Source organism: Sphaerisporangium dianthi, from assembly GCF_042654065.1.
GTDB classification, from domain to species: domain Bacteria; phylum Actinomycetota; class Actinomycetes; order Streptosporangiales; family Streptosporangiaceae; genus Sphaerisporangium; species Sphaerisporangium dianthi.
Genome location: NZ_JBHSFP010000041.1, coordinates 1 through 56,736 on the forward strand (window position 1 = coordinate 1; position 56,736 = coordinate 56,736).

Genomic DNA, 56,736 nt, shown 5'->3' on the forward strand with positions numbered 1-56,736 from the left:
GTCGCCGCGGCGGCGCGGCGCAGCCGGCCGTCGCCGCGCGCGAGCCGCGGGAAACCGTCCTGCTCGCGCGCGGGCCGGCGCGGACGGCCGTGCCCGCGCGTTGAAGTGAGCGTGACCATCAAGGGGTTCCCTTCAGCGGTACTCGGCGAGCCGGGGCCGGACACCGATGAGGACCAGCAGGATGACGGCCAGCGCGGCCGCCGGCGGCACCCAGTTCCACCCGCCGAGCGCGTCGTCGCCCTCGCGCACCGCGGACTCGAACGCCTGGTGGTGCAGCGAGGTGAGCTTGACCAGGGCCTCGTCGTAGGAGGCGAACGCGGGGCCCATGGCCTGGCCGACCGCCGCCCGCCGCGAGCCGCCCGTGGCGAGTTGCCGGATGCGCTGGTCGTTGCGCTGGAAGGCCTGGTAGCGCCGCAGGACCTCCTCGAACGCCTGCCCCTGCCCCGGCAGTGACAGCCGGGCGGCCTCTCCCCCGAAGAACCCGAGGAAGTCCTTCTTGCCACCGGAGACGCGGTCGTTCACCGCCGCGTAGTACTTGTCGAGGTTGCCGGCCGGGACGTAGAGGACGGCCTGCGACTTGTCCAGGTACACCTGCTCGTAGGTGTCGGCGCGCTGCGGGTCGAGCAGGTAGCGGCTCTCGTCGCCGTGCAGGGTGTTGCCGATGGCGCGAGCCCGCGAGAGCGCGAGGACGGAGTTGAAGCCGTCCTCCTTGGCGTCGCGCAGCACGCCGCCCTCGTGCTGGAGGACGGCGAACGCGGCCACGGTCAGCGCGCCGACGACGACGGTGGCCACCAGCGCGGGCACGTTGAACGTGCGGCGGAAGCCGCGGCTCAGGAAGACCTGCAGCACGATGAGGGCCAGCAGGGCGAGCCCTCCGGCGACGCCGACCCAGATGCGTCCCTGCTGGACGGCCGACAGCTCGCCGAGGTAGGCGTGCCGGACGATGGTGCCGCTGTCGAGGGTCAGGTTGTAGGCCTTGGGCAGCAGGTCGAGCCGCATGAGGTCGGTCGCCTGGCGGTAGACGTCCAGGACGGCCTGCGGCGGAGGCCCCGCGGCGTGGCCCGACTGCTCGTCCAGCAGCAGGGCGCGGGCGGCCAGCCGCTCGTAGCGGCCGAGCCCGTCCAGCAGCGTCTGCACCGTCATCTGCTCGGTGGCGTCGTCGCTGGCGAGGTCGGCGGCCTGGAGCACGGCGCGGTCGGCCTGCGAGCGGCGCTCGTCGTAGCGGTCGAGCATGGCCTGGCGGCCGGGCCCGAAACCGGACTCTGCGCCGGTGAGCAGAACGGCCGCGACCTGGGCGTCCATGTCGCTCAGCGCGAAGTACAGGTCGGCGGTGGCCACGACCTGCGGGCCGGCGGTGTGGCCGATGACGCGCAGGCCGTCCCTGGCGTGGCCGACGCCGATGCTGACGGTCGCGAAGAGCACCAGGACGGCGGCGACGGCCAGCCCGGTGAGCAGGCGGATCCACCCGGGGACGGTGCGCACGCGAAGGGCGCGGCGCAGCGGCGCCGACCCGACGGCCTGACCGGCGGCGGGCACGGTGGCCACGCCGCCGGCGGCGCCGGGCGGAGCGGCCAGGACGGGCGCCGGCGCGGAGGCCGGGGCGGGAAGTGTCATCTCGAGGCCCTCCGCACCGTGATGAGGGTCCACGCCCCGACGTGCACCCGGTCTCCGTCGGCGACCGGGACCGGGACGTTGACCTCCAGCAGCTCACCGTTGACCAGCGTGCCGTTGGCCGAGCCCGGGTCGACGAGCTGCCACGAGCCGTCGGGCTGGGCGAGCAGCACGGCGTGCAGGTGGGAGACGCCGGGGTCCTCCGGTGGCCCGGACAGGTCGATCTCGGGCACCAGGGAGCGGGACTGGCTGCGCCGGCCGATGCGCATCTCGGGCCCGGTGAGGGTCAGCCGCCGCTCGGGACAGTAGGGCGGGAAGGCGACCCGCGCGGCGTCCGGGCCGCCCTGGGAGATCATGCTCTCGTAGTGGGCGCGGTCGGCCTCGACCACGGCCTCCCAGACGGCGTGCGCGGGGCGCCGCGGCGCCGTGCCGCCGGTCGCCGCCGGCGCGGGCTGGGCGGGCTGCCAGGCCGGGGCGGGCTGCGCCGGGGGCTGCCCAGGCTGTGCCGGGCGCGGGCTCTGCCGGGACGGCGCGGGCTGGACGGGCTGGGACGGCTGCCAGGCGGGGGGCGGAGGCTGGACGGGCTGGGACGGCTGCCAGGCGGGGGGCGGAGGCTGGACGGGCTGGGACGGCTGCCAGGCGGGGGGCGGCTGGGAGCCGCGCACCGGTTGCGCCGGCTGCCACGGCTGGGCGGGCGCGCCGGTCGCGGGGGCGCCCTGAGGGGCGGGCTGCTGCGGGGCGGCCGGACGCGCCGCGCCGCCGCCGAGCACGAAGTCGTAGCCGCAGGTCTCGCAGAACCGGCCGGTGCGCTCGGCCCCGCAGTCGGGGCAGTCGCCGGTTCCCGCGCCGGCGGCCGCCGGCGCGGAGGAGCCCGGGCCCGCGGGCGCCTCGGGGGCGGCCGGCGCCGGGGTGCCGGACATCAGCGCACCGCAGGTGTCGCAGTACTCCTCGTCTGCGGAGTCGTGCCCCACAGGGCAGGTTGCCATCCTCAGTTCTCCGGGTCCTTGCGCATGCGGACGGTGCGGACGGAGCGGGTGTCGAGCGCGATCTCGTCCGCCTTGTCAACGACGCGCTTGAGACGGGCGGTTCCCGTCTCGGGGTCGACGTCGATGACCTTGTCGAGCAGTTTGGCGGTCTCGTCGTTGCCGGCTCGCTCGGCGATGCCGCGCGCCCTGCCGAGCCGGGCGGTCGCGGTGTCCACGTCGCCGTCGTTGCGGGCCTGCAGGCCCTCCTGGATCAGCGAGGCGAGCTCCTGCTGGCCGGTGTAGTGGGCCACCCTTGGGTTGATGCGCGTGGACTGGACGGGGTCGTCGCTCCACTGGGCGAGGATGTTGCCGCTGGCCAGCACCTGCCCGGTGTCGGGCACCACCAGTTTGACCAGGCCGGCGCGCATCTCCTGGCCGACGTTGCCCGACGGCACCCGCACGCTGACGTGGTACTCGCGGGTCTCCCCGCCCCACGAGCCGGTCGGATAGTCGCCGGTAAGCGCGTCGACGTCGGTGCGGCGGCCGGTAAGGTCCTCAAGCGCCGGGGACACCTGCTTGACGAAGTTGAGCGTGGCCGCCCGGGGCGTCCACACGCGCAGCGCGACGTCGGCCACGGTCTTGCCCATGGCGGCCTCGGTCATCGCCCGGAAGTCGGCCTCCAGTTCCTCGGGCCGTCGCACGTCCATCACGCTGCCGAGCAGGGTGGAGCCGATGCGGCGGACCTCGGCGACCACCCAGTCGGTGCCGACGCCTCTGCAGTCGCAGACGAACTTGCCGGCGCAGTAGGCCAGGTTGGCGTCGAACTCGGGGGCGGGCTCGTGCTCGTTCTTGCCGTCGGTCAGCAGGATGGCGTGCCGGATCGCGCCGGGGTGGCTCATCTGGTGGGCGCTGAACAGGTCGGCGGCGCGGCGCAACCAGCGTCCCATGGCCGTGCCGCCCTCGGCCCGCAGGTGGGAGACGGCGTCCTTGGCGGCCTGCCGGCTCTGCGGGTCGGCGGGGACGAGCCGCCCGTCGCCGGGGAAGACGACCTCGGCCTGGTGGTCGCCGGAGATCACCGCGAAGTACACCCCGTCGCGCAGCGTGTCGATGGCGGCCTGCGCGGCCTTGCGCGCGTCGGCGATCTTTCCGTAGGCCATCGACCCCGAGGTGTCGACGATGATCACTTCGGCCGCCTCCGCGACGGGCGCCCGTTCGACCGGGCCGCTCGCCTCGACCGTGATGATCCCGTGGACCTCCTGGCTCCCCGCGGGCAGGTACTTGTTCTGGTCCACGCGCATGGTGAAGTCAGTCACTTCTCTCCTTCGGGAAGGCCACCGTCGTCTCTGCCCGCTCCCCCTGTCCGAACGGGATCACCGCGACGGTGATGTTGTCGTGTCCCCCCGCTTCGATGGCCAGCCGCACGAGCCGCCGCGCCGCCGTCAGAGGGGCGCCGTCCAGCGCGGTGGCGGCCAGCTCCTCCGGTTCGGGGTAGTAGTTCCACAGGCCGTCACTGCACAGCAGCACCGCGCCGGGGCCGTCGGTGGTGAACGTCCTGACGTGCGGCACGACCTCGCCGGCGTCGGCGCCGAGCCAGGCGGTGAGCATGTGGGTGCCCGGGGTCGCGTCGTCGGTGGTCAGCAGCGACGACTGCTCGCCCAGCCAGTACGCCCGGCTGTCGCCCACCCAGCCGACCGTGACCCGCCGCCGTTCGACCACCGCGGACACCAGCGTGCAGGCGGGTGAGTCCTCCCCGGGCCGGGCGGAGGAGGCCACGGTGTCGGCGGCCAGCCGCACGGCCTCGCGGGTGGCGGTCTCGGGCCCTTCGCCCTCGGCGAGCCGCTTGGCGATGGTGACCGCCGCGATGTCGGCCGCCGCCTGGGAGGCCTCGTCGGGGCGGGGCGAGGTGGACACCCCGTCGCAGACGACGGCCACGACGGCGTCCTCGCCCGCGGTCAGCAGCGCCATGGCGTCCTCGTTGCGGCTGTGCCGCAGGCCGCGGTCGCTGACCCCCGCCATGGGGCCGAGCTCGATCTCGATGTGGTCGCGGCCGGTGGGCTGGAGCATGCCGCAGTTCTCGCAGTATCCGTCGGAGCCGATGGCGGCGGACCCGCACGCGGTGCACGCGGCCCGCGAGCGCCGCGCCGGGGCGGAGGCGGGGGCCGGCGCGGAGGCGGCGGACAGGTCGTGCCCGCACTGCTCGCAGAACGCCTCGCCGGCCAGGACGTGGGTGCCGCACACGGGGCAGGCGCCGGTCACCACAGCGTCCTCGGCCGCACGGCGTTGGCCCTGCCGATGAGGGCGTGGCGTTCCTCGGTGGACCCGGCCGATCGGGCGAGGGAGCGGTAGACCCGTTCCAGCTCGCCGCGCACGCCCTGCTCGTTGAGCGGGGTGCCGAGCAGCGTGCCGTTGCCGGCGGAAGCCGCCTGACCGGTGACGAACCGGGCGAGCGCGCTCTCGAGCACCTCGGAGGCGAGCCCGGCGCGGTCGCGCGCGTCCAGTTTCAGGCCGCGCAGCCGCTCGCCGGCGGCGACGAGCTCCGGTTCGGCCGGCGCCTGGCCGCGCACCACGACGGCGACGGCCGCCACCTGGGCGGCGGTGCGATGGATGGACGTCGGCGGCATCTGGTCCAGGACGCGGATCGCGCCCTGCGGATCGCCGGCGGCCAGCCTGATGCGGGCCAGCGCGAAGCAGGCGCTGACGTAGGAGCGGTCGGTCTGCCAGATGGCCGTGTAGTGCCGTTCGGCGTCCGCGAGCGCCCCGAGGGCCTCAAGGGCGAACGCGAAGGCCAGCCGGGGCGCCGCCTCCCCGGGGAACCAGGAGTAGATGCCGTCGAAGAACTGCGCGGCCGTGCCGGCGTCCCCGGCGGCCAGCGCGGCGACGCCGCGGTACCACCACAGGCGCCAGTCGCCGGGTAATTCCTTGGCCACCGCCGCGTACAGCTCGTCGGGCACGGCGCGGCCCTGCTCGCTCATCACCCTGATGAGCGCGAGCCTGGTCTCCGGGGTGGGCGGCGCGGCCTCCAGCAGGCCGATCAGCTCCTCGGGGTTGCCGGCGGTTAGGCCGGCGAGCAGGCCCGCGGCCGGGTCGAGCGGGTCGGCCAGCGGCACCGGGATCGCGGAGGCGGCGTCGGCGGGGTCGAGCGGGACGAGGACCCGCCCGGTGGTGGCCGGGGCCAGCTCGGTGCCGACGGCCGCCCGCTCGGGGCCGAACATGCCCGACTGCGCCGGGTGGGGCGTTCCCTCCTCGGCGGCCCTGACCTCGCGCAGGATGCCGACGAGCTGGTCGGACATCTCGGCGGCGCTCTCGAAGCGCCTGCCGGGATCGGGGTCGGCTGCGCGCCGCAGGAACCGCTGGAAGGACTCGTGGTGGGGGCCCATGTCGGGCAGCGGGGCGCTCTTGCCGCCGCTGGTCGGGCTGAAGGGGAAGGCGAGCACGGCGAGCGTGCGGCCCACGGTGTACAGGTCGGAGGCGATGGAGGGGCCGTGGGAGGCGATCTCGGGCGCCTGGTAGCCGATGGTGCCGTAGATGGCGCTGTCGGCGTCGTCGATGCGGCGCACCGCGCCCAGGTCGATGAGCTTGAGCTGCTCTTCCACCTGGATGACGTTGGCGGGCTTGAGGTCGCAGTAGAGCATCGCGCGGTCGTGCAGGTAGCCGAAGGCCCGCAGGATCTCCAGCCCGTAGGCGATGACCTGGGCCGCCGGCAGCGCCGCGCGGTTGTCGGACTCCCTGAGCCTCCTGCGCAGCATCTCTTGCAGGGGCTCGCCGCCGACGTACTCCATGACGATGTACCCGACCATCGTCCCGGTGCCCGGGTCGGGGTGGTTCACGAAGTTGAAGATCTTGACGATGTTGGGGTGGTCCATCGCCGTCAGGTAGCGCCGCTCGGCCTCGGCGGCGGCCAGCGCCTCCAGGTCGCCGGTGTCGAGCAGGCCCTTCATCACCACCCAGCGGCCGTCGAGGTTGCGGTCGGCCGCCAGGTAGATCCAGCCGAGGCCGCCGTGGGCCAGGCAGCCCTTGACCTCGTACTGGCCGGCGACCAGGTCGCCCTGGCGGAGCTTGGGGGTGAAGGAGAAGCGCTGGCCGCAGTGCGGGCAGAACCCTTCGGGGCGGCCGGGGCGGCCGTCCCGCTGCCGGCCCACCGGCTTGCCGCAGTCGGGGTTGCCGCAGAACCGGCGGTCCTCGGGCACGACCGGGTCGGCGAGCACGACCGCCGAGGGGTCGCGGTAGGGGACCGGGGGCACCTCGACCAGCCCCATGCCGAGCATCCCGCGGCGGGAGCGGCTGCTGGTGCGGCGCGAGCCGCTGGTGAAGCCGGTGACGCCGCCGGCCGCCGAGCCGGTGGACATGGTGGCGGCCTGCATGCCGGCGGAGGGCGCGGTCATCGGCCCGGGCGCGGCGCCGGAGGGCGGCGCGGGGGCGGACGACCAGGCGGTGCCCGGCCGGCCCGAGCCGCCCGAGGGCGGAACGGGGGGCGGCGCAGAGGGCCACGCGGTGCTGGGGTGGCCGGAGTGGCCGAACCCCGGTGGGGCCGGTGACGCGCCCGGTGGCGACCACTGGCCGCCGGGCGGGCTCTGCGGCGCACCGGGGCCGCCGTTCGGCCCTCCCCGCGCGGACCCTGGCCCGGCCGCCCCGGAGGCCGGCGAGGGGCGCGCCGCCTCGGGCACCGGCGCCATGCCGCAGGTGTCGCAGTACCCGTCCACCACCGTCCCGGAGCATCCGGGTTGCGTGCATCTGGTCATCCGGCCGCTCCGATTCCAGTGATGGCCCGTTGGTACTCGGCGACCGCCACGGTCGCCCGCCGCAGATCGCACGGCGCCGTCCACAGAAGATCGCGCGCCGCCCCGTACAGGCCGGCGAGGGCGACGTCCTCGGCGTACCCGAGGCGCACCGCCTTGGCCTGGTAGGCCGACAGCCGCCCGCGCAGCTCGTCGCGGCGGCCGATGAGGCCGGCCATCGACTCGGTGACGCGCGTGGCGTGCGCCAGCGCCTCCTCGACGCCGCGTTCGAGGGCCGTCAGGCGTTCCACCAGCTCAAGCCAGCGGCCGTCGGCGGTGTCCAGGGCGGCGAGCCGGTCGCGCAGCGTGGGCGCCTGGTCGGGCATCTCGGGCGGCGACGCTGACTGGATCTTGACCAGGACCAGGTCGCGGACGCGCCGCGCCTCCCGCTCGGCCTCGGCGACCGCCTCGACGCGCTCGCCGAGGCGGCCGGCGCGGCCCGCGTACTCCTCGCGGACGCGGATCGCCTGCGCCAGCTCGTTCCTGCGGGCCTGCGCGGCGCGGCCCAGCGCGTCCAGCTCGCCGAGCAGGCCGGTGGAGCCCAGCGGGTCGGTGGTGACCCGCTCGCGCAGGCGCGTGGCCTGGGCGTCGAGGCGGTCCAGCTCGGGGTCGGCGGCACTGAGGGAGTCCGCGAGCTCGCGGGCGGCCCGGCGGGAGGCGTCGGCCTCGTCGATGACGGGCAGCAGCGTGTTCCAGGCGGTGTCCACGGCGCCGATCAGCTCGGCGACCTCGCGGTAGGACCCGTCCATGCCGGCGAGGGCGAGGTCGAGGGTGATCCACTCGCCCTGGGCCCTGAGCAGGGAGCGCTTCTCGATAGGCACGTCCTCGGCCTTGAGCTCCACCGACGGGCCGGTGAGCAGGGCGGTCAGCAGGCCGAGGTCGGGCCTGCCCGCGGCCCTGACCTCCTGGGCGTGGTCGAGCACGCGACGGTAGGCGTCGAACAGCCACCACAGGTTGACCAGGGTGATCTGCGCCTGCTCCCACCGGCGCGCGGTCTCCCCCGTGAGGGTCAGGCCCTTGAGCAGCCGGTGGCTCGGGTGGTCGTCGAGGTCCAGCATGTCGCCGGCGACGCGGTCGCGTTCCTCCATGCGCCGGCGCAGGGCATGGTCGACGCCCTCCATGCTCATCGGCGGGCCGGCGGCCCCAGGCATGCCCAACGCTCCGCGCCTCCCCCCCGGTACTGCGACGTACTAGTCCGTCTCTATACACATTCTTTCCATAATTCGGAGGCATGCGTACGGTCGGAGCGGGACGTGCGGGCGGGTTTTCGATCACATACCGGTCACACGGGTGTCACGGCGCGGGCGCCGGGCGCGGACGGGGAGGCGGTCAGCGGCCGACGAGCCAGTTCCATATGCTTCTGACCACGTCGGATCCCACTTCGGCGGGCGCGCCGAGCTCGCGGGACACGGCGTCCTTGATCAGCCGCTCCATGGCCGCCTCGTCGCGGTACTGCACCGCGTAGTCCAGGCGTGTCGCGTATTCGGCGTCCTCGCGGCGCCGTGAGTCCACCGCCCGCAGGATGTCGTGATCGTCGATCATGGGTTCACCGGGCGCGGTCAGAGGGGGAAGCGCGCGAGGTCGAACGCCTTGACGCCGCGCACGCCGTCCCAGACGAGGAAGTTGCCGTACTCGCGCATCGCCTCCACCGGCACGCTGGCCAGTTCGGCGACGTCGCCGAGCAGCCGCTGGAAGCGGAAGACGGCCGCCGGGCCGAGCTTGTTCACCACGCTGACCATCAGCCGCACCAGGTTGTAGCGGAACAGCGCCGAGCAGGGCAGGACGCGGTGGTCGTCGCGCAGGCGGGAGAACACCGCGGCGTGCTCGGGGTGGGCGGCGCGGTAGGCGTCGCACACCTCGGCCGAGAAGTGGCCGCGATAGCGGACGGCGTGCCCGTCGAAGCCGAGCCTGTCGTCGCCGATCGCGAACTGCCCGGTGGTGTAGGTGGCGGCGCCGAGCAGGTCGCCCCACGGCTGGAGGAACGCCCGCTCGAAGTGGGCGGCCTTGCGCTCCAGCCGGGCGGCGAGTTCGGGGCTCGGCAGGAACGTGCCGTGCGGCCCGCGCATGTCGAAGATCCACGGCGGCGGGGTGAGGGTGTCGGCCTTGGTGAGGACGAAGGTCAGCTTGGCGAGCAGCAGCGCGCGGGCGTCGTGGCCCGCTCCGGTGAGGAGCGCGCGCAGGCAGCGGGCGTCGGCGGCGGTGGAGCGGCTGTCGGCGTGGAAGGCCCAGATGACGACGTCGGAGTCGGCCAGCCGTTCCCGGTACATGGCGAGATAAGCGGCGTCCGCGCTTAGCGATTCCCCCATTCCCGGCATATCCCAAAAAGTCAACATATGACCTGAATTCCCGGGAACGGAGATGGCCCGCGGTTCACACGTCCCCGGTTTCACGTCCCCCACCGGCAGCCGGGTGCCGAACAGCGCGTTGAGCAGCGACGATTTCCCCACTCCCGTCTGCCCCATAATGGCCACGCTCAATGGTCTGCCCGATTCGGCGTCATGCTCCCGGCGCACGCCCTGTCTGACCTTTTCCAGGCGGTGCTCACCGAGCGCGCCGACGGAAACACGCTCCATCCTTGCCACGGGCTCACCTCAGGTCATAGCGTTGAAAGGAGTTACGAACCGTTTCCCGCCCGTCCCATCGTGTCCCCCGGTCCTTGCGATGACCTTGCGGAAAGGCCGCCGATTGACGATCGCGATCCGACCCCGGCGGTGAACGTGACGACATTCGACATCCGCCTGCTCGGCGACGTCTCGATCCTGGTCGACGGGAAGCCGAGAAAGCTCCTGCCCCAGACGGCCAAGGCGCTCGCCATGCTCGTCTCGGCCAGGAACCCCGTGCCGCAGGGCAACCTGGCGGCCGCCCTCGGGCAGAGCCCCGACTGGCCGGTGACCGACGTGGCGCCCCCGCTGTCCCGGCTGCGCCAGGCGCTGGCAGGCAGCGCGCTGGACATCCCTCCCGCCAAGTGGTCGCACGCCTACGAGCTGGTCGAGCGCGAGCCCGGCTACCTCGCGGCGACGCTGGACGCCTCCCGCTTCGAGGCCCGGCTGCGCCAGGGACGCGAGCTGTACGACGGCGGCGACCTGGCCGCGGCGCTGCCGGCGCTGCGCTCGGCCGCCGCCGAGTGGCGGGGCGCCCCGTTCGCCTCCCTGTCCTCGGGCTGGACGCTGCCCTGGGTGTGCGAGAGCTACCGCGCCAAGCTGGAGGAGCAGCGCAACGAGCTGGTGCGGCTGGTCGCGCGCATCGCGCTGCGCCTCGGCCGCTACCGGGACGCCGCCTTCCTGGCCGAAGGGCCCGTCGGCGAGGGCGGCGGCGACACCACGGCCGTGTGGCTGCTGCGCTTCCTCACCTCCCTGCGCGAGGACGGCGCCGCGACCGCCCGGCAGGACGTCGAACGGCGCCGCCGCCTCGCGCGCGGCGACGAGGCGGCGCGCCGCGCAGAAGACCTGCTGGCCCTGCACGAGCACGGCTTCGACGTGTGCACCCCGCTCGGCGGCGGCGAGGGGGCCGGCGTGACCGGCGGCCCGGCCGTCCTGGTCGGCCGCCGCCGCGAGGTGCAGGAGCTCTCGCGCCTGGTCGAGCGGCTGCGCGCGGGCGAGGGCGCGGCGCTGGCCCTGTGCGGCCCCGGCGGCGTCGGCAAGACGCGGCTGCTGCGAGAGTCCGCCCGCCTGGCCGGCCGCGCCCAGGTGGAGACCGTGAGCGTGATGTGCCAGGAGCTCGACGGGCTGCAGCCGTGGCGCGAGCTGGCCGGCCGGCTCTGGGCCCACCTGCGGCGCGACCCGTCCAGCCCGCCCGAGCCGATCAGCGCGCAAGAACGCGACACCCTCGGCAAGCTCATGTCGGCCGGGGCGCGCGGATCCCCCGCCCGGCCCGGCCACGAACGCGACCCGCGCGAACTGACCTTCCTGCTCACCGCCCTGCTGCGCCGGGCCGCCGGACGCGGCCTGCTCGTGGCCTTCGACAACGCCCACCTGCTCAGCCCGTACGCCGAGGAGCTGCTCCAGCACGTCAGGCGGGGGCTCGGCGCCGTCCCCGTCGGGTTCCTGCTCGCCACCCGGGCCGAGGCCTCGCACTGGAAGGAGGCCATGGACGCCCTCATCGTGGCCCCGCTGACCAAGCGCGAGGTGGCGCAGTGGCTCAGCCGGGTGTGGACGCGCGAGCCGACGCCGGGCGAGGTCGAGCAGGCCGCGCGGGCGACCTCCGGCATGCCGCTGGAGCTGTGCTCCCTCGGCGAGGCCGGCGATCTGCGTCCCGCCCCCGCCGAGCCCCGCTCCCACGCCGGCCCGGCGTTCCACTGGCTGGCGGCTGCCGCGATCACGGCCCTTGGCCTGGACGTCGACACCGCGCTGGTGGCGCGCATGCTCGACCTGGAGCCCGCCGAGGCCGACCGCGCCCAGGCCCTCGCCGCCGCCGGCGGCGCGGTGGAGTGCCGCGACCGGGTGCGCTTCCCCCACGACCGCTCCCGCGAGGCCGTCCTCGGCGAGCTCGACCGCGACCCCGCGCTGGCACGGCGTCTGCACCACCGCGCCTTCGAGGCGCTGACCGATCGCGCGGACACCGGCGGCTGGGCCGATCCGGCGCTTCCCGTGCGCGTCGCCCAGCACGCGCGGGCCGCGGGAGCCGGCCTCCCGCAAGAGCGCGTCGCCGCCGCCTGCCTGGACGCCGCGCGGGCCGAGCAGCGCGGGTTCGGCATAGACAGCGCCGTCGAGTGGGCGCAGTACGGCCTGCGGCTGCGGTGCGACGCCGCCACCCGCGTCGGCCTGCTCATCACGCTCGGCGACGCCCTCAGCGACGGCGGCGACATGGAGGACGCCGGCCGCCGCTACCTGGCGGCGCACCAGGCCGCCGAAGGGCTGCCCACGCTCGCCGCCGCGGCGGCCGTCCGGCTGGCCCGCAGGTGGTCGGCCCCCGGCCAGGTCGACCGGCAGCTCATCCACCTGCTCGGCGACAGCATCGCGGCGCTCGAGCACGACCAGGGCGAGGAGGCCGCGCCGCTGCGCCTGCAGCTCAAGGCCCACCTGGCCAAGAAGCAGACCATGGCGGTCGCCCAGAGCGCCGCCGACCCCCTGCCAGACGGCCCGCCGCCGGGCGTCGAGCTCGCCCGCGCGACCCTGCGAGAGCTGCCCGCGGGCGTCGACCGCCTGGTGCGCTGCGAGGTGCTCAACGAGTGCCGCTGGGCGCTGTACGACCACGCCCACCCCGGCGAGCTGATCGGCATCGCCGCCCAGCTGCGCGAGTCCGGCGTCCAGGCGGGGTCGGCGTACTTCCAGAGCGAGGGCCTGGTCGCGCTGGCCGTCGACCAGCTCAGGCTCGGGCGGCTCGGCGACGCCCTCGGCACGGTGGACGACCATCGCATGCACGTGGCGCGCAACCCCCGCGCGCTCGGCCCGTGGCTGCAGAGCACCCTCGACACGGTCATGGACCTGTGGAACGGCGACTTCCAGCGCGCCGAGGAGCGTCTGATGGGCGAGTCGCTGCGCATGGTCGAAGAGCTGACCGCCGGCCACGCGGCCCCGGGCGAGACGCTGCGCCAGACGTGGATGGGCCAGTACTACTGGCTGCTGCACGAGAGGGGCAGGCTGGAGGAGCTCTTCGCCTCCGGGATGACCCGGCAGATCGAGCAGCACGGCTACTTCCCCGTCTGGCGGGCCGCGCACGTGCTCGCGCTGTGCGAGACCGGCCGGCACGACGAGGCCGCCGACCGGCTCGCCGCGTTCGTCCGCGACACCCGTGGCCTCGCCGCCCTGCCGCCGCACGGGTGGACGGTCGCGACCCTCGCCATGCTCGCCGAGTCGTGCGTCATGATCGCCGAAGAGGCCGCCGGCCAGCACCTGGGCCGCGAGGCCGCGCCGGGCGCCGGTCTGGACGACGCGCCGGGCCTGTGCGTGCCGCTGCTGCGAGAGCGGCTGGCCGCCTACGCCGATGAGATGGTGATGGCCGGCTGGCCCACGGTGCTCGTGGGGCCCGCGGCGCGCTTCCTCGGCCTGCTGGCTATGACGGCCGGGGACGCGCCGGAGGCGCTGCGCCGCTTCGACGAGGCGACCCGCATCGTCTCGGCGGCTCCGCCGCAGATGGCACGGCTCCAGCTCGACCGCGCGAGGGCGCTGCGCCTGCTGGACCCCTCCGACGCGACCGGCGAGGCCACCCGCCTGCTGCACCGCTCGCTGCGCCTGGCCGACCGCCTCGGCATGCCGAGGCTGTCCGCCAGGGCCCGCGCCCTGCTCGCCGCCCCTTGACCCGGGCGTGCCGGCTGACGGCGCACGCCGCCCCGCCGGCCGGGGCGGCGGACGTGTCCCGGCCGTCCGGTGGACCATAATGAGCTCATGGCCGTGGGGTTGCCGGGGCGGTACGACGACATCGCCGAGAGGGTGCCGCGGTCGCTGGGCGACCTGCGGGGGCCCTCGGCCGGCGAGGTGGAGTTGCCGCTGCATCTGTGCTGGTCGGGCATGCGCGTGTTCGACGTAGGTGATCCGGCGCTCCGCCTGGGCATGTACCAGATCGTGATCGCCGAGGGCCTGCTGGCCGACGTGGAGGACCATCTGGACGCGCGCCTGCTCGTCGAGGTCTGGCCGAGGCTCCGCCGTCTGATCAACTCCGCGGCGCGGGCCGAGTGGGAGTCGCGGTTCCCCTCACTGGCCGAGACCGCGAGGGCGCACGCCGCCGAGGTGGCGGCGGAGCTGCGCCGCGCCCGCGAGGCGGTCCGCGCCCGGGCGGTCTCGTGACGGCCGCCGCCGCCCGCCGGGGCGGGGTCCCGGCGGAGGGGCCGTCGCACGCTCAGGAGGCTCACTGATGGACATGCCGCCGTTCCACCGGCGCATCATGGACGCCGCGCTGGAGGTCTGCGACGCGCACGGACTGGTGCTCGCCGGCGGATACGCCATGCGCGCGCACGGGCTGGTGGAGCGGCCCAGCCAAGATCTGGACTTCGCCACCGTCGCCTTCACCCCGCTGGAGGACATCACCGCCGACCTGGCGCGGGCGCTCGAACGCGACGGGCTGGAGGTCGCCCACCAGCGCGACAGCCCCCGGCTGGCCCGGCTGACGGTGAGCGAACCGGTCACCGGGCAGTCCGCCGCCGTGGACCTGATGAAGGAGCCGCTGCAGCGCCCGGCGGTCGACATGGAGTTCTGCTCGGTGGCGAGCATGGACGACGTGGTGGGGATGAAGGTCGGCGCTCTGTGCGGCCGGGCCCTCCCCCGCGACTTCATCGACGTGCTGGCGGTCGCCGACCGGTACGGGCTGCCCGACTTGGAGCGGCTGGGCGCGCTGTTCGAGGACGGGTTCTCGCTGGAGAACCTCGCCTTCAAACTGGAGAGCGGCCTCACCCTCGACGACGCCCTGTTCGCGCAGTACGGCCTGGACGACGATGAGATCGCCCGCGTGAAGGCCTTCGTCCTGGCCTGGTACGAGGACCTGTCGCTGCGCATCGCCGAGGAGACCGCGCTCGACCCCGACCTGTGACCCGCCCACCGCCCGCGGCGCGGCGGCGGGCGGCACCGGCCCGCCGCCAGGGCCCGCGTGGCGCCGCGGGCCGGTCACCCGGCCGGGCCGTCGTGGCGGGAGGCGGGGTGGGCGGCGTAGCCCACGACCGTGAGCGCGACGCAGACGGCGACGAACAGCAGGACCCAGCCGGCCCCGGCGTGCTGGAGGGCCACCGCGCCGAGACACGCGCCGGCGAAGATCGCCAGCACCGAGAGGACCCGGCGCAGAGCACGCGGGTTGGCGCCTCCGGCCAGGCTGGACTCGGCGGCCAGGCCGGTGAGCGTGCGGGTGAGCACGGTGGTCGTCATGTCCGGGACGGCGAGCGCCCGCACGACGGCGTTCTGCAGCCCCATGCCCACGGCGACCATGGCGATCACCACCTGGCGGTGCCCCTCGGCGGACAGGCCGATCAGGGCGGAGGCGCCCGCGCCGAGGCCGATCGCCACCGCCTCGGCCACCAGGGTGAGCACGACGCGCGCGCGGCGGGAGCGGGCGTGGACGTCGATGCGGCCGCCGGCGACCGCTCCGGCGAGGAAGGCGAGCAGGGAGGTGAGCGACCTGGACGCCGAGAAGCCGGGGTCGCCCGCGGTGGCGAACCCGAGGACCACGATGTTCCCGGTCATGTTCGCGGTGAAGACGTGCCCGAGCGCCAGGTAGCTGACCGCGTCGATGCAGCCGCTCAGCAGCGTGAGCACCGCGAGCGCCACGGGCAGCGGGTCGCGCCCTCGAGAAGGACGGCTCATGATCGGCCCCTGTCGTCGAGCGCACCTCTTGATCGCGACGTTAACGCAGGCCGGAGCCCGATCACGCTTCCGGCGCGCGCGCATCCTCAGGTTGGGGGATGAGGACGGGGCGGGGACGGCGAAGGATGGAAGGCGGGCATGTCCGTGCCCGTTCGCACGCATGTCGGAAGGAGCGCGATGATCGGCATCGACATCCCTCTGTGGTCCGCGCGGCTGCGGGCCTGGCGGCGCGGCCGGCTGTGGAACCGGGAGGACCTCGCCGGGCGGATGGCCGGCGCCGCCGACGAGGAGACGCGTGACCGCCTGCCGTCCGGGGAGGCGCTGACCGACATGATCCGCGCGTGGGAGGCCGGCGAGCGGCGGCCCGGCGCGCGGCATTCGGAGCTGCTGTGCCGGCTGTTCTCCGCGCGGGAGGCCGAGCTGTTCGGCCAGGAGAGCGGGGAGCCGGCCGGGACGGCGTTGTGGCACCACCTCACCGGGATCCCGCTGCTGCCCGGCCGGTTCACCGCCGAGGAGGAGGAGCGGACCGGCCGGGCGATAGAGGACCCGCGCCGGGCCGACGAGCGGACCGTGGCCTACCTGTCGGCCGTGATCGAGGCCTGTGACCGCCCCGACCGGCGGCCCGCCGAGCCGGCGGGCGCCCTGTCGGCGGTGTTCGGCGTGCTGCAGGGATTCCGCGGCGAGGCGGGGCGTGGCGTGCGCGACGCTCTGATCGCCCTGTCGTCGCAGGACGCGGAGGCGGTCAGCCGCATGTGGTACGAGGCGGGCGACCTGCGGCGGGCGCTGCTGTGGTCGGATCGGGCGCGCCGCTCGGCCGCACAGGCGCAGGACGAGCGCCTGATGGCCTACGCGCTCGCCGGGCGGGCGGCGCTCACCGGGCCGGGCAGCGATCCTGGCGAGGTGGTGGAGATCGCCGTGGCGGCCCGCGAGCGCCCGGCCCGCGAGCACGCCGTCCCCTCGCCGCGGCTGGACGCGGTCGCCCGCCTGCGGGAGGCGCTGGGCCACGCGATGGCCGGCGAGGAGGATCTGTGCCACCGCCGCCTGGAGGAGTCCGCCGAGCCTCCGGGGGAGGAACCGGAGGAGCGGCCGCGGTTCGGCCCGGACTACTCGCCGTCCCTGCACGACCTGCTGGCCGCCGACTGCCTGCTGGATCTCGGCCATACCGGCGACGCGATCGAGATCCTGGAGCGGGAGCTGCCCTCCGCGGAGCTCAGCCGCGAGACGGCCTACGACCTGGCCCGCCTGGCCCACGCCTACGCCGACGCCCACGAGAGCGAGCGCTGCGCGCAGGCTGCGCGCAGCGCCTTCGACCTCGCCAGGCGGACCGGCGCGGCTCGCGCCATGCGGGAGCTGGTCGTCACGCGGGCAGCGAGGTCCCGAGCTCCAGCGTCGACGGCAGCTCCGCGCGGCTGGTGATGTCCAGTTTGCGGTAGGTGCGCGTCAGGTGCTGCTCGACCGTGCTCACGGTGACGTAGAGCTTGTCGGCGATCTCCCGGTTGGTGTAGCCGGCCGCGGCCAGCACCGCGACCCGCCGCTCGGCGTCGCTGAGCATGGCGGTCACGTCCGCCGTCTCGGCGGCCCCGCCCGGCGCGGGGACGGTGCTCGCGTCCCCGTCGCGGGTGAGCGAGCGGGTCAGCGGGTCGGCGTGGCACTCCTGGGCGACGGCGCGGGCCCGCCCGCCGATCATGCCGGCGCGGCGGTACTCGCCGAGCCCGTGGAAGGCGTCGGTGAGGTCGACCAGCACGCGGGCCAGCTCGTACCGGTCGCCGCCCGACTGCAGCAGGTCTCCGGCCTGGCGCAGCAGCATGGGACGGTGCCGGGGCTCGCTAGTGGCCGCGAGCAGGCGCATGGCGATGCCGTGCACCCGCGGGGCGGCGGTCCCGCACCTTCTGATCTGCTCCTCCACCAGCCGCCGCGCCTGGTCGGGCCGGCCGAGGCGCAGGCACGCCTCGGCGGCCTCCGCCCGCCACGGGATCAGCCACGGGACGTCCAGGTCCCACCGGCCCATCAGCTCGCCGCACCGCTGGAAGTCCCGCAGGGCGAGCTGGGGGTGGTCGGTGGCCAGGCTGTAGCGGCCGCGGGCGTGCAGGTAGTGCAGGCCCCAGCGGGTCTGGAACATGGCCTCGGGCACCGGCTGGTCGAGCAGGTCGTTGACGACGTCGTACTTGCCCATCGCCGTCGAGGCGATCATCAGGCTGGACAGCGGGCCGCCGACGGCGACACCCCAGCCGCTCATCGGGATGATGTCCAGGGCCAGCCGCCCGTGGAACTCGGCGCCGAGCATGTCGCCCTGGCGCAGGGCGATCTCGGCGCGGATCGCCGACAGCCGCGCCTGCCTGCTCGGGGCGTGCCGGGAGGACGCCTCGTCGATGAACAGGTCGCACCAGGGGGCCGCCTTGTCGGGACGGCCGCCGTAGGTGAGCGCGAGCAGGGCGCTCTCCACGGTGTCCATGGACATCTCGTCGAGGCGGGAGCCGCGCAGGATGCGCTCCACCACGGCGACGATCTCCTCGCGGGGCCCGCGGGTGAGCACGGCGGCCAGCGTGATCGACGACTCCAGCCGGCGGTAGGCGGCCACGGACAGGATGGCCGCGCGGGACTGCTCGCCGCTCACCTGCGGGAGGTGCGACAGGAACGGGGTGTAGGAGCAGCGCAGCCAGGGCCGGGTGACCACCAGTTCGGTGACGGTGTCGGCGTCGAGCTTCTCCCCCGACTCGCCCAGGTGCTTGAGCACCTCCTCGGCGTCGGCGAACCGGCCGTGCCACAGCAGGGCCTTGGCCAGCACGACGGCGTCGCTGCCGCGGAGGTTCCCCCGGTGCATCGCGTCGGTCAGCTCGGGGAAGTGCCCGGTCGGCGTGCTGGGGTTGATGCGCCACTCGGCGCGCATCAGGGCGGTGGTGATCCTGATGCGCTGCTGCTCGTCGACGCACATGCGGCACGCCAGGCGCAGGTAGGCGACGGCGGGCCCGACCCGGCCCTCGCGCAGGGCGTGGCGAGCGGCGTCCTCGAGGACGTCGACGGCCCACGTCTCCTCCACCCGGCCGGCGGAGATGATGTGGTCGGCGATCGCCGTGGTGGATCCGCCGCCGTCGTAGGCCAGCACCGCGGCGCGGCGGTGCAGATCGGCCCGCTCGCCGACGTCCAGCTCGGCCAGGACGGCGGCGCGCGCCGACTCGTGGCGGAAACGGCCCATGGAGAGCAGGCCGGCGGCCGACAGCGAGTGCAGTTCGCGGCTGACGTACTCCTGGCCGACGCCGAGCAGACGGTCGAGCGAGTCGGGGTGGCCGAGGACGGCGAGGCCGGAGGCGACCCGGAGCATCTTGGGGTCGGCGCGGTGCAGGCAGGAGACGATCGCCTGCCCGTATCCGTCGCCGGGCACCAGCTCGGCCGGGGGCTGCCCGGTGCTCCTGGCCGAGGTCTGGTAGTCCTCGACCAGGCCGGAGACCAGCAGCGGGTTGCCGCCGCTGAGGCCGTGCCACTCGACGGCGAACCGCTCGGCGGCGTCCTTGCCGGCCTGCTCGGCCACCACGCTCATGACGCCCGCCTGGGACAGCGGGGACAGCTGGATGCGGCGGCAGTGCGGCTGGCGGAGCAGCTCGGTCGGGAACGAGGTCTCGGCGTACCGGCCGTGGGTGGAGTGGCTGAACACCGCGACGATGGAGGCGAACCGCACCCGGCGCGACAGGTAGGCCAGGCAGAGCAGCGAGGCCCGGTCGGCGTGGTGCACGTCGTCCACGACGATCATCAGAGGGTAGCGTTCGGACAGTTCGAGCAGAACGGTGCACAGCGAGTGGACGATCTGGGCGTCCACCTGGTTGAGAGGTTCGCCTCCGGAGGCCGTCGGCATGACCGTGCGGGCGCCCTCCTCGAGGAGTGCCATCGCCCGGTCGCGCTCTTCCATGACCAGCGGGGCGTCGTGGATGAGCTGCCCGAGTACGCCGAGGGGGAGGTCCCTTTCGGCCAGGGAGCCCGTCGCGGTGATCGGCAGTGCGCCCAGCTCGGCGGCCTGCTCGGCGAAGGTGTGCAGCAGGTCGCTCTTGCCGGTCGCGACCGTGCCGCTGACCAGGGCGACCCGGCCCTTACCCATGATGGCGCTGGCGAGGAGTCCCTCTAAGGAGGTCAACGCCTCCTGTCGTTCGATCAGGCTCATGACGAGCCTCCCTTTTCGACGTCTTCACATGTCGCCGCGTGGCGCCTTCCATTTGTCTGCACTTGTCCGAATTCGGTGCTAATTGCCACGCTAGGTTGGGGCGCCTTTCACCTGTTATCGAGCTGCTATCCGCGATGAGACGGCCGCCGCGCGGGCGTCCGAGGTGCGGGAACACCGGCGGGCGCCGCGGCCGCGAGCGACCGCGCGCGCACGGCGGGCGCCTCGTGCGGCGCCGGCGGCTCACCCTCGCCGGGCGCCTCGTGCGCGGGCGGCCTCTCGTACGCCCGGGGCGTCTCGTGCGCGGGCGGCCTCTCGTGCGCGGGCGGCCTCTCGTGCGCGGGCGGCCTCTCGTGCGCGGGCGGCCTCTCGTGCGCGGCGGGCACGGACTCCATGCGCGCCCGCGTCATGGCCGACCGGACGGCCGAGAGGGCGGCCGCGCCCGCCTCGCCGGCGACCCCGGCGCCCCAGATCGACCTGCCGCCGGCCCTGCACTCGGCGTAGACCACCACCTCCTCGCCGGCGCCCCGCCCGTGCGCCGCCTCACGGGCGGTGTGGTGGACGGCCCGCACCTCGACGCCCCAGCGCGCCAGCGCCTCCCTCACCCCCGAGAGGCGGGCCGCCCTCGCGTCCCCGAGGTCGAAGCCCCCGCCGTCGATGTGCAGTTCGGCGACCACCGGGTCGCCGGTGAACACCAGCGGGATGGGCAGGGCGGGGTACTCCAGGTACTCGCGGTCGAACAGGTCCTTGACCCGTTCGGGCGCGACCTCACCGCCCTCGGCGTCGGCGTGCGCCTGCACCACGCGGGCGAAGTCGGCCTGGAGCGGGCGCGGCAGGCTCATGCCGTGCCAGGCGCCCATGATGTAGGCCACCCCGCCCTTGCCCGACTGGCTGTTGAGCCGGACCACCGCCTCGTAGGTGCGGCCGACGTCCCGCGGGTCGATCGGCAGATAGGGCATCTCCCACGGCAGGCGCGGGGCCGGGACGCCCGCCTCGGCGGCGGCGCGCTCCATGGCGTCGAAGCCCTTGTTGATCGCGTCCTGGTGCGAGCCGGAGAACGAGGTGTACACCAGGTCGCCGCCGTAGGGGTGCCGCGGATGGACGGGCAGCCCGTTGCACTCCTCCACGGTGCGGCGCACGGCGTCCAGGTCGGAGAAGTCGATGCCGGGGTCCACGCCCAGAGAGAGCATGTTGAGGCCCAGGGTGACCAGGCAGACGTTGCCGGCCCGCTCGCCGTTGCCGAACAGGCAGCCTTCGACGCGCTGCGCCCCGGCCAGCAGCGCCATCTCGGCGGAGGCGACGCCGGTGCCGCGGTCGTTGTGGGGATGGACCGACAGGCAGACGTGCCGGCGGCGCGACAGGTGGCGGTCGAACCACTCGATCTGGTCGGCGAAGACGTTCGGCATCGAGCGCTCGACGGTCGTGGGGAGGTTCACGATGATCTCCCGCCCCTCGTCCGGCCCCCACTCCTCCATCACGGCCTCGCACACCTCCAGCGAGAACTCGGGCTCGGTGTCGTTGAACAGCTCCGGGGAGTACTGGAAGCCGAGGTCGCAGCCGCTCAGCAGCCTGTCCGCGTACTTCATGACCAGCCGGGTGCCCTGCACCGCCAGATCCTTGCACTCGTCCCGGTCCATCCCGAAGACGACCCGCCGGAACAGCGGCGAGGTGGCGTTGTACAGGTGGACGGTGGCGCGCCGGGCGCCTTCCAGGCTCTCAACCGTGCGCCTGATCAGCTCGTCGCGCGCCTGCACCAGCACCGAGACGCGCACGTCGTCGGGGATGCGGTCGCCTTCGATGAGGGCGCGCACGAAGGTGAAGTCGTCCTGGCTCGCCACCGGGAACCCGACCTCGATCTCCCGGTAGCCCATGCGCACCAGCAGGTCGAACATCGCCATCTTGCGCTCGGGGCCCATCGGGCGGGCGAGCGACTGGTTGCCGTCGCGCAGGTCGGTGGACAGCCAGCGCGGGGCGGAGGTGATGACGTTGCCGGGCCAGCGGCGGCCGGGCAGGTCCACCGGCGCGCTCGGGCGATAGCGGCCCGCCCGTCGCTCCGCCGGGCCGATCGCGGCGAGGCCGCGCGCCGCGGCCTCGGTGGTGTTCGCTGTGGTCACTGTCGGGTTCCCTTCTCCCCTTGCTCCGCCTTGCGCCGCCGCGCGCCGTCCGGGAGGGGGAAGGCCGGACCGGGCACGGCGGGGATGCCGTCGCTCACGCGATCCGGAAATGTGTGGAATACGAATACGGAGACAGCATCACCTGGATCTGATAGGAGTCCGTCTCGTCCTGCATTCGGAATGTCACGATTATTTCTGGATAGGCCGCGCTGACTCCGAGGCCGACGAAGTAGTAGTCGCTGTCGAAGACGATGCGGTAGAGGCCGCGCTCGAGCTTCTTGTCCCGCCACTCGCTGATGCGGCCCTCGCTGTCGGTCTCGGCGTCGGCCAGGTCATGCCATCCTCCGTGGCCGTCGCACTCCAGGCGGGCACGTACGCCGGCGGCCGACCGGCCGTAGACCCCGTCCAACGCCTGCGCGGTAATACTCATGTCCGCACACCTATCTGCCGTGCCCGCCGCAACGGACAGTTTCCGCACCATCGCGATAACACGCCGTCGAACGGCGCTTCCCACTGCGAGCACGCGCGCGAGTCCTGGGCGCCCTGCCACGGACGAGGGTCCCTTACGCGACGCGCGTACGGGCGCGGGACGGACGGACGCCGATGGCGTGGGGCCGGTCCCGGCCTGGGGCAAGAGTGCACAACGGCACTATCGTTCCGCTTTCCGGTTTCTATTCAGGGCCGCCCTCCGCCCATCCCCCGGGGGTGTCCTCGCAGCTCAGACCGCTTTTCGCGGGGCCGGCAAGAAGGTGTGCGGCGGCGGAAAAACCGGCGATACCAGGAAAAAGCAGAAATAAGCGGATTCAGACCCCTGAGCTGCCGAGATGGCGGGTGAGAAGAGAACCGATAAGGACCGGATGGTGGTGATTTCTACGTTGAAGACGTTCCAGCGAACGGCTGCTGGGCACCCGCACCGCGACACCGGAAGAGGTCATGGAAATGAACGCTCAGAGCAGCGGCCACGGCTTTCGGTCTCTCGTCTCCGCGGTCGCCACCGGCGACCCCGAGGCCGGAGCGGCCCTGGGCGCCGCCCGTCGTTCACCGGTGCCCTGCCGGACGCGGCGGCCGGCCTCCGCGCACCGCGCCGCCGGCTCGGGCAACACGCCCTGGGGATGACCGCCTCCGGCGCCCTCGCGTACCACGGCTTCACCAGCGATGAATGAAACGTCCACATCCGGCCACGAGTCCCGCCAGACCTCTTCCGGACGACGCTAAAAATCACCCAGAGCGGGATATTTCACCACATAGATCACCGTACACCCCTGCAAACCGGTAGCACACGCGAATGGACACCGAGAGTGCGAGAAGTATCCGTAGACTCTCTATAGATCCGAACCTCGTATAGTTGTACGATCCAGACATAAGTGACATTGCCTTAAGTAACCGGCTCGCGCCCGACAGTAGAAGCCGAGCAATGGTCCTAAGCTACTAGGCGATGTTCGCTACGAGAGCGGATCTCCTGGCATTACGCGTCCGTGTACCTCTCGCATCGGAGGGTGATCGAACTTCCGGATGGGCTGCGAGTCTTGTTGCGAGGAGATGCAGTGCAATTCGCGATTCTTGGGGCACTTGAGGCGCATGCCGCCGATCGTCGTCTCGATCTCGGCGGCATCCGGCAGCAGATCGTGCTCGCCGTGCTCCTGCTGGACGCCAACCGGGTGGTCACCATCGGCCGGCTCATGGAGGCCATCTACGGCGACGAGCCGCCCACCACCGCCCGCGCCCAGGTCCAGATCTGCATCTCCGCCCTCCGGAGGCTGTTCGCCGCCAACGGCAGCCCCGACATCATCGCCACCCAGTCGCTGGGCTACTCCATCCGCGTCGCCGCCGACCAGATCGACGCCCAGTGCTACGAGAGCCTGGTGCAGCGCGCCCGCCGCGCCCGCGAGGCGCGCAACGTCAACGAGGCGATACGGCACTACCGCGAAGCCCTGGCCCTGTGGCGGGGTCCGGCCCTGGACGGCATCGAGAGCAGGCTCGTGCAGTCGGCGGCCGGCCGGCTGACCGAGAGCCGCATCACCGCCAACGAAGACTGCATCCAGCTGGAGCTCGACCTCGGCCGCCACCACGAGCTGGTGGGCGAGCTGACCGAGCTCACCGAGGAGTACCCCCTGCGCGAACGGCTGCGCGGCCTGCTCATGACCGCGTTGTACCGCTCGGGCCGCCAGGCCGAGGCGTTGCAGGTCTACCGCAACGCCCGCCGCACGATGATCGAAGAGCTCGGCATCGAGCCCAACGAGCGCCTGCAGCAGCTCGAGCACGCGATCCTCACCTCCGACGAGAGCCTGGCCGCCCCGCCGACGCCGCCTCCCGACAAGGTCGAGGTGCCGCCGGCGGCCGGCTCGATGCCCAACGTCCCGGGCATGCTTCCGACCGACATCGCCGACTTCACCGGCCGCGCCAAGCAGATCGAGGAGATCCGCCAGCGCCTGCTGCTCGCCTCGGAGGACCGCTCGCGGTTCGCCGTCCCGATCATCGTGATCGTCGGCAAGCCCGGCGTCGGCAAGACCACCATCGCCGTCCACGCCTCGCACGCCGTCGGCGATCGCTACCCGCACGGGCAGCTGTTCGCCGACCTGCACGGCGGGGCCTCCCGTCCCGCCAGCCCCATGCACGTGCTCGAGCGGTTCCTGCGCGTCCTCGGCGTGCCGGGCGCCGCGATCCCCGACGGCCTCGAAGAGCGGGCCGAGATGTACCGCGCGCTGCTCGCCGACCGCAAGATGCTGATCGTGCTCGACAACGCCGGCAGCGAGAGCCAGGTCCTCCCGCTGCTCCCCGGCAACCCGTCCTCAGCGGTGATCATGACGAGCAGGAGCCGGCTGGCGGGCCTGGCGGGCGCGTACCACGTCGACGTGTCGACCTTCGACTCCGGCCAGTCGGTGAACCTGCTGTCCCGCATCGCCGGCATCGAACGGGTGCAGTCGGAGATCGAGGCCGCCGAGGCCCTGGCCGACCTGTGCGGCCACCTGCCGCTGGCCCTGCGCATCGCGGGCGCGCGCCTGTCGGCCCGCCCGCACTGGAGCATCGAGCAGCTGGTGAGCCGCCTCGCGGACGAGACCCGCCGCCTGGACGAGCTCAAGCACGGCGAGATGGGCATCCGGGCGAGCATCTCGCTGACCTACGACAGCGTAGGCGAGGACGCGCGGCGGCTGTTCCGGCGGCTGACGATCCTGGACTCCCAGATCTTCTCGGCCTGGGTGAGCGCCGCCCTGCTGGACCAGCCGCTCCCCATCGCCCAGGACCTGCTCGACGACCTGGCGGACGCCCAGCTCATCGACATCACCGGCATCGGGTACGGCGTGAACAGCCAGTACCGCTTCCACGACCTGATCCGGGTCTTCGCACGCGAGCGCCTCGCGGCCGAGGAGTCGCCGGCCGAGCGCAACGCGGCGCTCGAACGCGTCCTCGGCGGCCTGCTGTTCCTCGCCGAGGCGGCCCACCGCCGCGAGTACGGCGGCGACTACGTGCAGATCCACAGCCAAGCCCCGCGCTGGCCGCTGCCGGACAAGCTGGTCGGCCAGCTCGTGTCCTCCCCCCTGCAGTGGTACGAGCGCGAGCGTTCGATGCTGGTGTCGGGCATCCGCCAGGCGGCCCAGGCGGGCCTGGTGGAGCTCTGCTGGGACCTGGCGATCAGCTCGGTGACGCTGTTCGAGTCGCGCGTCTACCTCGACGACTGGCGCGAGACCCATCAGGTGGCGCTAGGGGCCGCCCGGCAGGGTAACGACATGTGCGGGCAGGCGGCCATGCTGTACTCGCGCGGCTCGCTCTACATCACCGAGCAGCGGTTCGGCGACGCCCGCTGCGACTTCGAGGCGGCGGTCCAGCTCTTCGAGGAGGTCGGCGACAGCCAGGGGACGGCGCTGGTGATCAGGAACATCGGTTTCCTCGACCGGCTGAGCGGCCGGTTCGCCGACGCCGAGGCGCACTACCGGCGCGCCCTCGACATCTTCCGCGGCAACGGCGACCAGGTGGCCTCGGCGTACGTGCTGCACAACCTGGCCCAGCTCCGGCTGGAGTTCGACGACCTGCCCGGCGCGCAGCGGCTGCTGTCGGAGGCGCTGGAGCTCAGCCGCAGCAGCGGCAGCAGGCGGGTGGAGGCCCAGGTCCTGCACCGCATCGGCCACACCTACCTGCAGTCCGAGCAGCCGGGGCTCGCCGTGGAGGTCTTCGAGGAGGCCCTGACGGCGGTGCGCAACATCGGCGACCCCACCGGCGAGGCGTACGCCCTGCACGGGCTCGGCATCGCGCGGATGCGCCGCGGCGAGCTGACCGAGTGTGAGAACGCTCTCACCCGCGCCCTGATGCTGGCGAGCGCGTCAAGCGAGCACCTCGTCGAGGCGCGGGTGCAGCTCGGGCTGGGCGAGCTGGCCATGGCCCGCGACGACGCCCCCCAGGCGGTCATCCACCTGGAGCAGGCCCTGTCGCTGTTCCGCCAGATGCACATGCCCCTCCAGGAGGCCCGCACCCTGATCAGGATCAGCGAGGCCCAGCAGTCGGCGGGCGACGAGGAGGCCGCGCAGGACTCCCTCAACCAGGCCCTGACGCTGACCGACAAGATGGACGCCCCGGTGGCCGAGCAGATGCGCGGCCAGCTCGCCCAGCGCCTCGGCGACCACGGCTGAGGCCGGGCGGCTGGATGTGCCGTCCCATGACATCGGTTCCTCGCTGTCAGGCTTGGCGGGCGTAGGACGTGAGGCGATCGGCGAGCGCGATGACGAGGTCGCGTAGTTCATCGGGGCGCTCGATGACGAACGGCCGGTCGAGTGAGGCGAGTATCCGAGGCAACCAGTCGAGCTGCTGCGCCCGTAGCTGGACGCGCAGCCAGTGCTCGGCCGCCGGGTCCTTGTCTGCCGTGGGCTCGTGCTCCTCCAGGCTCGCGACGGTGGCGGGGAGGTGCGCGCGGATCTGCTCGACTGTCCCGTGGATCCGCAAGGTCACCTCGTGCCGGTACTCGGCCGTGGCGAATCCTGACAACACGCGCTGTGCCGGATCGGGACCCACGGGCTTTTCGAATGAGCCGGGCAGGGTCCGTGCGTCTGTGATGCGATCGAGCCGGAAGGTTCGGCCCTCGCCGATCTCGGGGTCCGTGCCCGTGACGTACCACCGGCCCGCATGGGCGACGATCCCGTACGCGTGCAGTGTGCGTTCGCTGCGCCGTCCGTCGCGGTCGGTGTAGCGGATCGAGACCGGTCGGCGGTGGCGCACCGCATCGGCGATGGTGAGCAGGAGCCCGGCGTCCGGGTGGTCCAACTCGCCGGGCTGATCCGTGAAGGCGAGAGCTTCCAGGAGTGTGTCGAGCCGGCGGGCGATGTGCTTGGGCAGCACCCGCCGGATCTTCGCTGACGCCGTCTCGTTCGCCGTGCGCTCCGTCGTCGTCAGCCCTGCCCGGCGGCCGACGACCAGGCCGAGCAGCACGGCCAGCGCCTCGTCGTCGCTGAGCATGAGCGGAGGCAAGCGGTACCCGGGAGCCAGCCGGTACCCGCCGTAGCGGCCGCGCACCGACTCCACGGGCACGTCCAGGTCGATCAGCTGGTCCACATACCGCCGCACAGTGCGCCCTTCGACGCCGAGACGGTCGGCGAGCTCGGCCACAGTCCGGGTGCCGCCCGACTGCAGCAGCTCCAGGAGTGTCAGCACGCGGCCGGTGGGTCGTGGCATGTTCGCAGCCTAACGCGAATACAGGACCGATTCTGTCCACTATTTCTCCTAGCCTGCGACGTGCACGCCTCCAGCAACAGCCAAGGAGATTCCCATGGACTTCGTCTCGATCCGCATCATCACCAGCGACGTCGCATGCCTCGTCGAGTTCTACGAGCGGGCTACAGGGATGCAGGCGATACGGGCCACCGAGGACTTCGCCGAACTCAAGACCGCGGGCGCAACCCTCGCGATCGCCGGCACCCGCACCGTCCCGCTGTTCGCCGCGGGCTCTGCCCGCCCGGCGGACAATCACAGCGTGATCATCGAGTTCCTCGTCGACGACGTGGACCGCGTTCACCAGAACCTGACCGGCTTCGTCACCGACTTCGTCAACGAGCCCACCACGATGCCCTGGGGCAACCGGTCGCTGTTGTTCCGCGACCCCGACGGCAACCTCGTCAACTTCTTCACCCCCGTCACCTCGGAGGCCATCGAAAAGTTCGCACGCTGACGCCACGCACAGCCGCTCACGCGGGTGGAACCAACGTGCTGAGACACCACGGCTAGAGCACGCGGTCGTGCCCCTCCGGGGGGCGCAGGCGGTTGAGGCGCAGGGCGAGCTGGATCTCCAGGGCGCGCTCGGGTGACTGCCAGCCGTCGCCGAGCAGCCTGCCCACCCGGTCCAGCCGCTGGGTGACGGTGTTGACGTGGATGTGCAGCCGCTCGGCGGTGCGCGACAGGCTGGAGCCGGTGCCGAAGTAGGTCTCCAGGGTCTGGACCAGCGCGGTCCCGCGCCGCCGGTCGTAGGTCAGGACCGGCCCGATGGCGCCGTCCAGGAATCCGCCGACGTCGCGGTCGCGGCCGATCAGCAGGCCGACGAAGCCGAGCTCGTCACTGCCCGCCCCTTCGCCTTCACGTCCGAGCGCCAGCAGGGCCTCGGCGCAGCGCCGCGCTTCGCGGTAGGCGTCGGCGACGGCGGCCGGGCCGTGGACCGGGCCCGCCGCCCCGGCGGTGACGGGGGTGCCGAGCGAGGCGCCGAGTTCCTTGGCCACCCGCCGGGCCACCGCCGCGGGGTCCACGCCGGGCAGCAACAGGATGGTCTCCTCTCCCCTGGCGGCCACGAGCCCGTGGCGGGAGGCGGCGTCGGAGGCGGCCCAGAACGCCGTTCGCCGGGCCGACACCGGCTCCTCGGCGCGGTGCCGGGCGACGACCAGGATGTGCGGGGCGTCCAGGTCGACGCCGAGCAGCCGCGCCCGGCCGTGCAGGGCGTCGGAGTGGACGGCCCGGCCGGTGAGCAGGTCGTCCAGCAGTTCGCCCCGCACCCGGCCCTCGGCCGCGGCGGCGGTGCGGCGGAACAGCATGAGCAGCGCGGTGACCAGGGCGGCGCGTTCGAGGATCCGCTGGTCGGCGCCCGACACCTCGTCGGGGGTGCGCAGCACGAGCGTGCCGAGGTTCTCGGTCCCGGAGGCGACCGACGCCACCCACAGCTCGCCCCGCTGGACGGTGCGGCCGAGCCTGCGGGAGGCGGCGGCCGCGGCGGCGACCTCGGTCTCCTCCAGGTCGCCCGCCGAGCCGACCGCGGCCAGCCGCCGCCCGTCGGCGTCCAGCACGACGATGGCGCCGCCGAGGATGTCGGTGACCACGGCTGCGACGTCCTCGACCCCGCCGCCGCGCACGACCAGGCCGGTCATGCGGTCGTGGGCCTGGGCGGCGCGCTCGACGGAGGCGCTGTGCGCCTGCAGGAGCCGGTTGGCGGAGCTCAGCTCGCCGAGCGCCGTGCGGGTCTCCTCCAGCAGGCGCGCGTTGTCGAGGGCGACGGCTGCGTGCGCGGCCAGCGAGGCGAGCAGCGTCACCTCTTCCTGGGCGAAGGGGCGGGCGCTGCGGTTGGCGGCGAACAGCACGCCGATGATCTGCGCGCCGAGCCGCATCGGGACGCCGAGGATGGCGACCAGCGCCTCCTCCTTCACGGCGGTGTCGATGTGGGTGCGGTGGCGGAACCGCTCGTCGGAGACGTAGTCGGCGCTGGCGTAGGGGGTGCCGGTCTGGGCCACCAGGCCGCCGAGTCCGGCGCCCATGGGCAGCCGCAGCGCCCGGAACGCGGCCGACACCGACCCGTCGGTGACCCTCATGTAGGTGTCGCCGCGGTCGGCGTCGTGCAGGGTCATGTAGGAGATGTCGGCGTGCAGCAGCCTGCGGGCACGGCGCACGATGGCCTCCAGCACGGCGCCGACGTCGCGCAGCCCCGCCAGGTCGCCGGCCGTCTCGAACAGCGCCGACAGCTCGGCCTCGCGGCGGGCCCGGTGCTCCAGCAGAGCGCGCACGCGCAGCGCGGCGAGCTTGGCCTGGTCCAGTTCGGCGAGCGTCTCGGGGGCGGCGCCGGCGGCGCGCGCCTCGACCAGCGGGGCCTCGAACTCCACCGGCGGAGCCTCGCGGGCGAGCAGGTCGAGAAAGACGGTGCAGCTCATGGGGTTCATTGTCCCCTTGATCATGATAAATCCCCCGATGCGTCAGTCGGCGGCGATGCGGGCGCGGCTCCAGATCGCCCTCAGTGCGCCGTCCAGCCGCCGTCTATGGTCAGGGAGGTCCCGGTGATCATGGATGCCTGCGGCGAGCACAGGTAGGCGACGGCCTCGGCGACCTCCTCCGGCTCGATCAGCCGCCGGATGGCCGCCGGGGCCAGCATGATCCGCTCGACGACCTCCTCGGGCGCCAGGTCGTGCGCCCGCGCCTGGCCGGCGATCTGCTCCTCCACCAGCGGCGTGCGGACGTAGGCGGGGTTCACGCAGTTGGAGGTCACCCCGTGCGGGGCGCCCTCCAGGGCGATCACCTTGGACATGCCCTCCAGGGCGTGCTTGGCGGTGACGTAGGCGACCTTGAACGGCGAGGCGCGCAGCCCGTGCACCGAGGAGATGTTGACCACCCGCCCCCAGTCCCGCTCGTACATGCCGGGCAGGACCCGCCTGAGGAGCCGGAACGGCGCCTCCACCATGATCTTCATCATGGCGGCGAAGATCTCGGGCGGGAAGTCGGGGATCGGCGCGACGTGCTGGAAGCCGGCGTTGTTGACCAGGATGTCCACCGCGCCGCAGTCGAGCGCGTCCACCGCGGCCATGTCGGTCAGGTCGGCGCCCAGCGCCACCCCGCCGATCTCGTTTGCGGCCTCGCGCGCCTCCCGCTCGCGGACGTCCAGTATGAGGACCTCCGCGCCCGCACCCGCCAGCCGCCGGGCGCAGGCCCGCCCGATGCCGCTGGCCCCGCCGGTCACCAGGGCCCGCCGGCCGGTCAGGTCCACCCCGGCCGGCCGCCCGGCGGTCACGCTCGTTGAAACCACAGCGAATGCTCCTAGATCTACGGGGATGCGGGGGCCGCCTCGAACCGAGCCGGCCGCGGTCACACCGGCGAGCCGACGCCCTGCGGCCGGGCGGCGGAGCCGTCCGGCGCGTCTCCGGGCGGCGGGTCCTGCGGCCCGCCGCCCGCGCGGGCGTGCAGCAGGTCGCGGGCCGTGCCCCAGACGCCGCGCCGGAAGACCAGCACGATGACCACGAAGATCGTGCCGGTGACGATGCCGATGCCCTCGAAGCCGGAGGTGACCAGGTAGTCGTTCAGCTCGACCACCAGGGCGGCGCCCAGCACCCCGCCCCATATCGTGCCGATGCCGCCGAGGACGACCATCATCACGGCCTGGCCCGAGGTGGTCCAGTACACGTTCTCCAGCGACGCGAACCCGTGGCCGATGGCGAACAGCCCGCCGGCCAGGCCGGACAGCGCGGCCGACAGCACGAACGCCAGCAGCCGGTAGCGGTCCACCGGGTAGCCGAGCGCCTGCGCACGCGCCGGGTTGTCCCTGATCGAGGCGAGCACCCGGCCGAACGGCGAGCGCACGATGCGCCACACGGCGGCGAAACCGGCCAGCACCAGCGGCAGGCCCGCGTAGTAGAACACGAACGAGTCCGACAGGTCGAGGCCGAACAGCTCGCGCGGCACCCCCTGCAGGCCGTTCTCGCCGCCGGTCAGGTCGCGCCACTGGTTGACCACGAAGTAGACCATCTGCGCGAACGCCAGGGTGACCATCGCGAAGTAGATGCCGCGCAGGCGCACCGACAGGTAGCCGATGGGCAGGGCGAGCACGGCGGCGAACGCCGCGCCGCCGAGCACCGCCACGGGGAAGGGCAGCCCGGTGCGCAGGGCGATGAGGCCCGCGACGTAGGCGGCGCCGCCCCAGAATGCGGCGTGCCCGAACGACAGCAGCCCCGTGAAGCCGAGCAGCAGGTCCAGCGCGGCGGCGAACAGCGCCCAGCAGGCGATGTCCAGCGCGACCGGCGGATAGACCATCCAGGGCAGGGCCAGGGCGAGCAGCAGCCCGGCGGCGAGCAGGAGGGGCCGGGCGGCGAGCCGGGAAAGGATCACGACGGCGACTCCTCGCGTCCGAACAGGCCGGCCGGGCGCCACAGCAGCACGGCCGCCATCAGGATGAACACCAGCGTCTGCGACAGCGCGGGCACGTAGAGGTTGCCCAGTGCCGAGACCAGCCCGATGGCGAACCCCGCCGCCACCGAGCCGAAGATCGAGCCGAGGCCGCCGATGACCACGACCGCGAAGACCGTGATGATCAGGTCGGAGCCCATCAGCGGGTTGACCGCGCGCATCGGCGCGGCGAGCACCCCGGCGAAGCCGGCCAGCGCGACGCCGAAGCCGAACACGGGCGTGACCCAGCGCCCGACGTCGATGCCGAGCGCGCGGGTCAGCTCGGGCCGCTCGGTCGCCGCCCGCACGATCATGCCGACGCGGGTGCGGGTCAGCACCACCCAGACCGCCGCGCAGACCACGAGCGAGACGGCCAGCACGAACACCTGGTAGGCGGGGTAGGTGAACAGCCCGAGGTCGACGGTGCCCGACAGCGCCTCAGGGCGCGGGTAGGGCCGGGACTGCACGCCGTACTCCCGCTTGACCAGGTCCTGCAGGATCAGGGCGAGCCCGAAGGTGAACAGGAAGTTGTACAGGGGGTCCAGCGGGGCGAGCCTGCGGATGAACAGCCGCTCCAGCAGCGTGCCCGCGAGGCCGAGCACGACGGGGACCGTCACCAGCGCGGCCCAGAAGTTCACGCCGAAGGAGTCGAGCACGACGTAGGAACCGAACGCGCCGAGCATGTAGAAGGCACCGTGGGCGAAGTTGACCACGCCCAGCATGCCGAAGATGACGGCGAGGCCCAGCGCGAGCAGGGCGTAGAAGGCGCCTCCCACCAGGCCGTTGAACGCCTGTTGGAGCACGGTGACCTCCAGGGGGACGGTGGCGGGGCGCCGGCCGGGACGGGCCGGCGCGCCCGCCGGGGATCAGAGCTTGCAGGCGGCGCCGGCCGGCTGGAACGCCTGGTCGGCCGGAATGGTGCTGAGGATCTTCTCGTAGTCCCAGGGCTCCTTGACCTCGCTGGACGGCTTGACCTGGGCCAGCGAGACGTCGTGCAGCAGCAGGTGGTCCTCGGCGCGGATGGTCGCGTTCTTGGCGAAGGCGTCCTCGAACTTGTAGCCCTCGAGCTGCTTGACCACCGCGTCGGAGCCGTCGGTGCCGGCCCGCTGCACGGCCTCCAGGTACTGGGTGGCGGCGGAGTAGTTGGCGGCGTTGGGGAAGCTCGGCCGCTTGTTCGCCTTCGCCTGGAACTTGTCGGCCCAGGCGCGGTTCTCCGGCGAGGCGTTCCAGTACCAGGCGTCGGTGAACTTCGTGCCGGCCAGCGCGTCCGGGCCGAGGGAGTGGATGTCGGTGATGAACATCAGCCCGACGGCCAGCCCGATGCCCTTGTCGCGCAGCTTGTACTCGTTGTACTGCTTCACCAGGTTGACCAGGTCACCGCCCGCCTGCATGGTGCCCAGCACCTCCGGCTTGGGGCTCAGCCCCGGGGCCTTCAGCAGGAAGGTGGAGAAGTTGTCGTTCGGGAACGGCGCGGGGTCGCTCTGGACGACCTTCCCGCCCGCGCCCTCGACGGCCGCGGTGAAGTTCTTCTGCATGTCCTGGCCGAACGCGTAGTCCGGGTAGACGATGTACCAGTTCTTCGAGCCGTCCTTGGTCACCGTGTCGCCGGTGCCGTGGGCCAGCATGTAGGTGTTGTAGCCATAGTGGAAGGTGTACTTGTTGCACTGGGCGCCCTCCAGCTCGGTGGTGGCGGCGCCGATGTCCATGAAGATCTTCTTCTTGCTCTTGGCGATGCCCGCCACGGCCAGCGCCGCCGCCGAGGACGGCACGTCCAGGACGACGTCGGCGTGCCGGCGGTCGTAGAGTTCCTGCGCCTTGGAGTTGGCCACCTCCGGCTTGTTCTGGTGGTCGGCCGACACCACCTCGATGTCCTTGGCCACCGCCTTGTCGCCGTACTTGGCCTTGTAGTCCTCGACGGCCATCTCGACGGCGGTGACGCTGCTCTTGCCCGACAGGTCGGCGTAGATCGCCGACTGGTCGTTCAGCACGGCGAGCACGACCTTGCCGTCGCTGATCTTCTCCGCGCTCCCCCCGCTGCCGGGTCCGCCCGCGCAGCCGGCGAGCGTGGCTCCCGCCGCGACCAGGGCGGCGGCTCGGCCCAGAGCTTTCATGTTTTCTCTCCTGTAGGTCATTTCCGGGGCGTTGGAACTCCGGGGGGTGCGGAACCCGGGTGTCACTCCGGGGGACGTGCGGCCGGGGCCGCGCGCGGGAGCGCGGGGGCTCCGGCGCGGCGTCCGGTGTGCGGCCGTGGCCGGGGCGCCGGGCGGCGGGCCCGGGTCAGATGCCGAGGTAGCCGAGCAGCTCGTGCTCACGGGTGCGCATCTCGTCGTTGTCCAGCGACTCGACGACCCGTCCCTCGGCGAGCAGGTAGTGACGGTCGGCCACCGTCAGGGCGAAGTGCACGTTCTGCTCGATCAGCAGCACGGTCGTCCCCTGCCGCCTCACCTCGCGCAGGATGTCGCCGATCTGCTGGACGATCAGCGGCGACAGGCCCTCGGTCGGCTCGTCGCACAGCAGCAGCCGCGCCCCCATGCGCAGCACCCGCGCCAGCGCGAGCATCTGCTGCTCGCCGCCCGACAGCTTGGTGCCGGGGAACGCGCGCCGCTCGGCGAGCCGGGGGAAGGTCTCGTAGACCCGCGACAGCGGCCAGGGGTCGGGGCCGACGCGGGGCGGCAGGGTGAGGTTCTCCTCGACGGTCAGCGTGGAGTACACCCCCCGGTCGTCGGGGACGTAGCCGAGGCCCTGGCGGGCCCGCCGGTGGGCGGGCAGCCGGGTGATCTCCTCGCCTCGGAAGGAGACGCTGCCGGAGCAGCGTCCTTGCAGGCCCATGAGGCAGCGCAGCAGTGTGGTCTTCCCCGCGCCGTTGCGGCCGACGAGCGTGACGATCTCGCCCTCCCCCACCCGCAGGGACACCTCGCGCAGCGCCTGCGCCTCTCCGTACCAGGCCGACAGGCCGTCGACGGCCAGCAGGGAGGTGGTGTCAGTCCTCGGCATGGGGGTCTCCCAGGTAGGCGCTGATGACCCGTGGGTCGTGGCGGATCTCGGCGTAGGGCCCTTCGACGAGCACGCGCCCGCTCTGCAGGACGGTCACCCGGTCGGCCAGGCTGGAGACGACGCTCATGTTGTGCTCGACCATGACGACGGTGCGCCCGGCGCGGACCTTCCTGACCAGTTCCACGGTGCGGTCGATGTCCTCGACGCCCATGCCCGCGGTGGGCTCGTCCAGCAGCAGCACGCGAGGGTCGAGCGCGAGGGCCAGGGCCAGTTCCAGCGCCCGCTTGTGGCCGTAGGCCAGGGTGCCCGCCGGGGTGGCGGCGTGCGCCGTCAGCCCGACCTGGTCGAGCAGTTCGGCCGCGCGGCCGGCGTACCGGCCGAGCAGGCGGTCCGAGCGCCAGAAGCGCCAGGTGATCCCGGTGGCGCCCGCCAGAGCCAGCTCGACGTGCTCGCGCGGGGTCATCTGCGGGAACAGGCTGGTGATCTGGAAGGACCTGGCGACGCCGAGGCGGGCCACCTGTTCTGGACGCCTGCCGGTCAGGTCGCGGTCGCCGAGCATGACGCGGCCCGCGCTGGGCGAAAGGAAGCCGGTCAGCAGGTTGAACAGCGTGGTCTTGCCGGCGCCGTTGGGCCCCACCAGCGCGTGGACGCTGCCCTCGGCGATGTCCAGGTCCACCCCGTCGACGGCGCGGAAGCCCCGGAACTCCTTGGCCAGGCCCTGCGCCCGCAGGACGGGACCGTCCATCTGGCTCTCCTCCTCGTCGTCTCGATCCGGCGTCGCCGCCCTCGTCCCGGCCGTGCGCGGTGTTACCCGCGGATGACCTTGCCGTTAACGGACGAAGTCGTTGTGACGCGGAACACTAAGTGAGCCGGGCAGGCCGTTCCATGTGGGCCGGGCACACAATCCGCGGCGGCCGGGTGGGGCCTGGTCGTGTTTCCCGCAGCTCACAGCGCATGCCACGGGGGCGGGAGCGCGCCTGTGTGGGGCCGCCACGTACGAAGTCCGCCCCCGGGGGCGGCGGGCCCGCCGCCGATGGCGTCCCGCCCGGCCTCGCGCGGCGCGCGCCATGGCGGCGGCGGACATGAGCGGCCGGCCGATTGTGGGTGCGGCGGACGTGGCCGGGCTCACAGCGGATGAGCACCATGGCGGACACCGCTCGGGCGCCGCGTCGCCCGTCACTGTGTGAGGAGCCCCCCATGCGATCCATCGGACGACGTCCGGGCAGGCCGGCGAGCCTGGCCGTGGCGGCCCTGGCCTGCGCGGCGCTGCTCGGGGCCGCGCCCGCCGCCGGCGCCTCCGCGCCCTCGTGCGCGGGCCTGGGCCGGATCAAGGTGCCGGGGGCCGAGAAGCAGATCTCCGCGTGCCTTCCCGACCTGACCACGGCCGCGACGGTGGCCTCGGGCCACTCGGTCGCCGCCGACTTCGCCGGGCTCACCTCGGCCGGCGCGAAGAACCCCTCCGGCGTGCCCGGCGCGCAGATCGACGGCTACTTCCCCGACACCTCGGCCTTCAACACCGCCCACGGGTGGAACCACGACGGCCAGTTCGTGATCCGGCTGCCCGAGCACTGGAACGGCGGGCTGGTCGTCGCCGGGACGCCCGGGGTCAGGCGGCAGTACGCCAACGACTACGCCATCTCCGACTGGGTGCTGGCCCGCGGCTACGCGTACGCGGCGACCGACAAGGGCAACAGCGGCGCGACCTTCTACCAGGACGGCGTCAGGCCCGGCGACGCGCTGGTGGAGTGGAACGAGCGGGTCACCCAGCTCACCCGCGCCGCCAAGGCCGTGGTCGCGCAGCGCTACGGCCGGGCGCCGCGCCGCACCTACGCCGCCGGCATCAGCAACGGCGGCTACCTCGTGCGCTGGCAGCTGGAGAACCACCCCGAGCTGTACAGCGGCGGCCTGGACTGGGAGGGCACCCTGTGGCGCAAGGAGGGCCCGAACCTGCTGCAGTTCCTGCCGCCGGCGCTGCGCGAGTATCCCGGGTACGCCGCGACCGGCGGCGCCGCGGCGCATGACGCGATCATCGCGGCGGGCTTCGCGGCCGGCTCCGAGCCGCTGTGGGACTACCACCACAAGGTGTACTGGGACCTCACCCAGCGGATCTACCGCGAGGAGCTCGACCCGGCCTTCGACGGCGCGGCGGAGGCGGGCACGCCGTTCTGCGCGCCGGGGAGCCCGGCGTGCGACGCCGACTACGACTACGCCTCCCGGCCGAAGGCGGTTCGCGACGCGGTCGGGCGCATCGCGCTGACCGGCCGCATCGGGCGGCCGCTCATCACCTTGCACGGCACGCTGGACACCCTGCTGCCCATCGGCCGGGACTCCGACGTCTACGACGCGCTGATCGCCTCGCGCGGACGCGACCGGCTGCACCGGTACTACCGCATCGAAGGCGGCAACCACGTGGACGGCCTGTACGACGCCCAGCCCGGGCTGCTGCGGCCGATCCTGCCGTGCTTCCGCGAAGCCTTCGCGGCCCTGGAGGCGTGGACGACCCGAGGCGAGGCCCCGCCCGCCGACGCCACCGTCCCGCGCCCGGCGTCCGGCGACCTGGCCAACTCCTGCTCTCTCATCTAGAACTTTAGTGACGCCACGGGATCATGGTGGGGTTCTGCGGGCAATGCGCGTTTCAGTCAACAGGGCGGTCGGCCCGAACCGGCCGCACTCCTGGCTCGCGCGTGCGCAGCCGATCGATGGCCGAAGGCACCGGCGGCACTCCCGGAGCGGCGGCGATCAGCTCGGCGACCTCCGCGGGGCCGTGGACCGAGATACCGACCTCCACGTCATAGCAGCCATGCGCATGGACCGGCTCGTCAAGTGGCGGCACGGATATCCTGTCCGTTCGCGCCCGCTCACGCCGCTCCACCTCCTCCAGAGGACATCGGATCCCCACGAACAGCACCGGAACCCCTCGTACAGAGTGAGGTAGTGATCCAGCATCGGCGGTGTGATCACCGCCTCGGAGATCACGTCATGACCGAGCACTGTGAGATCGCGGAGCATGTGCAGGTAGCCATCGAGCACACGGCGGAAAGCACGCCGCCGTGATCCTGACGCCAGTACCGGCGCAGGTAGTCACCGCGTAACTCGTCCAGCGACAGGTGAAAGAACGGCTCGGCCAGCTCCTCCTGGAGGGCCTCGGCCACGGTCGTCTTCCCAGGGCTGGGGGTCCATTGGGAAAGACGAGCCGCCCGACCCGTTGAGGAGCCGGGCCGAGGAGTCCACCCGGATGAGTTCCCATGGCTCACGGTAGGACGACGGTGTCTCGGCGATCGATCGGGTTGGCAAACGACGCTGCCGCCACCGGCACCGGAACACCCTGGAGCAACAACGACTCCTGCGCGTTTCGGCTGTTCAGGGAAAGCCGCAAAGGGCGGAGCCGAAACCACCGGCCGTCCGCTTCTCCGCGAAGTCGTTGCAAGATCTCAGACGTAGGCCTCGATACGAACATGTGTCCGTCGTACCTTATTCGTGCTAGGTAGAGTAAGGATATGACAGGTCCCATGAGGATCACCGCTCCGACGCTCGACGTCTTGGAGGCATTCCTTCAGGCGCACGTCCGAGGTGTAGAGCTGCATGGATGGGCAATCGCCAAGACGACGAAGCGCTCAGGCCCTACCGTTTACGGAGTGCTCGATCGCCTTGAGGACGCCGGGTGGATCGAAGGCACCTGGGAAGAGCAAGACCAACAGGCGAGCAGACCTCGCCGGCGGCTCTACCGCCTCAGCGGAAGAGGAATCGCCCATGCCCGCGCCCTGGTCGCAGATCGACGTCCCCAGGCGCTCCGCGCCATTCCAGGCCTTGGGTTTCTCCTCGTGGTTTACGTTTCGCTGGTCGGGAGCATCCGATGAGCGGATCCGAGGTCGCCGTTGCCGTTATCTTGGGCTTACTCATCAATGAATGCTGCGACATAGCGCCATGGCTCGCTCGCATGCTGGTGAAGCGGTCTGCTCACCTTCGCTACAATGATCGCTCACGAGCAGAGACACGCGCTGAGGAACTCACCGCTTTCATCAATGACCGCCCCGGAAAACTGTTGAAGCTGGCAACGGCACTGGCGTTCATATTTATCTCCCTGGTCGCCTATGGTGTTCAAGCCATACGCCGCTGGACTTCATCCGCTGTCGACAGGCTGGGGACAGAAGACCAGGCATTCGCGTCTTTACAGCGTTGGACGATCGGCCACCACGGCACCACGCGCTCCTATCGGGACCCCCGTTTCGACCGAGTGATCGTCTGCGTCACCTGCAAGGGAAACGGCAGGGGCGATGAAGATTGGCCCTGTCGGACCTGCCAGGGAAACGGCACCCTCAAGTTCCTCGAGCCTCCAGAGGCCAGCTGAAGCCGCGTTCGAACAACACCCCGACGGCGATCCCCGACCATCCGAAGAGACGAGGTGTGCGGCATCCTGACCCAATGCCGCTCAGACTAATGGATCATGAGGTAAGGGTCAGCTCGGCTAGGTTCGCGAGGCTGACCGCGGCCGGGCCGTCGTGCCGTATGCCAGCGTCGCTGGGCCTCTTGACGCGATAGGAGTTGTGGCGGGCGCGCTTGACCACGCGCGGGTAGTTGCGGTCACGCCGCCTGGGGTTGAGATGCTTGGTGCGGGTGATGTTCTTCTTGAGTGCCTCTATGAGCTGTTCCTTATGGTCAAGGAGGAAAATCCGCAGCGCGCTCGGCGCAGCGCCGGACGATGCGGACGGTACGGGTGAACTTGACCCGGTCGGGGTCGATCTGCGCCGCAGTGGCGGTCTCGCAGATCAGCGCCGACAGCGCGTAATGCGCCAGCAGGTAGCCATACAGTTCCGCCAGGACCAGATCGGGTTTGTTGGAGCCTAGTACCCGGGCCGGCCCGCGTAGATGCGTCTCGATCTGATCATTTCCGGTTTCCTGTTCCCACCTTTGGTGGTAGACCTCGGCCAGGGTGGCCGCTGGCCCGGCCTCATATCCAGGATCGTGGTGATCAGGCAGATCAAGTCGCCGTCCTCGCCGGGGTCACGGTCGCGCACCGCGCCGGCGTCCGGCGACCTGGCCAACTCCTGCTCTCTCGCCTAGCGCTCCACGTCGGCCGCGAGCCGGCGGGACCGCCGAGGCGTCACGGCTTCAGGCGCCGTCAGCGGGCCGGGGTGCGGGGGCGGTTCCACCAGAGGGAGAGGGACAGGGCGGCGATGACGAGGACGGCGCCGCCGGCGGCGAAGGCCGCGGCGGTGTCGACCCGCTGGCGGACGACGGTGAAGCTGCCGGGGAGGGCGTCGAGGGCGTTCTGGAGCTGGTCGGCGTTCTCGGCGCGGTGGTAGGAGCCGCCGGTGGTCTGGGCTATCCGCTTGAGCCCGGGCTCGTCGATGGTGCGGGGGTTGCGGCCTCTGTCGAATCCGCCGCGACCGAAGCCGCCGGGGCCGCCGAGGCCTCCCGAGCCGCCGAAGCCCTCGAACTGCGCGTTGTCGCAGACCATCGGGGCCGGGTTGGTGGTGCCGAAGCCGATGGTGAAGACACGGACGCGGCGCAGGGCCGCCTCCTGCGCGGCGGTCTGCGGTTCGACGCCCTGGGTGTTGGCGCCGTCGGTGAGCACGACGATCGCGGCGCCGGCGTAGCCCGCCCCGCCGCCGTCGCCGGGGTCGGCCCCGGTGGGGGCGACCGACGGGTCGACCTCCGCGATCGCGTCGATCGAGGTGAGCATCGCCTGGCCGATCGCGGTGCCGCGCGACACGGTGAGGCCCTCCAGCGCCTCGATCAGCGACGTGGTGTCGTCGGTGGGAGGGACGAGCAGGCCCGCGGTGCCCGCGAAGGTGACCAGGCCGATGCGCGGCCCGCCCCGCTGCGACTCGATGAACTCCGCCGCGGCCTTCCTCGCGGCGGTGAGGCGATTGGGGTCGACGTCGGTGGAGCACATGGAGCCGGAGGTGTCGAGCGCGAGCAGGATCGTCGCCGACGTCCTCGGCACCGGCACCGACGCCTGGGGCCGCGCGGCGCCGACGGCGAGCAGCGCGAGCCCGGCGACGAACAGCGCCGCGGGGATCTTCCGCGTCCAGCGCGTACGGCCGGGCAGGGCGCTCCGCACGAGCGCGATCGAGGTGACGCGCACGGCGGCCCGCCTGCGGCGGCGCCGCGCCCACTCGCGGATGGCGAAGATCAGCGGGATGACCAGGACCGACAGCAGCGCCCACGGCCATGAGAACGACATTCAGATCACCCGTCCTGACCGGAGCACGGTGAGCGCCGCCCCCGCGGTGAGCAGCGCGAGGGCGAGCCCGATCAGCCCGCCGGCGAGGGGCAGCGGCTCGTCGGAGACGGTGAGCCGCAGATCGACGGTGCCGGCGATCCCGTCGAGCCGCGCGGCGTCGGAGGCGGGGTGGTAGGCGCCGCCGGTGGTCTGCGCGATCAAGGTGAGGGCGTCCTCCTCGAGCGAGGTCTGCAAGTGGTAGCCGTCGACCTTCACCGTCGTCCCCGCCTCGGTGCCGACCCCGACGGTGTGGATGTGGACGCCCGCCCGCTGGGCCACGGCGGCGGCCTGTTCGACGTCCCCGCCCTGGTTCTGGCCGTCGGAGAACATCACGATCGTCGCCGACGGCCAGTAGCCGATGTCGGGCGCGGCTCCGTCGCGGCCGAGGGCCACCGGCTTGCCGGTGATCGCCGACAGCGAGCCCATGACGGCCGTCCCGAGCGAGGTGCCCCCGGTGATCTTCAGCCGGTCGACGGCCGCGAGCGCGATGGAGTGGTCGGCGTCGGGCCGTGCGGTGGTGAGCGCGCCCCGCTCGAACGCGACGACTCCGATGTCGACGCTGTCGGGCTGCGCCGCCACGAACGCGCGTGCCGCCCGCTGCGCGGCCCCCAGCCGGGTGGGCGCGACGTCGTCGGCGCCCATGCTGTTGGAGACGTCGATGGCAAGGATGACGGTGCCCGCGGTCCGCGGGACCGGCACCATGGCCGCCGGTCCGGCGGCGGCGATCGCGAGCGCCCCGACGCCGGCGATCGTCAGGCCGGTGCCGAGATGCGCCCGGCGGCCGCCCGGCACGGCGACACCGGCTTCGGCGAGCGCGGCCGTGCGCCGGCGCGCCGACACGACGGCCGCGAGGGCCAGCGCCGCCGTGACGAGCAGTCCGACGGCCAGCAGCAGCGGGGAGGACAGGGTCACAAGTCCTCCCTCGCCGGGCTCGTGACCAGGGCGCCGTGTCCGGTGACGAGCCCGGTCACGGCGACCGGTCCCTGGTTCGGGCGACGACCTCGACGAGCGCCTCGACCAGGTCGCGGTCGGTGTCGACGCGGTGGACGGGCACCCCGGCCCGGCGCATGCCCGCCGCGAGCCGGGCCTCGCGGTCGTCGACGGCGGCGCGGAAGCGGACCCGGAGCAGCGGGTCGGCGGAGTCGACGACGAGCTGCTCGCCGGTCTCGGCGTCCTCGACCACGATCAGCCCGGCCTCGGGCAGCACGTCGTCGGCGGTGTCCACGATCCGCAGGGCGACGACCTCGTGCCGCCGCGCCAGGCGCTGGAGCGAGCGTTCCCAGTCGCCGTCGCCGATGAAGTCCGACAGCACGACGATGAGGGCGCGGCGGCGCGCGAGCCGGCCGGCCGCGTCGAGCATCTCCGCCAGGTCGGTGGTGGCGCCGCCGCCCGCCTCGGAGGTGCGTTCCAGCTCGGCGCCGATCCGCAGCGCGTGCCGCCGGGAGGTGCCGGGCGGCACGACGCGCAGCATCCCGGTGTCGAACAGCAGGGCGCCGACGCGGTTGCCGCCCCGGCCGAACATCCGGGCGAGGACGAGCGCGAGCTCGGCGAGCACGTCGTGCTTGCCGCGGCCCGGCCGGCCGGCCGCCATCGACGCCGACCGGTCGAGCACGAGCCACACCGTCAGCTCGCGGTCCTCGGTGAACACGCGCAGGTGCGGCTCGTCCAGCCGTGCGGTCACGTTCCAGTCGATGTGCCGGGCGTCGTCGCCGCCGGAGTAGGCGCGCAACCCGGTGAAGTCGATCCCGGAGCCGCGGTGCGCGGTGTGGTGGGCGCCCTGGAGCCGGCCGTCGAGCCTGCGGACGACCTTCCACTCCAGGCGGAGCAGGAGCCTGTCGGGTGCGGTGGCCATGGCTCAGCGGTTCTGCAGGACGACGTCGGGCGCCCGGACGGCCCCGAGCACCCTGGTGATGATCGTGTCGGCGTCGACGTCGTCCGCGAGGGCCTCGTAGGACAGCACGAGGCGGTGGCGCAGCACGTCGAGCGCGAGTTCGGACAGGTCGTGCGGCAGGACGTAGTCCCGGCCGCGCAGGAAAGCCAGCGCCCGGGCGCCGGTGACGAGCGCGATGGACGCCCGCGGGCTCGCCCCGTAGGTGACGTACCGTTCCAGCTCGCCGAGCCCGGCCGTCGCCGGCGATCGCGTCACCGAGACCAGCCGTACCGCGTAGCCGACGATCGCCGGATCGACGTACACCTCCTGTGCGCGGGCCCGCATCGCGATCAGGTCCTCGGCCGTCACCTTCTGCTGTGGCGGCTCGGGCGGGCGCAGCGCCCGTCCGACGATCGCCTGCTCTTCGGCCTGCGTCGGATAGTCGACGACCACCTTCATCATGAAGCGGTCGACCTGGGCCTCCGGCAGCGGGTAGGTGCCCTCCGACTCGATCGGGTTCTCCGTCGCCATCACCAGGAACGGCTCGGGCACCCGGAACGTCTCACGGCCGATCGTCACCTGATGCTCCTGCATCACTTCCAGCAGGGCGCTCTGCACCTTGGCGGGGGCGCGGTTGATCTCGTCGGCCAGCAGCAGGTTCGCGAACACCGGGCCGAGCTCGGTCCGGAACTCCCCGGAGTGCTGGTGGTAGACCCGCGTGCCCACGAGGTCGGCGGGCACCAGGTCGGGGGTGAACTGGACGCGCTGGAAGCTCCCGGCGATCGCGGCGGCCAGCGACCTCACCGCGAGCGTCTTGGCCAGGCCCGGCACGCCTTCGACGAGAAGGTGACCGTCGGCGATCAGAGCGACGGCCATGCGCTCCAGCAGGACGTCCTGCCCGACGATCGTGCGTTTGACCTCGAACAGCACCTGTTCGAGCGGATGGGCCGGCCCGGGGGACGTGGTCGAGGTCATCGTGTTCCTTCTCGTGGCGCTTCGGTCAGATCTGGGGCCCGTCACCCGGCGGGCCGTCTCCCTCGTTTCCCAGGGCCGCGCCGATCGGCACCGCGAACGCGATGCCGGCGAACGCCTCGTCGCCTCCGGGGTCGGCGATCGAGACGACGATCCCGATGACCAGGCCGCGAGCGTCCAGGAGGGGACCGCCGGAGCTGCCCGGGTTGACGGAGGCGTCGAACTGGATGAGCCCGCTCAGGTCGCCCTTCTCGATGGTCCGGTTCAGGCCCGCCACGACGCCGGAGGAGACGCTGTAGGTCAGGCCCAGCGGGTTGCCGATCGCCACGACGGGCGCGCCGACGGCCGCGGCGCCGCCGAGCGCCGCCGGGACGACGATCTCCGGAAGCCCCGCGGGCTTGAGGGTCGCGACGTCGAGCCGGGGATTCGACGACCCGACGACGGCCTTCGCCCTGGTGCCGTCGGCGAACGTGACGGTGACGTCCTCGGCGTCCTCGACGACGTGGTGCGCCGTCAGGATCGTCCCGTCCTCGGTCGCGATCACCCCGGTTCCGAGCGACCGCCCGGCCCGGATCACCACCACCGACGGCCCGACCCTCTTGAAGACCTCGGCCACCGTGAGCGCCGCGCTCGGCGTCGGGCTCGGCCGGGGCACGGCCCCTTCGCCCTTGCCGCCACCGCCGCCCAGCCAGTACGCCAGCACCGCCACGACGACGAGCGCGCCGCCCCCGGCGAGAAACCGCCGAGCTCTCCCGGCCGCGGCTTTCTGAGCCGTGGCCGCACCGGCCTCCTGCGGCACGCGCTCCATCGCCCCATACTCATAAAATTCAGCCCAAAGTGCTACAACGTCCGCCTAAGAAGTCCATGAGAACCGGTCCCCGCGGCCCGGCGCGCGCAGCACGGAGACGAACGACGGCGGCGCCCGCCGCTCCATCCGAGGCGGCGCGATGTCAGGCGCGACGTCGATGAACAAGGCGGCGCGATGTCAGCCGCGGCGTCGATGGACGAGGCGGCGCAGCTGGGTGATGCGGGCGGTCCCGACCACCAGCGTGAGCAGGATCCCGCCGACCATGGCGATCAACAGCGCCATCGCGAGCGGCAGCGTGCCGTGCAGCGCGAAGAACGAGATCTCCACGTCGCCGGTGTTCTGCAGCATGAACACCATCAGCGCCACGAACACGCCCGCGGCCGTCCAGATGCCCGCCCACACCGTGCCCGTCCTGGTGCGGGGCACCGTCCCGGCCTTGGCCGGAGGCTGCGCGCCGCCCTGGGGGAGCGGGGCGTCGTGCTGGGGAGGCGGGGCGTCGCCCTGGGGAGGCGGGGCCGCGGCGGCCTCGGCCGTGTCCAGGCCGGTGGGCGTGGCGGGAGGTTGACGAACGGACATGGGGGTTCTCCCTTCGTTGGGCCGGCGACGCCGATCAGTTGCGCGTCCGGAAAAGACAGCTCTGCGCGTTCAGGCCGAGGTGGGGCGCGTCGTGCCAGCCGGTGACCTCGAGAAGGCGCCGCACGCGCGTGGAGGCGGAGCACAACTCAAGGACGTGGTCGCCCTCCATCCGCCCGGCGGCCATGACGATGGCGCGCAGGCCGCCCACATCGATGAACGCCAGGCCCGTGAGATCGACGAAGACGCTGCCACCGCCCGCCATCGAGGCCAGGGCCTCGCTCAGGACGGGTGTGCTGGTGTGATCGAGGTCCCCCGCGATCCGCAGGCCCCGCGGGGCAAGACACCGAGTGATGCGCAGGCGTTCGCCGGAGCCGGTGACGGCGCCCGTGGCGGGCTCGTCATCGGTGTCGTGCGGTGTGCCGGCCGTGTCGTCGGTATTCACGCCGGCTCCTTCCGCCACGGTGAGAAAGACACTCACTCCTTTGCCCCGAAGGGCGGCCTGCCGGGCCGGCGCTCTGACCCGCGAAAGAGGCGTTCCTCCGCCTGCGCCGACCGGGCGAAAGCCATGATCGCTTCCGTGATGGGCCGCCATGATGACCTCCAATATCCCGAGACACGTCAGCGCAGGGTGCTGCGAGCGGTCACGTGTCCCGGGCATTCGGCACCGCGCCCGATCGGCGCGGAGCCGGACAGGTCAAGTCAACGGCAACCACCGGCGATCGGATACGGGCGTTGCCAGCAAAGCTCATCGCCTCCGCAGATCACCGGTTCACTCATTCGCCGCGGGAATTCGCCCGCCTGCCGGGAGAAGAGGCGGTTCGACGGGATCGGCCGCTTTCGCCATCAGAGATAAGGCTTACTCGGATCGCTCGTTTCCGCCTGACCGCCGTTCCTGTTGACTGAAGGCAGGTCAACCGCGCATCTCGCGTCGTCGTCACCGTTAGGGGGTCGTGATGACCCTGCACGTGAAAGGCATGAAGATCGGCGCGCACGGTGGCCTGAACGGCCAGGCGCCGCGCTGCGACCACGCCGGCGGCCCCATGGCCGCCGTGCTCGGCGCTCCGGAGTGCGCGCCCTGCCTGGCCCTCGGGCTGACCTGGACTCGTCTGCTGGTGTGCGTGACGTGCGGGTGGGTCGCCTGCTCCGATGACTCGCCCGGCGGTCACGCCAAGGCGCACTACCAGGAGACCGACCATCCGGTGGTCGCCTCGCTGGATCCGGACACGACCTGGCGATGGTGCTACGCGCACGATCGCGCCCTTGACAGCTAGAGGAACGAGGCTCATGACCATCTCCGAGAGACCGGTGAAACGCCGGGAGGACTACGACGGCCTGGCGCCGTTCCCCGGGGCCGAAGAGCAGGCTCCGGCCGGGGGAGCCCAGATCTGGCTGACCGCCGCGATCGTGGTCGCGCCGTTCGTCGCGCTGGGAGCCGGCATCTGGCTGGCCTGGGGGCGCGGAGTCGTGCTCACCGATCTGCTGCTGGCCGTGGGGCTCTACGTGGTGACCGGGCTCGGGGTGACCGTCGGATTCCACCGGCTGCTCACTCACGGGTCGTTCACCGCCCGCCCCTGGCTTCGGGCCGCCCTGGCGGTCGCGGGGTCGATGAGCTTCCAGGGGAACGTCATCGACTGGGTGGCGGTCCACCGCCGCCACCACGCCTTCACCGACCGCCCGGGCGACCCCCACTCCCCCTACCGGTACGGCACCGGCCTGGTCGGGCAGCTCCGCGGCCTCCTCCACGCCCATCTGGGCTGGATGTTCACCGACGCCCCGACGCCGGCGGCCCGCTACGCGCCCGACCTGCTCGCCGACCCGGCGATGAGGAAGATCGCACGCGCCTTCCCCGTGTTGTGCGCCGTGTCGCTCGTGTTGCCGTTCCTGGCCGGCTGGGCGATCAGCGGCGGCCTGTACGGCGGGCTGACCGCCTTCCTGTGGGCAGGGCTGGTCCGCGTCGCGCTGTTGCAGCACGTCACCTGGAGCGTCAACTCCCTGTGCCACGTGGTCGGCAGCAGGCCGTTCGCCACGCGCCGCCACGACCGCTCGACGAACCTGTGGCCCCTCGCGGTGCTGTCGTTCGGGGAGAGCTGGCACAACGGGCACCACAGCGAACCCACCTGCGCCGTGCACGGCCTGGACCCGCACCAGATCGACCCGGCCGCGGGACTGATCCGTATCTTCGAGCGCCTGGGCTGGGCCACCGACGTGCGCTGGCCCGACCGCGACCGCGTCGAACACCGCCGCCGCGCCGGCGCCCACGACGAGGCCACCGCACCCACCGGACACTGACCTGCGGGGGCGTGTCGCCGGCGGCGTGGACGGTCACCTCCGCGGTGACCGTCCACGACACTGTTCCATAAGTGGTTCCTTCCCTGACGGCTCGCCCGCCACCGCGAGGGCCTAGGGTGAAAGCAGGACGGCACGCATCGGCGCCGCCCTGTGGGAGGGGTGGCGGCATGGAGTTACGCCAGCTCCGCTACTTCGTGACGCTGGCCGAAGAGCTGCATTTCGGACGGGCCGCGCTGCGCGAGCACATCGTGCAGTCCGCGCTGAGCCAGCAGGTGCAACGTCTCGAGCGCGAACTCGGGGTCCGGCTGCTGAACCGCAGCACCCACCATGTCGAACTCACGCCGGCCGGCGCCGCCTTCCTCGTCGAGGCCCGGCAGATCCTCGACCACGTCGGCCGGGCCGCTCACGTCGCCCGCAACGCCGCCGGGTCGCCGCCCACGCTCAGAGCGGGCATCGTCGACGCGGGCTATGACTCGATGCCGCAGATCCTGCGAGCCGTACAGCAGGGCCATCCCGAGCTGACCATCCACCAGGTCGAGGCGAGCATCCCCGAGCAGTACCGGCAGCTGGCCGACGGGCGCCTGGAGATCGGGATCGGCCTGGCCTACCAGCCCCCGCCCGGGGTGACCTCCGAGCTCATCCGGCTCGACCCGCTGGGCGTGCTGGTCCCCTGCACCCACCGCTTCGCCGAGCTGGACGGCGTGCCCGTCGGCTCCCTCGCCGATGTGCCTCTCCTGCTCGGCGAGGAGAGCCAGACCCCGGAGTCCAACCAGTTCATCGGTGAACTGTGCCGTTCGGCCGGATTCGAGCCCACGGTCTACGAGGGAACCGTCGAGAGCAACCTCGCCGCCGCCGACCTGGTCCTCCAGAGTCGCTGCGTGCTCTGCATCCCTTCCTCCTCGCGCACGTCCAACCTGCCGGACACCGTCTGGCGGCCGCTGGTCGAGCCGGTGTCCCACTACCCGTGGTCGCTCCTGTGGCGCTCGGGGGACCGGTCTCCCTACGTCGCCGCCGTCGTCGACACCGCCCGGCAGCTCGCCCGCCGGCTCGGCTGGCTGGAGCCCGCCGGTCCGGCCACCGACCACGAGGCGCCGGCCGCCGCCCGCGGCGGCATCCCCACCTGAGGCGAGCGGCAGGGAGCATACGCCTCGAAGCCGACCTCGCCCGGCGATCGGTTGGAATGCCAGATGATCCCGCGTGGCGCGCCGCGCGCCCTGACGCGCCGTCCGCCCCGAGACTCTCCGTGGCTGATTCATCACCCACGGTTTACGGTCTCTTAGGGAGCACATCGGATGACATTCATCGACCGCCGCGGTTTCGCGCGGCTGGCCGGGCTCGGCGCCGTCGGATCCTTCGTCGGCGCGGCCCCCGCCGCGCCCGCCTCGGCCGCCGCCCCCGCCCTCCCAGCGGCGCCGGCCCGGGGCGCGAGCGCGCCGAGCTGGAACACCTGCCTGGAGGTGGCCCGCGATCTGCTGCTCGTCGGCGAGGACGGCGCGGACCTCAAGCTGAGGTACCTGCGGGTGCTCATCGACAACGGCCTGCCCAAGGCCCGCTCGCCCAAGAAGGTGCTGATCGTCGGGGCGGGCATCTCCGGCCTGGTGGCGGCCACGCTGCTGAAGCGGGCCGGCCACCAGGTCACGGTCATCGAGGCCAACGGCAACCGCGTCGGCGGCCGCATCAAGACCTTCCAGACCGGCTTCGCCGACCCGGCCCAGTACGCCGAGGCCGGGGCCATGCGCATCCCCGACTTCCATCCGCTCACGCTCGCGCTGATCGACAAGCTGGGCATCCCGCGCCGCCCCTTTTACAACGTCGACGTCCGCCCCGGCGCCGCCCCGAGCGGCCCGGTGCCGCCGGTCGTCTACACCTCGCGCGGCGGCCGGGTGTGGCGGTCCGGCCCCGACAGGGGCGAGTTCACCCCGCCCAAGCGGCTGAACCACACCTGGATCCGGGTCAACGGCATCATCCAGCGCCGTGACGAGTACGCCGCCGACCCCCGCAGGATCAACGCGTCGTTCGGCCTGAAGGACCGCAGGACCACCGCCCAGATCCTCGACGAGGCGCTCGACCCGGTGCGCGACCGCTTCTCGGTGGTCCGCGGCGGCACGCGGGCCGACAAGCCGCTGCCGGAGCTGATCAAGGGCTGGGCGCGGGTGCTGCACGAGTTCGACGGCTACTCCATGCACCGCTTCCTGACCGAGCACGCCCGGCTGAGCGACGCGGCGGTCGACGCCATCGGCACCGTGGAGAACCTCACCTCGCGGCTGCCGCTGGCGTTCATGCACACCTTCCTGACCAGGAGCCTGGTCAACCCGGCCGCCACCTACTGGGAGATGGAGGGCGGCAGCCGCCTGCTGCCGTACCGGCTGGAGGCGGGGCTGCGAAAGGAGATCCGCATGGACCGGCGGGCCGTGCGGATCTCGACCTCCGGCGGCGGCGTGCGCGTCGAGACGGTCACCGAGAAGGGCAGTGACGAGTCCTCCTCCGCGCCGCAGGCCAGGGCCGAGACCTTCCACGGCGACGTGGCGATCATCACGATCCCCTTCCCGGCGCTGCGCCACGTCGAGATCGCCCCGGCGCTGTCCTACGCCAAGCGCCGGGCGGTGATCGAGCTGCACTACGACTCGGCGACCAAGGTGCTGCTGGAGTTCCGCAGGCGCTGGTGGGAGTTCGACGAGGACGACTGGAAGCGCGAGCTCGGGCCGCGCTACCGTCCGGGCCGGGCGACCCATGTGACCGGCGGGGGCTCGGTGGCCGACAACGCCAACCGGTTCACCTACTACCCCTCCCACCGGGTGCGGGGCAGCGAGGGCGGCGTGGTGCTGGCCAGCTACGTGTGGGCCGACGACGCCTCCCGGTGGGACTCGATGGACGACAAGGAGCGCTACGGGTACGCGCTGCGCGGCCTGCAGGAGGTGCACGGCGAGCGCGTCGCCGAGTTCTACACCGGGCACGGCCAGACCCAGAGCTGGCTGCGCAACCGTTACGCGTTCGGCGAGGCGGCCGTCTTCCTGCCCGGGCAGATGACCGAGATCCACCCGGCGATCGCCCGGCCCGAGGGGCCGCTGCACTTCGCCGGCGAGCACACCTCGCTCAAGCACGCTTGGATCGAGGGCTCCCTCGAGTCGGCCGTCCGAGCCGCGCTGGAGGTCAACGCCTGACGCGGGCCGCCGGCGGCCCCGGCCGGCGCCGACCCCTCACGCGCGCCGACGGGCCGCCGGCGGCCCGGTCCGCTTTTCCCTGACACAAAGGGGATGCCCCTTGTTCCGGCCGGGAGGCAAAGGAGTCGCAATGAAATGGAGCGGTAAAAGTAAGCGCGACGTCGCAAATCTCCAGGGATCGGCAAACCGGCCCCAAAACGCCAAGAAAGAGCTTGAAAGCCACCAATATGGTGGATAACTTGAGTGTTTCCAGATAACGGACGCGTAATGTCCGCGATGGACCATCGCGGACGCGGCCGTCGCCGGGAGAAGGAGCGGAGTTCCGGCCGGAGCCCGCTCCAGGCGGTGTACACCCGCCCTCCGGCTCGACCGGCCCACGCGACCTCCACCGCCGACTTGAGAAACACGTGACGAGCCATGTTGATGGAAAGCGCTATCCCGACCGGGCGAACCCGCAGGCGGCACGCGGCCGGAAGTCTCATGGAGAAGACGATGACAGTGCCACCCGGCCGATCGCGACGGCGAACCGCGTCGCGCCTGCCCGTACGCGTCCGACTACGCCCGCAATCCATCCGCGGCCGGGTCACGGCCCTGGTCACCCTGCTCGCCACGCTTCTCCTCATCCCTTCGGGAGTACTGGCCGGTCTGGTTGCACATCAGTCCGTGGACGGCGACGGGTGGCCAGCGGCGCGGCAGGAGGCGAGCATCGCGGCCACCGCCGACCGCCTCGGGCGGCTCGGCAAGACTTTCGCGTCGCAGGTGCCGGGCGTCACGCTGGTCCAGGTGGTCGACGCCGACCACCACGTGATCGCCGCCTCCCCCATGGCACGCGGGCTGCCGCCCCTGACCGAGACCTGGCCGTCGCCACGGGAGCCGCAACTGGACGTGCGCACCTGTGCGCAGCCGCGCGTCGGCTGCGTCAACCTCTCCGCACAGCGGGTCTCGGCCGCGCCGGACTCCGACGTCGTCTACGCGGGCAGTCCCGCCCCTACGGGCAGCATCACCGACGCGATCGACTCGATCTTCGTCATCCAGGGCCTCGTGCTGATCCTGCTCGCCGTCACGATGACCTGGAAGGTCACCGGCCGCACGCTGCGACCGGTGGAGGCCATCCGGGCCGAGCTTGCCGCGATCAACGTCAACGACCTGAGCACCCGCGTGCCCGAACCCGCCGGCAACGACGAGATCGCCCGGCTGGCGCACACCATCAACGGCACGTTGTCACGGCTGCAGAACGCCAAGGACCAGATGGTGCGGGCGCTGGACCACCAGCGGCGATTCACCGCCGACGCCTCGCACGAGCTGCGCACCCCGGTCGCGGGCCTGCGCGCCCAGCTGGAGGAGGCGCAGCTGCACCCGGACGACACCGACCTCGCGGATCTGCTGCGCCATTCGCTGCGGGACGTCGACCGGCTGCAGGCCATCATCTGCGACCTGCTGCTGCTCGAACGGCTCGGTGAGGGCTCCTCCCGACCGCGCACCCGCCTCGACCTCGCCGAGGTCGTGCGCGCGGAGGTCTCCCGGCGCTCGGACCCGCTTCATGTGCGCCTGGAGCTGGCCCCGGATGTGACGGTCGAGGCCGTGCGCACCCACATCGGCCGCGTGCTCGGCAACCTGATGGACAACGCGTCGCGGCACGCCAGGAAGTCGGTGACCGTGACGGTCCGCCGGGCGGGCGACTCGGCCGAGCTGATCGTCGACGACGACGGCGACGGCATAGCGGCGCCGGAGCGTGAGCGGATCTTCCAGCGGTTCACTCGGCTGGACGCGGCGCGCAGCCGGGACAAAGGCGGCACGGGCCTCGGCCTGGCCATCGCCCGCGACCTCGTCCAGACCCACGACGGCACCATCACGGCGGAGGTGTCCCCCGACGGCGGCGCCCGCTTCGTCGTCCGCCTTCCGCCGGCCAGGGACGACCCCTCGCAGCCGCACGCCGAGGGCTGAGGGGTACGTGCTTGACCTCCGCGTGACATGAACGCGCTAGCTTTTTGTCTGATTTGCACCTTTTTGGGGCTTTTGCTATGTTTGAAGTCGCCCTAGCGGAGCATCCGCGGGTCACACGGGCGGACATGCCGCCCGTTCCCGGCCGTCGCACACCTACGGCGGACCGCCGTACCTCTACGGCGCCCCTTCCGGAGCATCCGCTCGATCCGGCGCAACCCCCCGCCGCCCTTAGTGGTCACCTCCCGGTGACCGCCGCGAGGAGGAGTCGCGTCTCATGAGAATGTCCTTCCCCCGGCGCCGCCTGCACCCTGGCGCGTGGCCCTGGCGTCCCCGTTCGATCCGCGGGCAGGTCACCGCCCTGGTCGCCCTGCTCTCGATGCTCCTGCTGGTGCCCTCCGGAGTGCTGGCCGGCATGGTCGCACGCCAGGAGCTCGCCAACGCCGGATGGCTGGACGCCCGCCGCGCCGCCGGCCTGATGGCCGCCGCCGACCGGGCCGGGCGGCTGAACGACCCGGTCGTGACCAGCAGCGTGCCGGGCGTCAACGTGGTCCAGGTCGTCGGGCCGGACCGGCGGATCCTCGCCTCCTCCCCCGAGGTGCGCGGGCTGCCGCCGCTGACGGACCTCCAGCCGTCCGCCGACGACCCGCAGCGGGACGTGGAGACCTGCGCGCACACCAGCCTGGGCTGCGTGCGCCTGTCGGCCGTCCGGGTCGGCCCGGACGAGGACTCCGACATCATCTACGCCGGCGGCCCGGTCCGCATGGTCATGCCGACGGGCGTGTTCGACGCGCTGTTCGCCGTTCAGGTCGGGGTGCTGATCTCCATCGCCATCTGGGCCGCCTGGAAGATCACCGGCCGCACCCTGCGCCCCGTCGAGGCCATCCGCGCCGAGCTTGCCGCGACCAACGTCAACGACCTGAGCAGCCGCGTCCCCGAACCCCCCGGCGACGACGAGATCGCCCGCCTGGCCCGCACGGTCAACAGCACCCTGGAACGCCTGGAGAACTCCAAGGGGCGCACGGAGCGGGCGCTCGCCGCTCAGCGCCAGTTCGCCTCCGACGCCTCGCACGAGCTGCGCACCCCGGTCGCCGGGCTGCGCGCCCAGCTGGAGGAGGCCAAGATGCATCCTCAGGACACCGACCTGGACACCCTGCTGGACCGCGCGCTGAACGACGTCGACCGGCTGCAGGCCGTCATGACCGATCTGCTGCTCCTGGCGAAGATCGGCGGCGGGACGCCGCGGGCCATGGACGAGGTGGATCTGTCCGAGACGGTCCGCATGGAGGTCTCCCGCCGCGCCGACCGGCTCCCCGTGCGGCTGCGGCTCGCCCGCGGGACCGTCGTCAAGGGCGTCGACACCCAGATCACCCGCATCCTGACCAACCTGCTAGACAACGCCCAGCGGCATGCCAGGAACGCGGTGATGGTGGAGGTGCGCCACGACGGCCGCCACGCCGAGCTTCTGGTCAGCGACGACGGCGACGGCATCGCCGAGGCCGACCGGGAGCGCATCTTCGAGCGCTTCACCCGGCTGGACGCCTCCCGCTGCCGCGACCGGGGCGGCACGGGCCTCGGCCTGGCGATCGTCCGCGACATCGTCCGCGCGCACGACGGCACCATCGAAGTGGACACCGCCGACGCCGGAGGCGCCCGCTTCACCGTCCGCCTCCCCCTGCACCGGCGCCCGTCCGGGCCACCCACCCTCATCGGGCCCATCCCCGGCGGCCAGATGACCCTCGCCGCCTTCTCCGCCCCCTGACCTCCCACCGCCATGCCGTGAGTGTCGCGGGGATGTCGGCCGCCACGTGCGTGTCCGGCCTCCGCCACACGGCGAGGACGCCGGTTGGACGGCACGGCGGCCGCCGGCGGCGCCGGCTCAGGAGACGAGCTCGCCGTCCAGGTAGGCCCGGAACTCCTTGACCTGGACGGTGGCGCCGTAGGGCTCAAGCCGGTCGGAGAACCTCCGGATGCGTTCGACCAGCCGGGCGGAGGTCAGTGATCTCGCGCTCGAGATGGCCGTCCTCGCGACGTCGACCGCCTGATCCACCTCTCCCATGCCCAGATACGCCTCAGCCGCGTTGACTCGGGCGAGCTGAGCCGACCGGATCCGACGTTCCCCGAAAGCGGACAGCGTCGCTTCCGCCGCCTCGACCGCCCGTCGGTGCTCACCGAGGAGATGCCAGCAGCGACTCGACTCAGAGGTCAGATTGGTCACCTCATAAGAGGCGGCCCAGGCCGGGTCACGGTCGGTGGTTCCCTGCTCGTACGCCCGCTCGGCGTCGCCCAGCAGCCGCTCAACCCGCCTGATGGTGTGGCCATCGCGGTTCTTCCCTGTTTGCAGAGCGGTCGCCCACGCCTCCCTGCTCAAAAGCAACGCCATGACGCGCGGCGTCGCCTGCCCCAGACGGGCCGTGTCACCCGCCGCCCTCGCCAGCCGTATCGCCCATGCGGCCTGATCCAGATGGATCGCCTGATACATCAGCGCCGTCATGACCCAGGCGGCCGTCAACGCGTCATCACCGGCCTTCGCCATCTTCAGCGCCTGCCCGAAGTAATACTGGGCCTTGCCCTGGTGCCCGAGGTCGAAAGCCGTCCAGCCCGCCATCTGAGTGAGCCTGGCAGCGGCCGTCATCAACTCGGCCCCGACTCGGTCGTCGTAACGACCGTGCAGCAACGGCCCCACCGTGCTGTGCAGGTAATCCACCACAGCGGGACGTACAAGCCCCGCACCGAAGCGATGGTCCATCTCCGCGAACGCCTGCCAGGCGTCGTTCATCCGCCGGACGTCGGAACGACCCACGGCGCGTCCCGTTCCACGGCACGTCACAGGCTCAGGAGGAAGACCGTAAGTCCACTCCGACAACCAGTTGCCGAGAACGGCGGGGACGAAGGGAAGCGCGGCCAGCACATGGCGCCGGTCCGGATCCACGTCACACCTCCACAGTCTCCCGGCCGCCTCGACGGTAGCCGCGAGAGAGAGGTCACTACAGTCCGAGACGAGCCACGCTTCCGTATCGACGGCTGCCCGTCCATCCACCCAGCGCTCTACCTCGGCCGGGTCGACGCCGAAGACCTCGGCCATCCGGGCGCGGTAGACCGGCCGGATCTCCTGCCGGCCTCGTTCCCATCTGCTCCACGTCGTCGGCGACACCCACAGCGCCTCCGCGATCTCGTCCTGGCTCATCCCCATGCGCTTTCGCGCCCGCGCCAGCTCCGGACGCCCTCCGCCACGCCTCGGCCCGCCCATGACCACCTCCCGAGACAATGAGTGACCAACCGATGACCCATTGTCAACAGCCGTGACGCCGGCTCCGGTCTCCCGCTCGAAACGACCGGGAAACGACCACCCGGCACGGTGATCCACGAGATGGCGCCGCCGATCGTCCAAGGCGGGCGATCGGCGGCGTGAACGGCGACGCCCAGACCAGGACCTGCCCTGCCGCCGCCCGATGGCGTCTCCTGCTCATCACGTTCATCGAGAGCAAGGAGACCCGCGCATGTGCCCCACCCCCCAGCGCCCGGCGGACCCGCCCGGCCGTCCCTCCGGACGTTCGCCGATCCACCGTCACTGGCCCGCCGGCGGCGAAGCGGCGCCGCAGGAGGAGACCCGCGCCGATGTCGGCATGCTGGTCGCGTCCCTGTACCCGGGCTCGGCGTCGCGCCGCGCCCGCGCCCTGGTTCGCGAGGTGCTCCAGGGCGCGGGAGTGCCCGGCGCCGATGTGGCCGACGCCGAGACGGTCGTGGCCGAACTCGCCGCGAACTGCGAGCGGCACGGCCGCCCGCCGTACGAGATCCGCCTCTACAGTCTCGGCGACCTGCCCACCTGGTGCGAGGTGGTGGACGGCGACCCCGACCTGCGCTGGATTCCCGCCGTGCTCGACCGTCCCCGGGACCAGACCGTCCTCGACCTGTTCGCCGAGAACGGCCGGGGCCTGCACCTGGTGCGCGAGCTTTC

Annotated in this window: 47 protein-coding genes and 1 pseudogene (1 of these 48 only partly in view); 18 read left to right on the forward strand and 30 right to left on the reverse strand. The window is 72.6% G+C overall.

All coding sequences use genetic code 11. From position 1 onward, the window contains the following. Positions 1–132 precede the first annotated feature (132 nt). Genes ACFO60_RS35955 through ACFO60_RS35975 form a run of 5 tightly spaced genes read right to left on the reverse strand, consistent with a single transcriptional unit; the run spans position 133 to position 6,832 of the window. Positions 133–1,614 carry a hypothetical protein gene (locus ACFO60_RS35955; protein ID WP_380850187.1) on the reverse strand — a complete coding sequence of 494 codons (1,482 nt, stop codon included), beginning with the start codon at positions 1,612–1,614 and terminating at the stop codon, positions 133–135. Then, positions 1,611–2,597: an FHA domain-containing protein gene (locus tag ACFO60_RS35960; protein ID WP_380850190.1), complete on the reverse strand. Its 987-nt coding sequence runs from the start codon at positions 2,595–2,597 to the stop codon at positions 1,611–1,613. The genes ACFO60_RS35955 and ACFO60_RS35960 overlap by 4 nt, the downstream gene beginning before the upstream one ends. A 2-nt stretch (positions 2,598–2,599) precedes the next feature. Next, positions 2,600–3,889 (reverse strand): VWA domain-containing protein, encoded by a 1,290-nt coding sequence (locus tag ACFO60_RS35965; RefSeq protein ID WP_380850193.1) that lies wholly within the window; start codon positions 3,887–3,889, stop codon positions 2,600–2,602. Next, a complete protein-coding gene (locus ACFO60_RS35970) occupies positions 3,882–4,832 on the reverse strand; it encodes a protein phosphatase 2C domain-containing protein (protein WP_380850196.1) in 951 nt (316 codons plus the stop codon). Before ACFO60_RS35970 ends, ACFO60_RS35965 begins: the two co-directional genes overlap by 8 nt. Then, positions 4,829–6,832: a serine/threonine-protein kinase gene (locus ACFO60_RS35975; protein WP_380850199.1), complete on the reverse strand. Its 2,004-nt coding sequence runs from the start codon at positions 6,830–6,832 to the stop codon at positions 4,829–4,831. Before ACFO60_RS35975 ends, ACFO60_RS35970 begins: the two co-directional genes overlap by 4 nt. Between ACFO60_RS35975 and ACFO60_RS35980 the strand changes: the two genes are divergently transcribed. Then, entirely contained in the window at positions 6,831–7,337 is a 507-nt protein-coding gene (locus ACFO60_RS35980; protein WP_380850202.1) for a hypothetical protein, read from the forward strand. The genes ACFO60_RS35975 and ACFO60_RS35980 overlap by 2 nt on opposite strands. Here ACFO60_RS35980 and ACFO60_RS35985 read toward each other — a convergent pair. From ACFO60_RS35985 to ACFO60_RS35995, 3 genes are all read right to left on the reverse strand, one after another. Further along, on the reverse strand, positions 7,312–8,502 hold the full coding sequence (locus ACFO60_RS35985; protein ID WP_380850204.1) for a hypothetical protein: 1,191 nt from the start codon (positions 8,500–8,502) through the stop codon (positions 7,312–7,314). The two genes, ACFO60_RS35980 and ACFO60_RS35985, sit on opposite strands and share 26 nt — an antisense overlap. A 178-nt stretch (positions 8,503–8,680) precedes the next feature. Then, positions 8,681–8,893 carry a hypothetical protein gene (locus ACFO60_RS35990; protein WP_380850207.1) on the reverse strand — a complete coding sequence of 71 codons (213 nt, stop codon included), beginning with the start codon at positions 8,891–8,893 and terminating at the stop codon, positions 8,681–8,683. Between the two features lie 17 nt (positions 8,894–8,910). Then, complete coding sequence (locus tag ACFO60_RS35995; RefSeq protein ID WP_380850349.1) at positions 8,911–9,924, reverse strand: GTPase family protein; 1,014 nt, start codon at positions 9,922–9,924, stop codon at positions 8,911–8,913. Between the two features lie 138 nt (positions 9,925–10,062). On the opposite strand from ACFO60_RS35995, the gene ACFO60_RS36000 reads away from it, so the two are divergent. From ACFO60_RS36000 to ACFO60_RS36010, 3 genes are all read left to right on the forward strand, one after another. Then, a complete protein-coding gene (locus ACFO60_RS36000; RefSeq protein ID WP_380850210.1) occupies positions 10,063–13,587 on the forward strand; it encodes an AAA family ATPase in 3,525 nt (1,174 codons plus the stop codon). An 87-nt stretch (positions 13,588–13,674) separates the two neighbouring features. Continuing rightward, positions 13,675–14,073 (forward strand): hypothetical protein, encoded by a 399-nt coding sequence (locus ACFO60_RS36005; protein WP_380850213.1) that lies wholly within the window; start codon positions 13,675–13,677, stop codon positions 14,071–14,073. 67 nt (positions 14,074–14,140) lie between these two features. Next, positions 14,141–14,812 carry a nucleotidyl transferase AbiEii/AbiGii toxin family protein gene (locus tag ACFO60_RS36010; RefSeq protein WP_380850216.1) on the forward strand — a complete coding sequence of 224 codons (672 nt, stop codon included), beginning with the start codon at positions 14,141–14,143 and terminating at the stop codon, positions 14,810–14,812. 74 nt (positions 14,813–14,886) lie between these two features. On the opposite strand, the gene ACFO60_RS36015 is transcribed toward ACFO60_RS36010, so the two are convergent. After that, entirely contained in the window at positions 14,887–15,576 is a 690-nt protein-coding gene (locus ACFO60_RS36015; protein WP_380850219.1) for a YoaK family protein, read from the reverse strand. A 177-nt stretch (positions 15,577–15,753) separates the two neighbouring features. Here ACFO60_RS36015 and ACFO60_RS36020 point away from each other — a divergent pair, with 177 nt between their 5' ends. Continuing rightward, a complete protein-coding gene (locus ACFO60_RS36020; RefSeq protein ID WP_380850222.1) occupies positions 15,754–16,992 on the forward strand; it encodes a hypothetical protein in 1,239 nt (412 codons plus the stop codon). Here the strand turns inward: ACFO60_RS36020 and ACFO60_RS36025 are convergent. From ACFO60_RS36025 to ACFO60_RS36035, 3 genes are all read right to left on the reverse strand, one after another. Beyond that, positions 16,934–19,726, reverse strand: a complete 2,793-nt coding sequence (locus ACFO60_RS36025; protein ID WP_380850225.1) for a helix-turn-helix transcriptional regulator — start codon at positions 19,724–19,726, stop codon at positions 16,934–16,936. The two genes, ACFO60_RS36020 and ACFO60_RS36025, sit on opposite strands and share 59 nt — an antisense overlap. A 125-nt stretch (positions 19,727–19,851) precedes the next feature. Then, the gene (locus ACFO60_RS36030; RefSeq protein ID WP_380850228.1) at positions 19,852–21,837 is read right to left on the reverse strand and encodes a 2-isopropylmalate synthase; all 1,986 of its coding nucleotides are present in this window, start codon (positions 21,835–21,837) and stop codon (positions 19,852–19,854) included. A gap of 94 nt (positions 21,838–21,931) precedes the next feature. Continuing rightward, positions 21,932–22,267 carry a hydroxyisourate hydrolase gene (locus tag ACFO60_RS36035; protein WP_380850231.1) on the reverse strand — a complete coding sequence of 112 codons (336 nt, stop codon included), beginning with the start codon at positions 22,265–22,267 and terminating at the stop codon, positions 21,932–21,934. 509 nt (positions 22,268–22,776) lie between these two features. Here ACFO60_RS36035 and ACFO60_RS36040 point away from each other — a divergent pair. Together ACFO60_RS36040 and ACFO60_RS36045 are read left to right on the forward strand one after the other, a co-directional pair. After that, on the forward strand, positions 22,777–22,953 hold the full coding sequence (locus tag ACFO60_RS36040; protein ID WP_380850234.1) for a hypothetical protein: 177 nt from the start codon (positions 22,777–22,779) through the stop codon (positions 22,951–22,953). Between the two features lie 428 nt (positions 22,954–23,381). Beyond that, positions 23,382–26,459 (forward strand): AfsR/SARP family transcriptional regulator, encoded by a 3,078-nt coding sequence (locus ACFO60_RS36045; RefSeq protein ID WP_380850237.1) that lies wholly within the window; start codon positions 23,382–23,384, stop codon positions 26,457–26,459. A 46-nt stretch (positions 26,460–26,505) separates the two neighbouring features. Here ACFO60_RS36045 and ACFO60_RS36050 read toward each other — a convergent pair whose 3' ends face one another. Then, positions 26,506–27,495 carry a helix-turn-helix transcriptional regulator gene (locus ACFO60_RS36050; protein WP_380850240.1) on the reverse strand — a complete coding sequence of 330 codons (990 nt, stop codon included), beginning with the start codon at positions 27,493–27,495 and terminating at the stop codon, positions 26,506–26,508. A gap of 94 nt (positions 27,496–27,589) precedes the next feature. Here ACFO60_RS36050 and ACFO60_RS36055 point away from each other — a divergent pair, with 94 nt between their 5' ends. Continuing rightward, the gene (locus ACFO60_RS36055) at positions 27,590–27,988 is read left to right on the forward strand and encodes a VOC family protein (RefSeq protein ID WP_380850243.1); all 399 of its coding nucleotides are present in this window, start codon (positions 27,590–27,592) and stop codon (positions 27,986–27,988) included. Between the two features lie 52 nt (positions 27,989–28,040). Here ACFO60_RS36055 and ACFO60_RS36060 read toward each other — a convergent pair whose 3' ends face one another. The 7 genes from ACFO60_RS36060 to ACFO60_RS36090 all read right to left on the reverse strand — a co-directional run bounded on the left by ACFO60_RS36060 (position 28,041) and on the right by ACFO60_RS36090 (position 35,680). Next, positions 28,041–29,966: a helix-turn-helix domain-containing protein gene (locus ACFO60_RS36060; RefSeq protein ID WP_380850246.1), complete on the reverse strand. Its 1,926-nt coding sequence runs from the start codon at positions 29,964–29,966 to the stop codon at positions 28,041–28,043. Between the two features lie 56 nt (positions 29,967–30,022). Beyond that, a complete protein-coding gene (locus ACFO60_RS36065) occupies positions 30,023–30,808 on the reverse strand; it encodes a 3-hydroxybutyrate dehydrogenase (RefSeq protein WP_380850249.1) in 786 nt (261 codons plus the stop codon). 59 nt (positions 30,809–30,867) lie between these two features. After that, a complete protein-coding gene (locus ACFO60_RS36070; RefSeq protein ID WP_380850252.1) occupies positions 30,868–31,884 on the reverse strand; it encodes a branched-chain amino acid ABC transporter permease in 1,017 nt (338 codons plus the stop codon). Next, a complete protein-coding gene (locus ACFO60_RS36075) occupies positions 31,881–32,744 on the reverse strand; it encodes a branched-chain amino acid ABC transporter permease (protein WP_380850255.1) in 864 nt (287 codons plus the stop codon). Before ACFO60_RS36075 ends, ACFO60_RS36070 begins: the two co-directional genes overlap by 4 nt. 63 nt (positions 32,745–32,807) lie before the next feature. Next, positions 32,808–34,052 carry an ABC transporter substrate-binding protein gene (locus ACFO60_RS36080; protein ID WP_380850258.1) on the reverse strand — a complete coding sequence of 415 codons (1,245 nt, stop codon included), beginning with the start codon at positions 34,050–34,052 and terminating at the stop codon, positions 32,808–32,810. A 166-nt stretch (positions 34,053–34,218) separates the two neighbouring features. Then, entirely contained in the window at positions 34,219–34,935 is a 717-nt protein-coding gene (locus tag ACFO60_RS36085) for an ABC transporter ATP-binding protein (RefSeq protein ID WP_380850261.1), read from the reverse strand. Next, a complete protein-coding gene (locus ACFO60_RS36090) occupies positions 34,922–35,680 on the reverse strand; it encodes an ABC transporter ATP-binding protein (RefSeq protein ID WP_380850264.1) in 759 nt (252 codons plus the stop codon). Before ACFO60_RS36090 ends, ACFO60_RS36085 begins: the two co-directional genes overlap by 14 nt. A gap of 452 nt (positions 35,681–36,132) precedes the next feature. Between ACFO60_RS36090 and ACFO60_RS36095 the strand changes: the two genes are divergently transcribed. Then, the gene (locus ACFO60_RS36095) at positions 36,133–37,518 is read left to right on the forward strand and encodes a tannase/feruloyl esterase family alpha/beta hydrolase (RefSeq protein ID WP_380850267.1); all 1,386 of its coding nucleotides are present in this window, start codon (positions 36,133–36,135) and stop codon (positions 37,516–37,518) included. Positions 37,519–37,570: 52 nt separating this feature from the next. On the opposite strand, the pseudogene ACFO60_RS36100 reads toward ACFO60_RS36095, so the two are convergent. Next, a pseudogene (locus ACFO60_RS36100) lies at positions 37,571–37,849 on the reverse strand (phosphotransferase-like protein); the annotation flags it as partial. A gap of 58 nt (positions 37,850–37,907) precedes the next feature. Beyond that, positions 37,908–38,330, reverse strand: coding sequence for a phosphotransferase-like protein (locus ACFO60_RS36105; protein WP_380850270.1), 423 nt, complete (start codon positions 38,328–38,330; stop codon positions 37,908–37,910). 114 nt (positions 38,331–38,444) lie between these two features. On the opposite strand from ACFO60_RS36105, the gene ACFO60_RS36110 reads away from it, so the two are divergent. Together ACFO60_RS36110 and ACFO60_RS36115 are read left to right on the forward strand one after the other, a co-directional pair. Further along, positions 38,445–38,792, forward strand: coding sequence for a PadR family transcriptional regulator (locus ACFO60_RS36110; protein WP_380850273.1), 348 nt, complete (start codon positions 38,445–38,447; stop codon positions 38,790–38,792). Next, the gene (locus ACFO60_RS36115; RefSeq protein WP_380850276.1) at positions 38,789–39,283 is read left to right on the forward strand and encodes a hypothetical protein; all 495 of its coding nucleotides are present in this window, start codon (positions 38,789–38,791) and stop codon (positions 39,281–39,283) included. Before ACFO60_RS36110 ends, ACFO60_RS36115 begins: the two co-directional genes overlap by 4 nt. A 771-nt stretch (positions 39,284–40,054) precedes the next feature. On the opposite strand, the gene ACFO60_RS36120 is transcribed toward ACFO60_RS36115, so the two are convergent. From ACFO60_RS36120 to ACFO60_RS36150, 7 genes are all read right to left on the reverse strand, one after another. Then, positions 40,055–41,122, reverse strand: a complete 1,068-nt coding sequence (locus tag ACFO60_RS36120; RefSeq protein ID WP_380850279.1) for a VWA domain-containing protein — start codon at positions 41,120–41,122, stop codon at positions 40,055–40,057. Continuing rightward, positions 41,123–42,073, reverse strand: a complete 951-nt coding sequence (locus tag ACFO60_RS36125; RefSeq protein WP_380850282.1) for a VWA domain-containing protein — start codon at positions 42,071–42,073, stop codon at positions 41,123–41,125. Between the two features lie 55 nt (positions 42,074–42,128). Beyond that, a complete protein-coding gene (locus ACFO60_RS36130) occupies positions 42,129–43,013 on the reverse strand; it encodes a DUF58 domain-containing protein (RefSeq protein WP_380850285.1) in 885 nt (294 codons plus the stop codon). Between the two features lie 3 nt (positions 43,014–43,016). Then, positions 43,017–44,006, reverse strand: coding sequence for an AAA family ATPase (locus ACFO60_RS36135; RefSeq protein ID WP_380850288.1), 990 nt, complete (start codon positions 44,004–44,006; stop codon positions 43,017–43,019). A gap of 25 nt (positions 44,007–44,031) precedes the next feature. Further along, entirely contained in the window at positions 44,032–44,811 is a 780-nt protein-coding gene (locus tag ACFO60_RS36140) for a S1C family serine protease (RefSeq protein ID WP_380850291.1), read from the reverse strand. Between the two features lie 177 nt (positions 44,812–44,988). Beyond that, positions 44,989–45,387 (reverse strand): LapA family protein, encoded by a 399-nt coding sequence (locus tag ACFO60_RS36145; protein WP_380850294.1) that lies wholly within the window; start codon positions 45,385–45,387, stop codon positions 44,989–44,991. A gap of 34 nt (positions 45,388–45,421) precedes the next feature. After that, the gene (locus tag ACFO60_RS36150) at positions 45,422–45,829 is read right to left on the reverse strand and encodes an STAS domain-containing protein (RefSeq protein ID WP_380850297.1); all 408 of its coding nucleotides are present in this window, start codon (positions 45,827–45,829) and stop codon (positions 45,422–45,424) included. A 511-nt stretch (positions 45,830–46,340) separates the two neighbouring features. Here ACFO60_RS36150 and ACFO60_RS36155 point away from each other — a divergent pair. The 6 genes from ACFO60_RS36155 to ACFO60_RS36180 all read left to right on the forward strand — a co-directional run bounded on the left by ACFO60_RS36155 (position 46,341) and on the right by ACFO60_RS36180 (position 54,540). Continuing rightward, positions 46,341–46,658, forward strand: coding sequence for a UBP-type zinc finger domain-containing protein (locus tag ACFO60_RS36155; RefSeq protein ID WP_380850300.1), 318 nt, complete (start codon positions 46,341–46,343; stop codon positions 46,656–46,658). A gap of 13 nt (positions 46,659–46,671) precedes the next feature. Then, positions 46,672–47,676 carry an acyl-CoA desaturase gene (locus ACFO60_RS36160; RefSeq protein ID WP_380850302.1) on the forward strand — a complete coding sequence of 335 codons (1,005 nt, stop codon included), beginning with the start codon at positions 46,672–46,674 and terminating at the stop codon, positions 47,674–47,676. A gap of 167 nt (positions 47,677–47,843) precedes the next feature. Continuing rightward, complete coding sequence (locus ACFO60_RS36165) at positions 47,844–48,800, forward strand: LysR family transcriptional regulator (protein ID WP_380850305.1); 957 nt, start codon at positions 47,844–47,846, stop codon at positions 48,798–48,800. A 168-nt stretch (positions 48,801–48,968) separates the two neighbouring features. Next, positions 48,969–50,837 (forward strand): flavin monoamine oxidase family protein, encoded by a 1,869-nt coding sequence (locus tag ACFO60_RS36170; RefSeq protein WP_380850308.1) that lies wholly within the window; start codon positions 48,969–48,971, stop codon positions 50,835–50,837. Positions 50,838–51,329: 492 nt separating this feature from the next. Beyond that, positions 51,330–52,781 carry a sensor histidine kinase gene (locus ACFO60_RS36175; RefSeq protein WP_380850311.1) on the forward strand — a complete coding sequence of 484 codons (1,452 nt, stop codon included), beginning with the start codon at positions 51,330–51,332 and terminating at the stop codon, positions 52,779–52,781. Positions 52,782–53,055: 274 nt separating this feature from the next. Beyond that, complete coding sequence (locus tag ACFO60_RS36180) at positions 53,056–54,540, forward strand: sensor histidine kinase (protein ID WP_380850314.1); 1,485 nt, start codon at positions 53,056–53,058, stop codon at positions 54,538–54,540. 117 nt (positions 54,541–54,657) lie between these two features. On the opposite strand, the gene ACFO60_RS36185 is transcribed toward ACFO60_RS36180, so the two are convergent. Further along, on the reverse strand, positions 54,658–56,028 hold the full coding sequence (locus ACFO60_RS36185) for a helix-turn-helix domain-containing protein (protein ID WP_380850317.1): 1,371 nt from the start codon (positions 56,026–56,028) through the stop codon (positions 54,658–54,660). Positions 56,029–56,278: 250 nt separating this feature from the next. On the opposite strand from ACFO60_RS36185, the gene ACFO60_RS36190 reads away from it, so the two are divergent. Then, positions 56,279–56,736, forward strand: partial view of an ATP-binding protein gene (locus ACFO60_RS36190; RefSeq protein WP_380850320.1) — the 5' portion only. Its footprint extends 154 nt past the window's final position; only the first 458 of its 612 coding nucleotides appear in the window; it begins with the start codon at positions 56,279–56,281; its stop codon lies off the right edge, out of view.

Excerpts from the sequence above, each read along its gene's own strand:
- ACFO60_RS36175 (WP_380850311.1), top strand. The coding sequence starts at position 51,330 with ATGACAGTGCCACCCGGCCGATCGCGACGGCGAACCGCGTCGCGCCTG.
- ACFO60_RS35995 (WP_380850349.1), bottom strand. The coding sequence starts at position 9,924 with ATGGAGCGTGTTTCCGTCGGCGCGCTCGGTGAGCACCGCCTGGAAAAG.
- ACFO60_RS36115 (WP_380850276.1), top strand. The coding sequence starts at position 38,789 with ATGAGCGGATCCGAGGTCGCCGTTGCCGTTATCTTGGGCTTACTCATC.
- ACFO60_RS36090 (WP_380850264.1), bottom strand. The coding sequence starts at position 35,680 with ATGGACGGTCCCGTCCTGCGGGCGCAGGGCCTGGCCAAGGAGTTCCGG.
- ACFO60_RS36130 (WP_380850285.1), bottom strand. The coding sequence starts at position 43,013 with ATGGCCACCGCACCCGACAGGCTCCTGCTCCGCCTGGAGTGGAAGGTC.
- ACFO60_RS36110 (WP_380850273.1), top strand. The coding sequence starts at position 38,445 with ATGAGGATCACCGCTCCGACGCTCGACGTCTTGGAGGCATTCCTTCAG.
- ACFO60_RS36095 (WP_380850267.1), top strand. The coding sequence starts at position 36,133 with ATGCGATCCATCGGACGACGTCCGGGCAGGCCGGCGAGCCTGGCCGTG.
- ACFO60_RS35975 (WP_380850199.1), bottom strand. The coding sequence starts at position 6,832 with ATGGGGCTGGTCGAGGTGCCCCCGGTCCCCTACCGCGACCCCTCGGCG.
- ACFO60_RS36025 (WP_380850225.1), bottom strand. The coding sequence starts at position 19,726 with ATGAGCCTGATCGAACGACAGGAGGCGTTGACCTCCTTAGAGGGACTC.
- ACFO60_RS36120 (WP_380850279.1), bottom strand. The coding sequence starts at position 41,122 with ATGTCGTTCTCATGGCCGTGGGCGCTGCTGTCGGTCCTGGTCATCCCG.
- ACFO60_RS36085 (WP_380850261.1), bottom strand. The coding sequence starts at position 34,935 with ATGCCGAGGACTGACACCACCTCCCTGCTGGCCGTCGACGGCCTGTCG.
- ACFO60_RS36020 (WP_380850222.1), top strand. The coding sequence starts at position 15,754 with ATGATCGGCATCGACATCCCTCTGTGGTCCGCGCGGCTGCGGGCCTGG.
- ACFO60_RS36060 (WP_380850246.1), bottom strand. The coding sequence starts at position 29,966 with ATGATCAAGGGGACAATGAACCCCATGAGCTGCACCGTCTTTCTCGAC.
- ACFO60_RS36180 (WP_380850314.1), top strand. The coding sequence starts at position 53,056 with ATGAGAATGTCCTTCCCCCGGCGCCGCCTGCACCCTGGCGCGTGGCCC.
- ACFO60_RS36055 (WP_380850243.1), top strand. The coding sequence starts at position 27,590 with ATGGACTTCGTCTCGATCCGCATCATCACCAGCGACGTCGCATGCCTC.
- ACFO60_RS36005 (WP_380850213.1), top strand. The coding sequence starts at position 13,675 with ATGGCCGTGGGGTTGCCGGGGCGGTACGACGACATCGCCGAGAGGGTG.
- ACFO60_RS36185 (WP_380850317.1), bottom strand. The coding sequence starts at position 56,028 with ATGGGCGGGCCGAGGCGTGGCGGAGGGCGTCCGGAGCTGGCGCGGGCG.
- ACFO60_RS36145 (WP_380850294.1), bottom strand. The coding sequence starts at position 45,387 with ATGTCCGTTCGTCAACCTCCCGCCACGCCCACCGGCCTGGACACGGCC.
- ACFO60_RS36050 (WP_380850240.1), bottom strand. The coding sequence starts at position 27,495 with ATGCCACGACCCACCGGCCGCGTGCTGACACTCCTGGAGCTGCTGCAG.
- ACFO60_RS36080 (WP_380850258.1), bottom strand. The coding sequence starts at position 34,052 with ATGAAAGCTCTGGGCCGAGCCGCCGCCCTGGTCGCGGCGGGAGCCACG.
- ACFO60_RS36155 (WP_380850300.1), top strand. The coding sequence starts at position 46,341 with ATGACCCTGCACGTGAAAGGCATGAAGATCGGCGCGCACGGTGGCCTG.
- ACFO60_RS35980 (WP_380850202.1), top strand. The coding sequence starts at position 6,831 with ATGCCGAGCATCCCGCGGCGGGAGCGGCTGCTGGTGCGGCGCGAGCCG.
- ACFO60_RS36010 (WP_380850216.1), top strand. The coding sequence starts at position 14,141 with ATGGACATGCCGCCGTTCCACCGGCGCATCATGGACGCCGCGCTGGAG.
- ACFO60_RS36170 (WP_380850308.1), top strand. The coding sequence starts at position 48,969 with ATGACATTCATCGACCGCCGCGGTTTCGCGCGGCTGGCCGGGCTCGGC.
- ACFO60_RS36135 (WP_380850288.1), bottom strand. The coding sequence starts at position 44,006 with ATGACCTCGACCACGTCCCCCGGGCCGGCCCATCCGCTCGAACAGGTG.
- ACFO60_RS35960 (WP_380850190.1), bottom strand. The coding sequence starts at position 2,597 with ATGGCAACCTGCCCTGTGGGGCACGACTCCGCAGACGAGGAGTACTGC.
- ACFO60_RS36165 (WP_380850305.1), top strand. The coding sequence starts at position 47,844 with ATGGAGTTACGCCAGCTCCGCTACTTCGTGACGCTGGCCGAAGAGCTG.
- ACFO60_RS36015 (WP_380850219.1), bottom strand. The coding sequence starts at position 15,576 with ATGAGCCGTCCTTCTCGAGGGCGCGACCCGCTGCCCGTGGCGCTCGCG.
- ACFO60_RS36140 (WP_380850291.1), bottom strand. The coding sequence starts at position 44,811 with ATGGAGCGCGTGCCGCAGGAGGCCGGTGCGGCCACGGCTCAGAAAGCC.
- ACFO60_RS35955 (WP_380850187.1), bottom strand. The coding sequence starts at position 1,614 with ATGACACTTCCCGCCCCGGCCTCCGCGCCGGCGCCCGTCCTGGCCGCT.
- ACFO60_RS36035 (WP_380850231.1), bottom strand. The coding sequence starts at position 22,267 with ATGAGTATTACCGCGCAGGCGTTGGACGGGGTCTACGGCCGGTCGGCC.
- ACFO60_RS36040 (WP_380850234.1), top strand. The coding sequence starts at position 22,777 with ATGAACGCTCAGAGCAGCGGCCACGGCTTTCGGTCTCTCGTCTCCGCG.
- ACFO60_RS35985 (WP_380850204.1), bottom strand. The coding sequence starts at position 8,502 with ATGCCTGGGGCCGCCGGCCCGCCGATGAGCATGGAGGGCGTCGACCAT.
- ACFO60_RS35990 (WP_380850207.1), bottom strand. The coding sequence starts at position 8,893 with ATGATCGACGATCACGACATCCTGCGGGCGGTGGACTCACGGCGCCGC.
- ACFO60_RS36160 (WP_380850302.1), top strand. The coding sequence starts at position 46,672 with ATGACCATCTCCGAGAGACCGGTGAAACGCCGGGAGGACTACGACGGC.